The sequence below is a fragment of the Janthinobacterium sp. CG3 genome (assembly GCF_000344615.1).
Lineage (GTDB): Bacteria > Pseudomonadota > Gammaproteobacteria > Burkholderiales > Burkholderiaceae_D > Janthinobacterium.
In genome coordinates this window covers 4597686-4653297 of sequence record NZ_KB467824.1, presented here as the reverse complement: position 1 = coordinate 4653297, position 55612 = coordinate 4597686, and the positions used below count along the sequence as shown (strand labels likewise).

Here is a 55612-nt window from a genome sequence, read left to right as displayed (position 1 = left end):
GTGGTCAGGCTGGTGACCTGTGCGGTCGTCAGCGCCACCACCTGGGCCGAGGCCAGCGCGGCGATGCCGGCGGTTTTCAGCGCCACCAGGTCGGCCGTTTGCAGCGCCACGATGCCGTCGGTGGTCAGCGCGGCGACCTGGGCGCTGCTCAGCGCGGCGGCCTGGGCGGTGCTCAAGGCGACGGTCTGGTCGGTGCTCAGCACGCGGATCTGGTTGGTCGTCAAACCGCCAATCGCCGCCGTTTGCAGCGCGGCCAGGTCGGCCGTTTCCAGCGCGACGATGCCGTTGGTGCTGAAGGCGGCGGCCTGGGCCGAGCCCAGCGCGGCGGCCTGGCCGGTGGTCAGGGCGACGATCTGGTTGGTGGTCAAGCCGCTGGCGATGGCGTTGGTGCTCAGCGAGGCGACCTGCGCGCTGCCCAGCGTGGCCACTTGCGCCGTCGTCATCGACGTCACTTGCGCGGTGCTCAGCGCGGCGATGGCGGCGGTTTTCAGCGCGCCGATGTCGGCGGTCTGGATCGCCACCAGCGAGTTGGTCGAAAAGGCAACGATCTGGCCGGTGCCGAGGGCGCCGACCTGGTTCGACGTCAGTGCGACGACCTGGTTGGTGGTCAAGCCGCTGGCGATGGCGCTGGTGCTCAGCGAGGCGATCTGCGCGGTGGCCAGGCTGCTCACCTGGTTGGTGGTCAGCGCCGCCACTTGGGCGGTGGCCAGCGCGGCGACGGTGGAGGTCTTCAGCGCGGCCAGGTCGGCCGTTTCCAGGGCGACGATACTGTTGGTGCTCAGGTAAGCGATTTGCGACGAACCCAGCGCGGAGGCGGCTTTGGTCGTCAGCGCCACCACTTGGTCGGTGGTCAGACCGTAGCTCAGCTGGCTGGTGGTCAGGTAGGGGACCTGGGCGGTCGAGAGAACGGAAATTTGGTTGGTCGTAAGTGCCGCAAATTGCATGGTGGTGAGCGCTACCACGTCAGCAGATCCGAAAGACACGATTTGTTGCGTCGTCAGGCTGGCGATTTGCGCGGTTGACATGCCGGTTACGATACTCATTTCCATTCTCCTTGGGGCACTACTCAAGTTCAAGTCTGTGAAGACACAGTTGGAGCCGCCGGTATGCACCTGCAGACTCCAACTCTTTTTGGGGGGTGGCACATTGCCAATTCAATACTATGTATCTGGTGCAGCACCAGGCATCAAGATCTGCTGCTTTCATTCTTAACGACAACAAAAACGGCAACTTGAGCGAAAACGGGCGATCTTTCTTGCTTTATATCAACTAAATGTAGGCATATTTCCAACAATTTCTTACTGTCTTTTTCGCCTTCGCCTGTCAACGACACTGTAGGCCTTGTCCTACGTAGCAAGCGACCGGCGGCAAAGCTTTATTAAATTTATTGTTTACGTAGGGCAATCTAGTCGATTTCGGGGAGGGGCCGGACCGGCTTGCCCGGGCACGTCGCTTGATGACACAAAAAACAACAACAATTACGTTCAGTATATATCAAATAATTGCCGTAAAGAACGTTTTTATCTGGATGTATCCAGGGGGCAACTACAAAGACAACAAGCTTCCCGGTCCCTAAAACATATCAAAAAAACCTTTTAGCGCCACCGCCGTCCGCACCGCTGCGGCGAGGTGCCAATGTAAATGACAGCAATTCTCATTTATGTTCTGTTGATAATTCCCTACCGCCTACCCTCCTTCCACAACATTTTCATTTCAACATTAAGCCATCGATGGCGTATGACATTTCATACGCCGCCGGGCCGCCGCGTCCAAGTTTTCGCGCGCCGGCCCCCGCAGCGCTGTCAGGCGATTGTGCAAATCGCTTGTAATACAGCGACTTAGCTGCGCCCGACTGAGCGGCCGCAGCGGGCATGGCGATTGCTATGTATTGAACTCGAATCAGAACTTGCTGGCATTCAAAAACACGGGAGGGAGCGGCGCAGCGCCCGGCGTGCTTGTGTTGCTCGCTATAAATAATCGAGTCCGCTCCCGGCGGCGATTTACACGGAGGAGTCAAAATGAAAAAAACACGGCCATTAACCCTATACATCCTGATTGCGATGGTGCTGGGCATTCTGGTGGGCTACGCCTGCCACCAGACCTTCCCGGAAAAGGCAGTCACGGCGGACATCGCCGCCCATATATCCATCGTCACCGACGTGTTCCTGCGCTTGATCAAGATGATCATCTCGCTGCTGGTGTTTTCCACGCTGACGGTGGGCATCGCCCACATGGGCGACGGCAGAACCGCCGGGCGCATCGGCGCCAAGGCCTTCCTCTGGTTCGTCATCGCCTCGCTGGTCTCGCTGCTGCTCGGCATGGTGCTGTCGAACTATTTCCAGCTCGGCTCCCAGATGGGCCTGCCCCTGCCCGACGTCGGCGCCAGCACCAACCTGAAGACGGCGGCGTTCACGCTGAAAGACTTTATGACCCATTTGGTGCCGAAATCGCCGATCGAGGCCATGGCCAACAATGAAATCCTGCAAGTGCTGGTGTTCTCGCTGTTCTTCGGCGCCGCGCTGGCCGGCCTGGGCGAGAGCGGCAAGGTATTGACCAACGTGATCGACCAACTGGCGCAGGTGATGTTGAAAATCACCGGCGCCATCATGGCGCTGGCGCCGCTGGCGGTGTTCGCCGCGATCGCCTCGGTCGTCACCACCCAGGGCCTGGGCGTGCTGGTCACGTTCGCCAAATTCATGGGCGCCTTCTACCTCGGCCTGTTCTGCCTGTGGACGCTGCTGGTCGGCGCCGGCTTCACCTTCATCGGGCCGCGCATCTTCAAACTGGTGGGCTTGATCCGCGAACCGTTCCTGCTGGCGTTTTCCACCGCCAGCTCCGAGGCTGCCTATCCGAAACTGCTGGTCGCGCTGGACCATTTCGGCGTGCCGCGCAAAATCTCCAGCTTCGTGCTGCCGCTCGGCTATTCGTTCAACCTCGACGGTTCGATGATGTATTGCACTTTCGCCGTGCTGTTCATCGCCCAGGCCTACGGCATCGACCTGCCGATCGGCACCCAGATCACCATGCTGCTGGTGCTGATGCTGACCTCGAAGGGGATCGCCGGCGTGCCGCGCGCGTCACTGGTGGTGATCGCCGCCACGCTGAACCAGTTCCACATCCCGGAAGCCGGCCTGCTGCTGCTGATGGGCGTCGACCAGTTCCTCGACATGGGCCGCTCGGCCACGAACGCGGTGGGCAACGCGGTCGCCGCCGCCGTGGTGGCGAAATGGGAAGGCGCCCTGGAGCCGGAGCAAGAGGCGGCGCGCAAGCACGCGCTGCACCTGGCCGGCGCCCAGGACGCCGAGGCGCCGCGCAAGGCGGCTTGAACGCCCGGCCGGGTGCGGCGCGGCAGGCCGCGTTGAACCCGGCCCTGGTACCGGCCTGAGCATGAGCCGCCGCGCATTCGATGCCCGGCGGCTCATGTCGTTATAGCGGCGCCGGCGCCATCAATGCGATACTGCCGTTCCACACCGCACCGATCGACCTGTCAGCACATACTATGACGTTACACACTGGAAGCAAGATCGCGCCGCGCGCGCGGCAAGGCGCCGCGCAATGGTCGGGCCGGCAGTCGATGGCCTGGGCGCTGGTGCTGGCCGGTTTCCTGCTGGTGGTGTACCTGGTGTATTTCTGGACCGAACGCATCGCCATCGGCAAGCTGCAGGCCGGCGGCGCCCAGCGCCTGGAGGTGTATGTCAGCAGCCTGGAAAACGCGCTGGAAAAATACGATTTCCTGCCGAAGACGCTGGAACTGAACAAGGACGTGATCCGCCTGCTGCAAACGCCCAAGGACCCGGACCTGCTGGCCTCGGTCAACCAGTACCTGGAACAGATGAACGTGCAGGCGAAGTCGACGGCGATCTATATCACCGACCTGAACGGCTACACCCACGCCGCCAGCAACTGGCGCGCCAAGGACAGCTTCGTCGGCGACAACGTCGCCTTCCGCCCCTACGCGCGGGACGCGCTGCGCGGCACGCCGGGGCGCTTTTACGGCGTCGGCACGACCAAGCTGGAACCCGGCTACTTCTTCGCCCACGGCATCTACCACCAGGGCAAGATGCTCGGCCTGGCGACCGTCAAGGTGAATATCGAGAGCCTGGAAACGCGCTGGGTGCAGGGCGCCGACAAGGTCATGCTGGCCGACGAGCACGGCGTGATCTTCCTGACCTCGGTGCCGGCCTGGAAATACAAGACGCTGGCGCCGCTGGCGCCGGCCGTCGGCGCGCTGCTGGCGCGCACCCGCCAGTATTACTCGCACCGGCTGGAGCCGATCCCCTTCCTGTCCGACCGCCTGCTGGGCAACGGCGCGCGCGTGATCAGCGTGCGCGACCAGGCGCTGCGGGGCGCCGTCATCAAAACCAGTTCGAGCGTGATGACCCAGCTGCGACTGCGCTCGCCGCGCAACTGGCAATTCATTTACCTGTCGGACCTGGCGCAGGCCCGCTCCAGCGCCCAGGCCGCGGCGGCGTTCTCCGCCGTCGTGCTGGGCTTTTTCCTGCTGCTGTTCTTCTACCTGCGCCAGCGCCGCCAGGCGCTGGCGCAGAAGCTGCGCGCCCGCGAGCAATTGCAGTACGCCTATGACAACCTGGAAACCATGGTTGCCGAACGCACCTCGGAACTAAACGCGATGACCCGCAGCCTGAGCCAGGAAATCGCCGTGCGCAGCCAGGCCGAACACAAGTTGCACCTGACGCAAAACGAGTTGTTCCAGGCCGGCAAAATGGCGGTGCTGGGCCAGATGTCGGCCAGCATCACGCACGAGTTGAACCAGCCGCTGACGGCGCTGCGCACGATGTCCGACAACGCCGTCATCCTGCTCGAACGCGGCCGCCTCGACGACGCCAAAAAGAACCTGGCGACGATTTCGCAGATCGCCGCGCGCATGGGTGCCATCACCGGCCAGTTGAAGGTGTTCGCGCGCAAGTCCACCACCAGCCTGACGTCGGTGTCGATTCCTACCGCCATCGGCAACGCCCTGTTCCTGGTCGAACGCCGGCTGCAGGTGGAAAACGTGCGCTTCGTGCAAAACCTGCCCGGCGACGACGCCTTTGCCCTGTGCGAAAGCAATCGCCTGGAGCAGGTACTGGTGAACCTGTTTACCAACGCGCTCGACTCGATGGCCGGCTGCGCCGTGCGCGCGCTGACGGTGGACGTGCTGCGCGAGGGCGACAAGATCCTCGTCTGCGTCGGCGACAGCGGGCCGGGCCTGTCCGACGAGGTGCGCGAGCGCCTGTTCGAACCGTTCTTCACCACCAAGCCGCAAGGCGTCGGCCTGGGCCTGGGCCTGGCGATTTCGGAACAGATCACGCGCCAGTTCGGCGGCGTGCTGCGGGCCGACAACGCCGCCGGCGGCGGCGCCCGCTTTATCATCGAACTCAACATCGCACCGCAGGAGGAGAAACATGTTTGACGGCTTGAAAGTGTTGTTGATCGAGGACGACCCGACCGTGCGCGCCGGCAGCGAGCAGGCGCTGCAACTGGCCGGCCTGGAGGTGCAATCGTTCCACTCGGCCGAGCTGGCCTACAAGCTGCTGGCGCCGAACTTCCCCGGCGTCGTCGTCACCGACGTGCGCCTGCCCGGCATGAGCGGCCTGGAATTGTTGCAGGCGGTCAAGGCGCTCGACGCCCACCTGCCGGTGATCCTGGTCACCGGCCACGGCGACATCACGATGGCGGTGCAGGCGATGCGCAACGGCGCCTACGACTTCATTGAAAAGCCCTACTCGTCGGAGCAACTGGTCGAGGTCATCCTGCGCGCGCTGGAAACGCGCCGCCTGATGCTGGAGGTGCACAGCCTGCGCCGCCGGATCGAGGACGGCGGCGGCATCGAGTCGCGCCTGCTGGGCGACGCGCCGGCGATGCGCGAGTTGCGCCGCCTGATCCTCGACGTCGCCGACGAGCCGGCCGACGTGCTGGTCTACGGCGACACCGGCACCGGCAAGGAAATGGTGGCGCGCTGCCTGCACGACTTCAGCCACCGGCGCAAGCACCACTTCGTCGCCGTCAACTGCGGCGCCATCCCCGAGAGCATCTTCGAGAGCGAGGTGTTCGGCCACGAACAGGGCGCGTTCACCGGCGCGGCGAAGCGCCAGGTCGGCAAGATCGAGCACGCCGACCACGGCACCTTCTTCCTCGACGAAATTGAAAGCCTGCCGCTGTCCTTGCAGGTCAAGCTGCTGCGCGTGCTGCAAGAGCGCTACGTCGAGCGGCTCGGCTCGAACAGCCCGGTGGCGTTGGACGTGCGCGTGGTGGCGGCCGCCAAGCTGGACCTGGAGGAGCTGTCGCAGCAGCAGAAATTCCGTAGCGACCTGTACTACCGCTTGAACCTGATCGTGCTGCACCTGCCGCCGCTGCGCGAGCGGCGCGAAGACATCCCGATGCTGTTCGAACACTTCGCGCTGGCGGCGGCGGCGCGCTACAACCGCGCCGCGCCGGTGGTGTCGAGCGCGCAGATGCGCAGCCTGATGGCGCACGCCTGGCCGGGCAACGTGCGCGAGCTGCGCAACATCGCCGACCGTTTCGTGCTGGGCATCGCCGGCGGCGCCAACGGCTTGCTGGCCGCGCGCGACGCCACCCCGGTCTCGCTGGCCGAGCAGGTCAACGGCTTCGAGCGCTCGCTCATCGAGCAGGAACTGCGCCACTACGCCGGCAACGTCGCCGAGGCCAGCGCCGTGCTGGGCCTGCCGAAGCAGACGCTGTACCACAAGATGCAAAAATACAATTTGGTGGCCGAGGAGTTCAGGTAGCGCGGCCCGGCATCATCTGGCGACCAGCGCCAGCCAAACCGCCAGTGCCGCTCAGTTAAGGATTTTCGTAGGTCGGGTTAGCCCAAAGGGCGTAACCCGACTGGCGTCGGCAGCGGCTTGGCGTCGGATTACGCTTTGCTAATCCGACCTACGGAAGTGAGCGGCATGACGGTGAAGCGCCGGCTCAGTTGCTCGGTCCCGTCTTCAATTCGGCCAGGCGCCGCCGCGCCAGCGACCGGCCGGCCGGGGTTGGCGCCACCGCGCGTGTTGACGCCGACAAGCTGCGCCCGCTTGAGGTGCTTCAGCGGATAGCTGATGCGCGCATCTCGACATAGCCGATGTTTCCCGGCAGGCACTCCGTTTTACCAATGCTGTAGTGGCGCACCTTGCCGGGCCGGCAATCCGCCGGCACGTCAGCCGGGCCGGCCGCGTCCTCCGGCTTGGGCTCGTCGTCGGGCGGGCTGGCCGCCTGGGCGCCGGCCTCGGCTCCGGGCGTGGCGCGGTACAAAACCTTGAAGTGCTGGTCCTTGATCGGTGCGCGCATGTGCGCGGTCAGCAGCGCGGCGAAGGCGTCGCCGTCGCCGCTGGCGTCGTAGTCGCCGTTGCGCTGGTGGGCGCGCACCGCGTCGATCGCCAGTTGCGCGTTGGCGGGGTAGATGTATTGCGCCAGCAACTCCCTGGACAGGATGTCGATCACCTCGGCGCGCTGTTGCGCGTCCACGGACGGCGCCGCCGCAACCGGCCGCGACGCCGCGCACGCCAGAACGATCAGACTGGAACCGAGCCAGCCCATGGTGCTCTGCATCATCGCATATCCTTTTTAAGTAAACTAATAAGTTGGTAATATGATGGCAAAAGTAATACTGGCTGTCGTCGCCTATTGTTTGGACGCCGCCACGCCGCCTGACTGCCTTACAATGCCCCCCGCTTATCCGCCGCGGGGCGCGCCTGTCGCTGCGCGGCGGCGCCGGTCGGACGCGCCATCGCGGGCGGCGCGGCTCGGGCACAGTACGCCCATGACAAGCCGTCATGACACCTTGAAAAAAACATGAAACCACATTACATCGTGCTCGCCGCGCTGGCGGCCACCTCCCTGTTCGCACTGGCCAAGGACGAACCGGGCAAGCTGGCGGCGCCCTGGCTGCTGGCGGGCGAAACGCCGAAGCAGTACCAGATCGGCGTCGACTACACCGAGACCAGCAGCGGCAAGGGCGCCAAGTTCCTGCGCCACGCCGACGGCGACGGCGAGAGCTGGGCGACGCTGATGCAGGCCGTGTCGGCGGAGAATTATCGCGGCCAGCGGGTGCGTTTCCGCGCCCGCGTCAAGACGCGTGAGGTCGGCGGCTGGGCCGGCCTGTGGATGCGCGTCGACCGCCCCGGCGAACACAGCGCCGCGTTCTACAACAGCGAGGACCAGCCGATCAAGGGCAGCATCGACTGGCAGTGGCGCAGCGTGGTGCTGGACGTCGCCGCCGACGCCAAGGCGCTGTCGTTCGGCGTCACCGAGGCCGGCAAGGGCCAGGTCTGGATCGACGAGCTGACGCTGGAAGCGGTCGGCCAGGACGTTCCGCTCAACGTCCAGCGGCGCGTGAAAGCGCTGCCGGCGGCGCCCGTCCTGTGAGCATCGGCTGGTTCCAGCCGGGGCCGGCGCCGCACGACGCGCGCCAGGCGGTGGCGCGCCTGCTGGGCGTTTCCGTCCGCCAGGGACTGCTTGGCCTGACGCTGCTGCTGGCCGCCGCCGCGGCCGCGTACGCGGCGCGGGCGTATGCCTGGCTGGGCCTGTTCGGCATCTTGCTGCTGGCGCCGGCCCTGGCCAGCGTCGCCCTGCTGGGCGCGCACGCGCTGGCGCCGTTCAGCCGCCGATGGGGCTGGAGCTGGGCCATCCTGGGCGGCGCACTGGCGCTGGCCGGCGCGCTGGCGCAGCCGCTGTACGCCGGCTGGATGGCCGGCGCCGAACGGGTCGGCTTGAATCCGCTGCAAGTACTGGCCTGCACGCTCGGTTTTGGCGCGCTGGCGTTGGCGCTGCCGCTGCGCTACGCCCAGAGCCAGGCGGGCGCGCTGCGGCTGGCCGCGCTGGAGCAGGCCGCGCTGTCGGCGCAGCTGAAGGCGCTACAGGCGCAGGTTGAGCCGCATTTCCTCTACAACACGCTGGCCAACACGCGCTACCTGGCGCGCCACGATCCGGACAAGGCGGTGCGGATGCTGGACCACCTGATCGCCTACCTGCGCAGCGCCCTGCCCGACATGCGCACCGCCAGTTCCAGCCTGGGCCGCGAATTCGAGCTGGCCGAACACTACCTGGCGCTGATGGCGATCCGCTTCGGCGCGCGCCTGAGCGTGCGCGTGGACTGCCCGGCCGCGTTGCGCGACGCCGACCTACCGCCGTTGATGCTGATGTCGCTGGTGGAAAACGCCGTCCAGCACGGCGTCGAACCGCAGCCCGGCCCGGTCTGCGTCAGCGTCGCCGCCAGCGCCGTCGGCGGCCAGTTGCGCGTGCTGGTGCGCGACGACGGCGCCGGCATGCCGGCCAACGTGCTCGGCAGCGGGGTCGGCCTGCGCAACCTGCGCCAGCGGCTGGCCGCGCTGTTCGGCGCCGCCGCCGCCTTCGAACTGCGCATCGGCGCCGGCGGCGCCACCGAGGCGGAACTGCGCCTGCCGCTGCGCTTCGCCGCGCCGGCCGCCGCCGGGGGCGCCGCGGGTGAAGCCGCGGGTGAAGCCGCGGGTGAAGCCGATGCATGAGGCGGGCGGGCGGCGCCCGCGCATCCTCATCGCCGACGACGAGCCGCTGCTGCGCGCCGAATTGCGCGAATCGCTGCGGCAACTGTGGCCGGAGGCCGAGCTGGTGGCCGAGGCGGCCGACGGCTTCGAGGCGCTGCGCCTGGCAAGCGAATGGCAACCCGACGTCGCCTTCCTCGACATCCGCATGCCCGGCCTGAGCGGGCTGGAGGTGGCGCGCACCTTCGGCCTGCGCACCCACGTGGTGTTCGTCACGGCGCACCAGGAACACGCGCTGGCGGCGTTCGACGAAGGCGCGCTCGACTACGTGCTGAAACCGACCGACCCGGCCCGGCTGGCGCGCAGCGTGGCGCGCGTGCGCGAACGGCTGGGCACGCCGCCGCCGGACCTGGCGCGGCTGGCGCGGCGCCTGCAAGCGGCGGCGCCGGTAGCGGCGGCGCCGCAATGGCTGCAGGCGTCGGTCGGCAACACCATCCATTTCATCGACCTGAGCGACGTCATCTACTTTTGCGCCGAGGCGAAGTACACCCGCGTCGTCACCGACCAGACCGAGGCGCACATCCGCACCCCGCTCAAGGAGTTGGCCGAGATGCTGGCCGGGAGCGGCTTCTGGCAAATCCACCGCGGCTACGTGGTGGCGCTCAAGCGCATCGCGCTGGTGGCGCGCGACGCCGACGGCGCGCTGTGGCTGTCGCTGCGCGGGCACGCGGCCAGGCTGCCGGTCAGCCAGCGCTTCCAGCACCGCTTCAAAGGCATGTAGCGCGGCGGCCCGATGACGTGAGCGCGGCTGTTACAAATGCTTGCGATTGAAACGCGTCGCGCCCACACGCGGCCGTAGCCAGCTAGTATGCTGTTGCTTTCGCCCGTGTGGCTACTTTGCAAAGTAAAGGACAGATATGACTCCAGCATTCCCTACCCGTTCCCCATGGCTGGCCCGCGGCGCGCTGTGCGCCGCGTTGGCCACGCTGCTGGCCGCCGCGCCGTTTGCCGCCCAGGCCAACCCGCGCCACCACGGCGAGCGCGCCCAGGCGTGCCAAAGCTGCGGCACGGTGATCTCGACGCGCACCTACCAACAAGCCGGGAACGGCAGCGGCCTGGGCGTGGCCACCGGCGCCGTCGTCGGCGGCTTGCTGGGCAACCAGGTCGGCGGCGGCAACGGCCGCACCCTGGCGACGGTGGCCGGCGCGGTCGGCGGCGGCTATGCCGGCAACGCCATCGAAAAACGCGCGCGCGCCAGCACGATGACCCAGGTTCGGGTGCGGATGAGCAACGGTTCGGTGCGCAGCTTCACCGAGGCCGGCGCCAGCCGCCGCCATAACGGCCAGCACGTCAAGGTGGTCAACGGCGGCCTGACGGCACGCGGCTAAGCGCCGGGCGGATATTGCCGGGCTATCCACCCGCTCTGGCAACCGTCCCTGAGCTGCTTCGTTTGATGAGTTCCTACTTTAATTGAAGCGTTCCACCAGAAAATCCACAAAGCTGCGCAGCTTGGGCGAGCGATACCGGTCCGGCAGGTAAACCACGCTCATCGGCCGGCTGGCGAGTTGATGCGTCGGAAACAGTTGCACCAGGCGCCCCGCCCGGACATCGGCCTCCAGCAAAATCGCCGGTTGCAGCACGATCCCCATGCCGTGCAATGCCGCCACGCGCAGCGCCTGCCCATGGTTCACCTGCAAGCGCCCCGAGACCGGGACGCGGCAGGCGCCGTCCTGGTCCTCCAGGCGCCAATGCGCGACGGCGGCCGGCGAGAACGACAGGCACTCGTGCTCGCTGAGGTCCTCCGGCTTGGCCGGCGCGCCCCTGCGCGCCAGGTACGCTGGCGAGGCGCAGATCATCAGCCGGTAAGGCGCCAACGACCTGGCGATCAGCGCCGAATCCGGCAACCGGCCGATGCGAATGGCCGCCTCGAAGCCCTCCTCCACGATATCCACCACGCGGTCGCACAAGGCGACCTCGACGTTGACCTGGGGATAGCGGTCGAGGTAATCCGACAACACCGGCATCAGCGCTTCGGTGCCGAAGGTGACGGGCGCGGTGATGCGCAGCTTGCCGGCGGGCGCCAATTGCAAGGTGTGCGCCTGGGCGTCGGTTTCCGCCACCAGCCTGAGGATTTCCTTGCAGCGCGTGTAATAGTCCTCGCCGAAGGCCGTCAGGTGCTGGCGCCGGGTGGTCCGGTTGAGCAGGCGCATGCCCAGGCGCTTCTCCAGCGTGCGCAGGTGGTTGCCCGCCATCGTCGCCGAGATCGCGCAAGCGGCGGCGGCGGCGCTGAGGCTGCCCTTTTCAACCGCCGACACGTAGACCTTCATGCTGTCGAGCAAATCCATTCAACACTCCCGATTTCAAATAGATCAAACAAAACGCCGTTTATCTCCTTATTATTTTAAATGAAACTGATGTCTTCCACCACCCCACAGAGAAGACCATGAAAGCCATCGAACTCACCGCCGCCTCCCTGAGCGCGTTTCGCCGCACCGAACTGCCCGAGCCGAAGGCCGCCCGCGGCGAAGTGCTGGTGCGCCTGCGCGCCGCCACGCTGAACTTCCTCGACGTGGCCATCGCCACCGGCCACTTCCCCGCCGCCGGCTTTCCGATGGTGCCGGTGGCCGACGGCGCCGGCGAAATCGCCGCGCTGGGCGAAGGCGTCAGCGGCTGGGCCATAGGCGACCGGGTGGTCCCGCACTTCATGCCGAACTGGCAGGGCGGCGCCATCACGCCGCGCAACGTGGCCGCGCTGCGCGGCGTCAACCTGCCGGGCTCGCTGGCCGAATACGCGGCCGTCCCCGCCACCAGCCTGGTCGCCCTGCCGGCCCACCTGGACTTCGTCCAAGGCGCGGCGCTGCCCATCGCCGCCACGACCGCCTGGAACGCCGTGCGCTCGGCGCCACTGCGCCCCGGCGCGGTGGTGCTGCTACTGGGGACGGGCGGCGTCAGCATCTTCGCCTTGCAGTTCGCCAAGGCGCATGGCGCGACGGTGATCCTGGCGTCGTCGTCCGACGACAAGCTGGAACGCGCGCGCCAGCTCGGCGCCGACCACCTGATCAACTACCGCGCCACGCCCGCCTGGGACGAGGAAGTGCTGAAGCTGACCGACGGCCGCGGCGCCGACCTGGTGGTGGAGACGGTGGGCGCGGCCAGCATCGCGCGCTCGCTCAACGCGGCGGCGGTGGGCGGCACCGTGTTCACGGTCGGCTTTGTCACCGGCACGGCGGCTCCGATCGACCTGCTGCCGGTGATCGTCAAAGCCCTGCGCATCGTCGGCAACAACACCGGCTCCGTGGCGGATTTGGCGGAGGCGGCCCGCGCCATTGCCGCCCACCGCATCGTGCCGGTCATCGACCGGATTTTCGACATCGACGACGCCGCCGCCGCGTATGCCGAATTGAGTGCCGGCGGACGCCACTTCGGCAAGCTCGCCATCGCGCATTGAGGCAGGCTGAACGGCCTCGTTCAGGCGCGTTTCAGTGACGGGAAAAAGCGCCAGCGAAGGTTGACCCCGAGGCTGGCGGCGACGATCAGCGCAAACCCGGCGACCTGCGTCGCGCCGACAATATGGTCGTAGACGAGGACGTCCAACACGACGGCGCTGGCCGGATAAACGAAGGTCAGCACCGCGATCGCCGCCGTTTCCATGCGCGGCGTCGCGCCGTAGATCAGGACGTAGGCGAGCGCCGTGGGGATCAACCCCAATCCAGCCAACCAGGCCCACTGCCCGGCGGCTATCCCACCGGCGGGAATGGTCACGAAGCCGGCCGTCAGCACGGCCGCGGTGACGCAGTGCGTCAATGCCGTCAGCGTGGGCGGCATGCCGCGGATGGAACGCGTCGTCAGCGTCACGCCGGCGTAAGCGACGGCGCCGGTGAGCGTGAAAGCGATGCCGATCAGATAGCCGGTACTCAGCGAGGTGTCCGGGCCGAGTCCGCAGGCCAACACCAGGCCGGCGAAACCGACGCCAACCCAGCCGTAGTTGTCCGCGCTGACGCGTTCCTTCAACAGCAGCGAGCCAAGAATCAGCACAAGAAAAGGCTGCACGTGGAACACGATGGTTGCCGCGGAAATGCCGACGCGGTGAATCGCCTCGAAGAACGTCACCCAGTTCACGCACATCAGGACGCCGCTAAACAGCGCCAATCCCAGGTTCTTCGCTGACACGTTCCTCCTCGTGAGCATGCCTTTGTACGCGCAGAACAACAACAGGATCGCCGCCCCGAAGGCGCAGCGGAAGAACACGGTCGTCACCGGGTCGAGTCCCGCCTCGTGGATGAAGACGCCCAGCGTGGCGAGCATCAGCATGGCCGCGGTGAAGGGTATGGAAGGATGGGACATGGCGCTACTCCGGTGAAGTGTTTCGCGCTATCATCGGGGACGCCCACGCATCAGACAAGATGATTTATCTCATGCAATTCATTCGATATTCGAAACCATGAACCGTCCCGAGCTGAACCTAAGCCAACTACGTACCTTTGTTGCCGCCGCTGAACACATGAGTTTTATTGCCGCGGCGGAGGCGGTGCACCGCTCCCAGGCGGCGGTGAGCATGCAGATCATGAAGCTCGAAGGCGCCGTCGGCCAGGCGCTCTTTTCGCGGCACACGCGGCGCATCGAACTGACGGTTGCCGGCGAGCGCCTGCTGCCGTACGCGCGCCAGATGCTGTATATGGAAGCGCAAGCGATGGCGGCGCTGCGCACCCAGGAGGTGGTCGGCCGGGTGGTGCTGGGCGCGCCGGACGACTACCTGTCATCGTTGCTGCCGCCGGTGCTGGAGCGCTTCGCCAAGCTGTTCGCCAATGTCGAGATCGAACTGGTCTGCCTGCAAAGCCTGCTCTTGAAACCCATGCTGCAAAAAGGACAGATCGACCTGGCGTTCGTCACCCGCGACGACGACCTGGACGGAGCCTTCATCCGACGCGAAAACATGGTGTGGGTGGGCTCGCCGCGACAGGCGATATGGAACAAGTCGCCGCTGCCGGTTGCGCTGTTCGAGAAGGGCTGCGTGGCGCGGGCGCACACGCTGACGGCGCTGGAGCAAAGTGGCAAGCCGTATTGCGCGACCTATAGCAGCCCCAGCCTGCTGGGCATCCTGGCGATGGTCGAGGCGGGGCTGGCGGTTGCGGCGCTGGCCGAATGCAGCGTTCCCGCGCATCTTGCGCGGCTTGGCCGGGCGGAAGGGCTGTTGCCGGTCGAACCGCTGGATATCGTGCTGGTCAAGGGACGCACCAACAGTTCGCCGGCGGTGGAGTGCCTGGCCGGCGAAATCATGGCCTCGTTGAGCCCGGTCACAATGTAATCAGCAGATCGTCAGGGGGCGGGCGAATGCGGATGAAAAAGAGTGTGCGCCTATCCCTGCCGTACAAGCTGTTTCAAAGAGGTGCCGATCGCCGAATTATAAAGCAAGCGCAACACCGGCCAGAACTCTTTGCCGATGTCGGCCCCTTCACCAAAGCCGGGAAAATGCGCCAGCAAGCCCATTGCATGGCCAATTTCATGAATCACGATATTGGTCGTGGCCGCGGCGGTGGCGCTGCCATAGTTCACATAGAAGCGCGCGGAAATCACGGAATTGCTCAGGCAAGCGCGCGGCCAGCCGCCATGCCCGTCAAGCATGCCGATCTTATTGTCGGAAACATTGCCCTTGTTATCCGCGAGGGTCTTGCCGGCGGGCTGAAACGCCGTGCCTTCGCTGAAGATAAGGCCGCTAACGATAGCCGCGTCATCCCTCGCCTGGATGGAAACCCGGTCGAACATCGTGCGGCCCAGCCGCCGGTTGATCTCGTTCAGCGCTTGTTCCACCATTGGGTCGCCGTTCAGCTTGACCGGGATCAGGCCCTGCCAGCGCTTGAGCTTGGCATCGCGAAATTGCGCGAAAAATGGATCGGCCACGTTGACATTGCTTTGAATTAAATATTCTAAGGTTTCACTCATGTGGCAATTTTAAAGGAAATGAGCATGGGCTCGGTGCGCGGTGTATCCGCTCGCGCATCACGATGCCGCCGCCGGCAAGGCGCGCTCGATTTTTTTCTTGCGCCGGGCGCTGTCGTTGATGATCTGATGCCGCTTGAAGTCGGTCATTTTCTTCCACGCCCGGGCTTCCTCAAGCGTGCGCGTGCAGCCGAGGCAAAAACCGGTGGGGCCGTCGAAGGCGCATAGCTCGATACACGGTGATTTCAGTGCCATCGTCCGCCCTTATTCCATAAAATCACAATAATACACTTGATACTACAGCCGGCTTGGAACGGTTATGCGCACGAAAGATCGATCCCGGACAGCGTCAGTCGTGCAGTATCCACCACCGGCAGATACCGCATTCTGGCGGATTACTTCGGCATCAGCACGTTGTCGATCACGTTGATCACACCATTCGACTGATATACATCGTAGGTGCTGATGTTGGCGGTATTGCCCGCTTCATCCATCACAGTGATGTTGTGCATACCGTTCATTTTGAAGGTAAGCTTGCCGCCGCTGACGGTGGCCAATTGCGCGCCGCCGGACTGCTTTTTAATGGCTGCGCTCAAGGCCATGAAGTCATATTTACCCGGCACAACGTGATAGGTCAGAATCTTGGTCAGCGTTGCTTTGCTTTCAGGCTTGACCAGCGTATCAACTGTCCCTGCCGGCAGCTTGGCAAATGCCGCATTGGTTGGCGCGAATACGGTGAATGGTCCTTTACCTTTCAGTGTCTCTACCAGGTCCGCTGCCTTAACCGCAGCAACCAGCGTGGTGTGGTCGGGCGAATTGATGGCGTTGTCGATGATATCCTTACTGGCCATCATCTTCTGGCCACCGACCATTACGTCGGCAAATGCCGCGTTCGACGTCAGAAGCACAGCGCTCAGCAACAGGGTAGTTTTAAGTAATTTCATGATATTCCTCTCGTTGTGTGTGGGTGACTTACCAAGCTTTATACGCAGTCACTCGCACATCGGATTCAGATCATTTGCAGACCGTATGAAGATTATGCGTATTCATACGCGCTACGCATTTCGACAGTGGCGACGAGGCTAGGCATGTCGGGACCGCCGGCGGCGCCGTGTCAAGAAAAAGCCCTAGAAGTCAGTGACTTATAGGGCATTTTTTACAAAATTTAGTGTACCGGGTCTCAGAACGGAATGTCGTCGTCCATGTCCGAGAAGTTCGGCGTTGGCTTCGCCGCCGGGCGCGGTGCCTGCGCTGGAGCCTGCTGCTGGCGCGGCGCCGGCGCCGGACGGCTGTTCTCGTAGGAACCGCCGCCGCCACCGGATTGCGGACGGCTGTTCTGGCTGTTGTCGTAGGAACCGCCGCCGTCGTCCATCGAATCGCCGCCGCCCATGCCCGAGCGTCCGCCCAGCATTTGCATCTGTTCGGCGACGATGTCGGTTGCGTACTTCTCGACGCCGTCCTTGTCGGTGTATTTGCGCGTTTGCAGGCGGCCTTCGACGTAGACCGACGAACCTTTTTTCAGGTACTGGCCGGCGATTTCAGCCAGGCGGCCGAAGAAGGAGATGCGGTGCCACTCGGTGGTTTCTTTTTGCTCGCCGGTGTTGCGGTCTTTTGACTTGTACGATGTCGCAACGGCAATGTTGGCGATGGCGTCACCGCTTGGCATGTAGCGGATTTCCGGATCGCGGCCCAAATTGCCGACGATGATGACTTTGTTGACTGATGCCATGAATAACTCCTGTTGAACTGCAGCGGGAGAGTACCGCGCGTTAGATTTTTTACTAGACGACGATTATAAGCCACTCACCCGTCCAAGGCGACACTTTTGCCACGCACCGGCGCCCTATGGCGGGCCGCTGCGGACGCCAAAAGTTTTTCTGTCGCGTCGGAAACAGCAACGATGAATACTGGTATTATATACAGTATTTAGCGCCCGTCTGGCATCTGCATCAAGCTTTGCCGGAGCGCGCCTCCGGCCCCCGTCGCGTCGCGGCAAGGCGTGCCGCGCAAAACCCGGCTATAGTATTAGGTTGACCCGTTTTGGCCCCGTTATCGCTGGTTTCGGCCCACGCCGGCTCGCCATACCTCATGAAAGCAAGGCACACAATAATGGAACAGATCCGCATCCGCGGCGCTCGCACGCACAATCTCAAGAACATCAACCTCGACCTGCCACGCAACAAGCTGATCGTGATCACCGGCCTGTCCGGTTCCGGCAAGTCCTCGCTGGCGTTCGACACGCTGTACGCCGAGGGCCAGCGTCGCTATGTTGAGTCTTTGTCTGCCTACGCGCGCCAATTCCTGCAATTGATGGAAAAGCCGGATGTCGATCTGATCGAGGGCCTGTCGCCGGCCATTTCGATCGAGCAAAAAGCCACGTCGCACAATCCGCGTTCTACCGTCGGCACCGTCACCGAGATCCACGATTACCTGCGCCTGCTGTACGCCCGCGTCGGCACGCCGTATTGCCCGGACCATCCGGAAAACGCGTTGGCGGCCCAGTCGGTGTCGCAAATGGTCGACGCCGTGCTGGCGATGCCGCAAGACACCAAGCTGATGATACTGGCGCCGGTCGTCGCCAACCGCAAGGGCGAGCACGTCGATTTGTTCGAGCAGATGCAGGCGCACGGCTTCGTGCGTTTCCGCGTTCAGAGCGGCACCCACGCCGCCAAGATCTACGAAATCGACGACTTGCCAAAGCTCAAGAAGACCGAAAAGCACACGATCGACGTCGTCATCGACCGGGTCAAGGTGAATCCCGAGATCAAGCAGCGCCTGGCCGAAAGTTTCGAAACCGCGCTGCGCCTGGCCGACGGCCGCGCCGTGGCCTACGAAATGGACAGCGCCAAGGAAACCGTGTTCTCGAACAAGTTCGCCTGCAACGCCTGCGGCTATTCCTTGCAAGAGCTGGAACCGCGCCTGTTCTCGTTCAACAACCCGATGGGCGCCTGCCCGGAATGCGACGGCCTGGGCCATATTGAATTCTTCGATCCGAAACGCATCGTCGCCTTCCCCAACCTGTCGCTGGCGTCCGGCGCCGTCAAGGGCTGGGACCGGCGCAACCAGTTTTATTTCCAGATGCTGTCGAACCTGGCGGCGTTTTACGAGTTCGAACTGGACATGCCGTTCGAGCAGCTGGCGCTGTCGGCGCAGCAAGTGGTGCTGTACGGTTCCGCCAAGCAGTCGATTCCGTTTGCCTATGTGAACGAGCGCGGCCGTACCGTCATCAAGGAACACACCTTCGAGGGCGTGGTCAACAATCTGTCGCGGCGCTACCGCGAAACCGATTCGATGGCGGTCAAGGAGGAGTTGGCCAAGTTCATCAACGAGAAGCAGTGTCCGTCCTGCCAGGGCGCGCGCCTGCGCGTCGAGGCGCGCTTCGTCAAGGTCGGCAACGGCGCCCAGGAGCGCGCGATTTACGAGGTGGCCGCCAAGCCGCTGCGCCAGACCCTGAAATTTTTCGAGGAACTGGTGTTGACCGGCTCCAAGAAGGAAATCGCCGACCGCGTCGTCAAGGAAATCATTTCGCGCCTGAAGTTCTTGAACAACGTCGGCCTCGACTACCTGTCGCTCGACCGCAGCGCCGACACGCTCTCCGGCGGCGAGGCGCAGCGCATCCGCCTGGCGTCGCAAATCGGCTCCGGCTTGACCGGCGTCATGTACGTGCTCGACGAGCCGTCGATCGGCCTGCACCAGCGCGACAACGACCGCCTGATCGAGACGCTCAAGCATTTGCGCGACATCGGCAACAGCGTGCTGGTGGTCGAGCACGACGAGGACGCCATCCGCACCGCCGACTATGTCGTCGACATGGGCCTGGGCGCCGGCGTGCACGGCGGCGAGATCATCGCCGAGGGCACGCTGGAGGATATCCTCAAGAACGAGCATTCGCTGACGGCCAAGTATCTGAACGGCACCTTGAAGATCGCCGTGCCGGCCAAGCGGCAGCCGTCGAACCCGGACAAGCAGCTGACGATCACCGGCGCCACCGGCAACAACCTGAAGAACGTCTCGCTGAGCCTGCCGGTCGGCCTGTTGACCTGCGTGACGGGCGTGTCCGGCTCGGGCAAGTCCTCGCTGGTCAACGACACGCTGTATCCGGCGCTGTCGCGCCACCTGTACGGTTCGCAGACGGAACCGGCGCCGCACGATTCGATCAGCGGCCTGGAACATTTCGACAAGGTCATCGCCGTCGACCAGGCGCCGATCGGGCGTACGCCGCGCTCCAACCCGGCCACCTACACCGGCCTGTTCACGCCGATCCGCGACCTGTTCGCGACGGTGCCGACGGCCAAGGAGCGCGGCTACAGCGCCGGCCGCTTCTCGTTCAACGTCAAGGGTGGCCGCTGCGAGGCTTGCCAGGGCGACGGCGTGATCAAGGTCGAGATGCACTTCTTGCCGGACGTCTACGTGCCGTGCGACGTCTGCCACGGCAAGCGCTACAACCGCGAGACGCTGGAGGTGCAGTACAAGGGCAAGAACATCACCGAGGTCTTGGCGATGACGGTGGAGGAAGCCCATGTCTTCTTCAAGCCGGTGCCGTTGATCGCGCGCAAGCTGCACACGCTGCTCGACGTCGGCCTCGGCTATATCCGCCTGGGCCAGAGCGCGACCACCTTGTCGGGCGGCGAGGCGCAGCGCGTCAAGCTGTCGCTGGAGCTGTCCAAGCGCGACACCGGCCGCACGCTGTATATCCTCGACGAGCCGACCACCGGCCTGCATTTCCACGACATCGACTTGCTGCTGAAGGTGATCCACCGCCTGCGCGACCAGGGCAACACGCTGGTTATCATCGAGCACAACCTGGACGTCATCAAGACGGCCGACTGGCTGGTCGACCTGGGTCCCGAGGGCGGTGCCGGCGGCGGCCAGATCATCGCCAGCGGCACGCCGGAGGATGTGGCGTTGAATCCGGCCAGCGTGACCGGACGCTACCTCGGACCGCTGCTGAACCAGGCCTGAGCGTGCGCGTTTTAGTGCTCGGCAATTCCGGCTCGGGAAAATCGCATTTTGCGCGCGCGCTGGCGGCCAGCCACGCCCTGGCGCATCTGGACCTCGACACCATCGTGTGGCAGCCGGCCGTGGCGCGCGCCGCCGGCGATGTCGCGCGCGAGGTGTTAAACCAATAGCGCAGCCCTGGGGGCAAACCTCGGCATCGCACTACAGCACCAGCCAGCCGGCTACCAGAGGCTGGCTTTTTTTCGCGCCGTGTTTCCAGCAGGAGATTGACCGGCGACAAATCCCCCCTCCACGACGAGTTCTAAGCTTAAGAGGCTGCTTCGAACCGGGGAGAAATCATGGACGCACAGTCTTACGCCGACAAGGCCGCGGCGATCGCCGCGCAACTGTATTGCCTCAAGGCGCCGATGACGGTCGACAGCCTGGCATTGCCGGAGCCGGCCTCGGGCGCGCCGGTATACCGCTTCACGGTGGTCGACGCGCCGGACGCGAACGGCAGGGCCTACACCGTCATGCTCGACCAGCGCGGCGAGGTGCTGGAACCCACGCCGCAGCTGCGGCGCCTGTTCGAGCGCGCCCGCGCCGTGTTGCACACGGGCGAAGCCGTCGCGCTGGCGCCGGTCGTGATCCAGCCGTCCAGCAATGTGCTGACGCTCAATCCCGGCCAGGTCGTCGATGAAACCATCACCGTCACCATCCCGAAAAGCGGCGGCGCGGTCAAGGCCGACGTGTATTTCCTGGCCGATACCACGGCGTCGATGGGCGGGATTTTGGCCGCCGTCCAGGCCGGCAGCGCCAACGTGCTGGCCGCCCTCAACGGGCTCGGCCTGGATCTGGTGTATGGCGTCGGCAACTACAAGGATTTCGCCTCCGGCGACCCGTACGGCTTCCAGCACCAGCTCGCCCCGACCAACGCCGCGGCGCCGGTGACGGCGGCGATCAACGCCTGGTCGGCCAGCGGCGGCGGCGACGGCCCCGAGTGCGCGCTGTTCGCGCTCGACAGCCTGGCCGAGGCGCCGGGCGGCGGCATCGGCTGGCGCGCCGGTAGCAAGCGCATCGTCGTCTGGTTCGGCGACGTGCCCAGCCACGACCCGATTTGCAGCGGGGTTTCCGGCGCGGCGACCGTCACCGAGGCCAGCGCCACCGCCAAGCTGGTGGCCGAGGGCATCGCCGTGCTGGCCATTTCCACCGCCAACCCGGGCCTGGACGGCGACCCCGCCGCCGGCGCCACCGACTACGTGGCGCAGTGCGGCCCGCCCGCCGGCACCCCCGGCCAAGCCACCCGCATCACCAACGCCACCGGCGGCGCGCTGGCCGTCGGCATCAACGCCGGCAGCATCGTCAACACCATCATCAAGCTGGTCACGGCGGCGGTCGGCACGATCCAGAACGTCAACCTGGTGCCGTCGGCGGGCGTGGCGCCGTTCGTCACCTCGATCACACCGGCCGGCGGCTACGGTCCGCTGACCGGCGACGGGGAGCACGTGCTGACCTTCCGCGTGCGCTTCACCGGCATCGCCTGCGGCGCCGAGGAACAGCTGGTCAACGGTAGCCTCGACGTGGTGGCCGACACCAAGGTAATCGCCAGCAAGACGGTGCAGATCACCGTGCCGGCCTGCGCCATCGTCTATTCGGTCAAGTTCATCTGCGGCGTGCAAGCGCAGTGCGGCTGCGACTGCGCGCCGGTGCAGCCGGGCGTGTACGCCACCGAAATCAACATCCACAACTATTCGCTCAAGCCGGTGGAGTTGCTCAAGCGCTTAGTGCCGCTGGTGCTGGCCGGCGCGGCCGCCGGGCGCGAGCCGCGCGTGGCAGCGCCGCGCGCCGAGGAACGCATGCGGCTGCCGGCCCAGGCCGCCACGATGGACGATTGCTGCCACATCATGGAGCTGCTGCTGGGAGCGGCGCCGTCGGCCGCCCCGCCGCTGACCATCGGTTTCCTGGAGATTACCGCCAGCGCCCCGGTCGCCATCACGGCGGTCTACACCAGCAGCGGCGCGCACCCCGGCGCCGGGGTGTCGATTCACGTCGAGCAGATCGAGGCGCGGCGCTAGGCGGCCGTCGCCGCCGCCGCCCACCAGTGAGCAGTTACGCAGTCATCGAGGAGGAAGCGCCATGTCGCACATCACCGGAACCATTCAAGTGCTGGGCGCCCCGCTCGTGGTCGGGCCGGGGCTGACGGTGTTCAATCCGCCGGCCTCGCCGGCGCCCGGCGGCACCAAGCTGCTGCTGCTGCATTTCCAAAACCTCGACTTCGAAGCGGGCGACCAGTTGCAGGTCAATCTGGGCTACGACGTCGACACCTTCACGGCCGCCGACGGTCCCGCGTTCTGGACCCGGCCGGTGAACGTCTACGCCTTTCCGGCCGGGGTGCAAATCACCTACATCCCGGCCGGGGCGCCGACCGGCAGCGTGCAGCTGGACCAGTACGGCCGCGGCGAACGCCACGCCGGCGAGCCCGGCCATCCAAGCTTTTCCAATTCCGACCCGTTCTACCAGGGAGCGGCGTTCGAGGAGCCGACCTACGATCCGTTCTGGTATTGCAGCGAGCCGCCGAACTGGGAAAACGCCGCCTGCGCCACCCCGGCGGCGGACGTGCGCGCGCGCGTCGCCCGCAGCGCCGGCATGATCCTGTCGGTGCACGGCGCGCACCTGTCGACCTGCTCGGTGACCTTGGTCGACGCCGACAAGATCATCACCGCCGGCCACTGCCACACGCCGGCCGAGGCGCTCAGCAGCTCGGTGACGTTCGACTACCGCAGCGAATGCGACGGCAGCCGCCCGGCCGGCTACAACCCGCTCTTCTACAAGGTCAAGGCGGTGCTGGCGCACCACTACGACGGCGTCGGCGACTTCAGCCTGCTGCAACTGGCCGAGGCGCCGCCGGGCGTGCCGGCGCTGCAGATGCGCCACGACCTGCCGGTGCCGGGCGAGCAGGTGTTCGGCGTGCACCAGCCCAACGGCGCCGTCAAGAAACTCTCGCTGCCGCACGCGCAGGGCTTTGCCACCGTGCTCGGCAGCGCGGCCGGCTCGATCACGGTGCCGACCAGCTTTGACGTCTCCGGCGGCAGTTCCGGCTCGGGCCTGTTCGACCTCGCCGGCCGCATCGCCGGGGTGCTGTCGAACGGCGCCCCGTGCCATGGCGGCCACCTCAGCTATTTTCCCACCGCCACCATCCTGCAGGCGATCGCCCCGGCGGCGCCGCCGCCGGTTACGCGCGACGTCATGCTGGTGTTCGACCGCTCGGGCAGCATGGCGCTCGACGATGGCGAAGGGCGCGCCAAGATCGAGGCCGCGCGCGACGCGCTGTCGCTGTTCGTGCAACTAATCAAGAGCGACGCCGGCAACCGCCTCGGCCTGGTCTCGTTCAGCAGCGCGGCCAGCGCCCCGCTCGACCTGGCGCTGAGCGCGGTGACGGACGCGGTGAAGAACGCGCTGGTCGGGCCACCGCCCTACATCGGCGGCAAGCTGCCGTCGCTGACGCCGGGCGGCAACACCTCGATCGGCGCCGGCCTGGAGGCGGCGCGCGCGCAGCTGGCGGCCGCGCCCGGCGCCAATCCGCGGACGATCCTGCTGATGACGGACGGCTTGCAAAACACGCCGCCGTCGATCGCCGACGTCGACGCCGGTCTGGCCGGCATCACCGTGCACGCGATCGGCTTCGGCGCCGAGTCCAGCCTGGACGGCGCCCTGCTCAGCGCACTGGCCGGGGCGCACGGCGGCCTGTACACGCGGGCCGGCGGCGGCCTGGCGCTGGAAAAATTCTACTCCGCCGCCTTCGGCAACATTTTTGAAACGGGCATCCTGATGGACCCGGAATTCGACCTGCCGTCCGAGCAAGACGCCGGCGCGCCGGTACCGTTCCGCGTCTGCGGCGAGGACGCCATCACCGCCGTGGCCGGCTGGGACAGCAACGCCGCCACGCTGTTGCTGGAGCTGACCACGCCCGGCGGCGCGGTGCTGACGCTGTCGACGCCCGGCGTGCAGGGCGACAGCGGCCGCACCTGGGCCTTCCTGCGCATCGCGTTGCCGATCGGCGGCGAGCGCGACGGGCTGTGGCACGTCAACGTGGCGCGCCCGCGCGACATTCCGATCCCCGTGGCGCGGGCGGAGGCGGGGCCGGCGCTGCGCTACTTCGTCAACGTCATTCCCAGCGGCGGGCCGCGCATCAGCCGCATGCCCGAGCGGGCGCGGCGCTACACCGGCGACGACATCAACCCCATCGTGCTGGTGCGCTACGACGACGGCGGCTGGCCGGAGAATATGCAGGCCAGCATGACCGTCACGCGCCCCGACACCGGCGTCGGCAACGTGCTCAGCCAGTCCGGGCTGGGCGCGCCCGGCGGCGCCGGCGGCGACCTGGTTCCGGCGCGCCAGGCGACCCTGCAGGCGCTGGAAAAAAACACCGGCAAACCGGTGGTGGCTTACGTCAAAACCGAGTTGACGCTGGCCGCCGACTCGCTCAACACCAACGGCGCCTTCGAGGAAACCGCCACCTTCGGCCGGCGCCTGGCGGACTTCCTTACGCTCGAAGGCAACTACACCTTCTACGCCAGGGCCACCTACGGCGACGACTGCAGCGGCATGCGCGAGTTGACCTGGTCGGTGCACGTCGACGTCGGCATCGACGGCGGCACCACCGACGCCAGCGTCACCGACCTGCCGCCGCGCCCGGACGGCGGCGCCTGCTACCGGATGCGCTTCACGCCGCGCGACAAATACCGCAACCTGCTGGGGCCGGGACGCGCCGACGGCTTCACCGTGCAGGGCCAGCCGGGCAGCACGCCGTCGGGGCCGGTCGCCGACCTCGGCGACGGCAGTTACGAGGTCGACGTCTGCACCGAGCCGGGTTCCCTGCAAGCGCCGCAGATCGGCCTGGCGCAGCCGGGCCGGCCGGCCGCCGTGGTCACGCCGCTCAACTTCAAGCTGTACGCCTACAGCGTGAAATTCCTGTGCGGCGAGCAACAGGAAAGCTGCTGCGAGTGCGCGCCGGTGCGGCCCGGGCGCTACTCGACCGAAATCAATATCCACAACTGGCACGGCAAGCCGGCGCCGCTGCTCAAGCGCGTCATTCCGCTGGTGCTGGCCGGGGCGGTGCTGGGGCGCGAGCCGCGCTTCCAGGCGCCCGTTACGCTGGAGGCGCTGCTGCTGCCGGCGCACAACGCGACGATGGACGACTGCTGCCGCCTGGCCACGCTGCTGCTGGGCGCGGCGCCGGCCGGCCCGCTGCCGCTGACGGTGGGGATACTGGAAATTATCAGCACCGTGGAGCTGAGCGTGACGGCGGTCTACACCGCCGGCGACGGCCACCACGCGCCGTCGATCGACGTGCAGCAGATTACGCCCAGGCCGCTCACGCTGACAGTCCCGGGGCCGTAAGCGACGGGCGAAAAAAAACGGCGCGTATCGAACGCGCCGTTTTTTTATTCCAAGCCGGCTTATTCAGCCAGGCGTTTCTCCAGTTCGGCCTTGGTGGCCACCAGCTCTTGCGGCAGGTGGTATTCCAGGCGCTCGAACAATTCGCTGTGCAACTTCAGCTCGTCCAGCCACGCCGCCTTGTCGATCGAGGTGATGGTGTCGAACTGCTCTTGCGTGAACGGCAGGCCGTCCCAGTTCAAGTCGCCGAACTGCGGCGTGGTGCCGAAGACGTTCTCGACGCCGCCGGCGCTGCCTTCAATGCGTTCCAGCATCCACTTCAGCACGCGCATGTTGTCGCCGAAACCAGGCCAGACGAACTTGCCGGCTTCGTCGGTGCGGAACCAGTTGACGCAGTAAATCTTCGGCAGCGCGGCCGGGTTGATCGCGCCGATCTTCTCGCCCATGTTGAGCCAGTGCTGGAAGTAGTCGCTCATGTTGTAGCCGATGAACGGCAGCATGGCGAACGGATCGCGGCGCACGACGCCCATCTGGCCGGCTGCGGCGGCGGTGGTTTCCGAACCCATCGTCGCGGCCATGTAGACGCCTTCGACCCAGTTGCGCGCCTCGGTCACCAGCGGCACGGTGGTGGAACGGCGGCCGCCGAAGATGAAGGCCGAGATCGGCACGCCTGCCGGATCGTCCCAGGCCGGGTCGATCACCGGGTTTTGCGTGGCGGCGACGGTGAAGCGGGCGTTCGGATGCGAGGCCTTGGTGCCGCCGGCCGGGGTCCAGTCCTTGCCCTGCCAGTCGATCAGGTGGGCCGGGGCTTCCTTGGTCAGGCCTTCCCACCAGACGTCGCCGTCGTCGGTCAGCGCGACGTTGGTGAAGATGGTGTTTTCATGCATCGACGCCATGCAGTTGGAATTGGTCTTGGTGTTGGTCCCCGGGGCCACGCCGAAGTAGCCCGCTTCCGGGTTGATCGCGTACAGGCGGCCGTCGGCGCCCGGCTTGATCCAGGCGATGTCGTCGCCGATGGTCGTCACTTTCCAGCCGTTGAAGCTGGCCGGCGGGATCAGCATGGCGAAGTTGGTCTTGCCGCAGGCCGAAGGGAAGGCCGCCGCGACGTAGTGCTTCTTGCCTTCCGGCGATTCGACGCCGAGGATCAGCATGTGCTCGGCCAGCCAGCCGGTGCCGCCGGCCTGGGCTTCCTGGTGCCCCATGTTCGAGGCGATGCGCAGCGCGAAGCATTTCTTGCCCAGCAGCGCGTTGCCGCCGTAGCCGGAGCCGTAGGACCAGATTTCGCGGGTTTCCGGGAAATGCACGATGTACTTGGTGGCGTTGCACGGCCATTTGACGTCCTTCTGGCCGGCCGCCAGCGGCGCGCCGACGCTGTGCACGCACGGCACGAAGGCGCCGTCGGTACCCAGCACGTCGTAGACCGCGCGGCCCATGCGCGTCATGATTTTCATGTTGACGGCGACGTAAGGCGAATCGGACAGTTCGACGCCGATGTGGGCGATCGGCGAGCCCAGCGGACCCATCGAGAACGGCACCACATACATCGTGCGGCCGACCATGCAAGCGTCGAACAGGTCGTTGAGGGTGCCGCGCATTTCGGTCGGCTCGGTCCAGTTGTTGGTCGGGCCGGCCTCTTCCTTGGTGGCCGAGCAGATGTAGGTGCGGTCTTCGACGCGGGCGACGTCGCTCGGGTCGGAGCAGGCCAGGTAGGAATTCGGACGCTTCGCGTCGTTCAGCCGCGTCATGGTGCCGCTGGCAACCATTTCGGCGCACAGGCGGTCGTATTCCTCTTGCGAACCATCGCACCAGTAGATACGGTCCGGTTTGGTCAGCGATGCAATTTCTGCAACCCAATTGATCAGTTGTTGTTGTTTAATGTAAGCTGGGACGTTGAGTGCTGCAACGCCACCCATGACGGGCTGATTCATAGTACCTCCAATGCCAATAAAGAAAACTTGTCGTGTTCCGGCACGGCAGGATCGTCGTCAGCCTGTGGCTTGCGCTGCGGCCGTTCGACATCGAACGGGAGTTGCGGTACGGCGGTCATGTCGATTGCGTCCTCGGGACGCACACCCCAATAATGTGATCGGGCTGGTGGAACGTATTGCGTGAACTCATACACTGCGAATTCTAAAAATTGTCGGCGATTGTACACCTGCCAATACCCGTTTTAAGCAAAAATGTAGTAGAAATGGTTGACTAATGTAGTAGGCTATTCAAAAATTTCCCAATACCGTTATTTCGCTACCAAATTCTATTTAAGATCGGCCAACTACGATGAAAATCGCGATTCTCGATGACTACCAGGATTGCATCCGCGATCTCGACAGCTTCAAATTGTTGGACGGGCACGACGTTAAAGTGTTCACCAATTCGATCCGCGGCATGGGCCAGCTGGCGATCCGGCTGGCGCCGTACGACGCGCTGGTGCTGATCCGCGAGCGCACCAGCCTGAACCGCGCGTTGCTGGCGAAGTTGCCGAATCTGCGGCTCGTTTCGCAGACCGGCAAGGTGGCCGGCCACATCGACGTGGCCGCCGCGACCGAGCTGGGCATCGCCATCGCCGAGGGCGTCGGCTCGCCCACCGCGCCGGCCGAACTGACCTGGGCGCTGATCATGGCGGCGCAGCGCAAGATCGTGCCCTACGCCAGCAATTTGAAGGACGGCTTGTGGCAGATGGTCTCGACCCACCAGCCGGCCAACACGCTGGGCACGGTGCTGAAGGGCCGCACGCTGGCGATCTGGGGCTACGGCAAGATCGGCCAGCTGATCGCCGGCTACGGCCGCGCCTTCGGCATGCCGGTCTTGGTATGGGGCAGCCAGGCCAGCCGCGACGCGGCGGTGGCGGCCGGCGACCGGGCGGCCGCGTCGCGCGAGGCGTTCTTCGAGCAAGCCGACGTGCTCAGCCTGCACCTGCGCCTGAACGACGCCACCCGGGCGCTGGTGACGGCCGACGACCTGGCGCGGATGAAGCCGGGCGCGCTGTTCGTCAACACCAGCCGCGCCGAACTGGTGGCGGACGGCGCGTTGGAGGCGGCGCTGCGCCTGGGCAAGCCGGGCGGCGCCGCGCTGGACGTGTTCAACACCGAACCGCTGGCGGCCGACTCGCCGCTGCTGCGCATGCCCAACGTGCTGGCCACGCCGCATCTGGGCTATGTCGAGAAGGACAGCTACGAGTTGTATTTTCAATACGCGTTGCAAAACGTCGCCGATTTCGCCAACGGCGCGTGCAGCCGCGTACTCAACCCCGGATACCAGGCGAACCGGCGCGGCTGACGCGCCGCCGGCCTCGTTTTACACCAACGGCACAGAGCCGGGGTCGGGGCCTGTGGTTTAAGGGCAAGCCAACAAGCTGCCCCTAGCGCAACACCGGCACACCAGTCAGGTTAAGCGCCGGCGCCGGCATCACATGCACGCCGGACCACAGGCCGGCCCAGCCGGGCGGCCACGCCAGCGCCGGGCCGGCGTACACCGGCAGGCTGGCGCGCACCGCGATCACCGGCACCGGCGGCATCTGCTGCAACGGCGCGCCGGCGGGGCGCTGCATGTCGAGGCTGTACATATATCCCGGCAACAGGGCGTCGCAGACGCCGCCGAACCAGACGCTGTGGTCTTCGTCGCGCCCGAGCGCGCGCGCCAGGCCCTGCGGATCGAACTTGGCCAGCGCGTGGATCAGCTCCTCGGTCGAGGCGCCCGGCGTGTCGCCCCAGCCCATCACCGGGTTGACGTTGTAGTCGGCGCCGGAGCCGTACCAGCCCTCGCGCCAGGGCCGCTGCATCCAGTCGCGCGTGCCGGTGAACAGGTGCCAGCGCCAGTGCAGCCCGGACGGCTTCGGCCACGAGTACAAATACAGGCGCTGGTAGCCGGCCCGGTGCAGCTCGCGCACCATCGCCATCAGGCGCGCGTGCGGCATGCGGTCGGGCGGCGCGCGGCGGAACAGGATCGCCTCGCCGTCGGCGAACTGCACCGCGTCGGTCGACAGGTTCAGGTCGAGGGTGCGCGCCTCGCTGCCGAAACGGGCGGCGATCCAGCCGGTCAACAAGTTGACCGACGTGATGACGCCGTAGCCGCGATGGCGGTGGAAAATGACGGTACCTGCGGCGAGCGCTTTCATACGTATGAACCGGGCAAAGAAGCTAGTGTACGCACAGTTCGGCGAATTTTCCAGACCGGCGCGGCGAACCGTATGACGCCGCGCAGGCTACACGGCGGCCTCGCTTCACGTTATGATTCGCCTCATTCTCCACTGACATCGTGACCTCATCATGACACTGCGCATCCTCGCCACCGGCGGCACTTTCGACAAGCACTACAACGAACTCAACGGCGTGCTCGGCTTCCGTGACAGCCAGTTGCCGGCCGCGATCGCGCGCGCGCGCATCACGGTGCCCGTGGAGCTGGAGCAATTGACGCTGCTGGACTCGCTCGACATGGTCGACGCCGACCGCGCGCGCATCCTGGCGTCGTGCGCCGCCGCGCCGGAAAAGGCCATCGTCATCGTCCACGGCACCGACACCATGCCGCTGACGGCGGCGGTGCTGGGCGCGGCCAAGCTGGAGCGCACCGTGGTGCTGACCGGCGCGATGATCCCGTATGAAATAGACAATTCGGACGCGCTGTTCAACCTCGGCTTCGCCTGCGCCGCCGCGCAAATCCTGGCCGCCGGCGTATACGTGGCGATGAACGGCCAGATTTTCGCCTGGGACAACGTGCAGAAGAACCGCGCCGCCGGCGTGTTCCAGCCCTTGTAATTGACGCGACAGCCCGCCGTATGACGCTGAGGCATAAAAAAGCCCGCTTGCGCGGGCTTTTTCATGTGCGGGACGGCAACGGCGCGCTTACGCGGTCGCTTCGCCGCCCAGCGCTTCCACGACATCGGCCATCAACTTGCTCAGTTCCCCCGTCATCAGCATCACATCGCCGTCGAAACGCTCGTCGTCGTTCTTGGTGCTGGACTCGGTTTCCTTGATCACGTCGAGCGGCTTGATGCTCTTGATCGCCAGCGACTCGGTCAGCACGAAGGAAATCTTGTCGTTCCACGTCATCGCCAGGCGGGTGCACTGCTTGCCGGCGGCGATGTGGCGGCGCACGTCGTCCGCCTCCAGCGTGTGGCGCACGTAGCGCACGGTCGCCTTGCTCTCGCCGGTGGCGCGCAATTCGGTATCCATGTCGACGGTGAAGCCGCTCGGGGCGTCGTCGGCCTGCAGCCATTCGGTCATCACCGCAACCGGCGAACGCTGCACGCGCAGGCTCTCCAACGGCAGCTTATCGACGGCTTTCAGCAGCAATTTGATCACTTCGTCGGCCTTCGCCGGGCTGGCGGCGTCCACCACCAGCCAGCCGTTGACCGGGTCGATCCAGGTCCAGACGTTGCTGCGGATGCTGAAGGCACGCGGCAGCAGCTCGTCGGCGACGCGTTCTTTGAGTTCCTTCATCGCCTTCTTGCCCGGCGCGAAGCCCTGGGCTTCTTCCATCTCGGCGGCGCGCGCCTTGGCAACCTGGTTGATCACGGTGGCCGGCAGCAGTTTCTTTTCGGTGCCGAGCAGGATTAACATTTGTTTGTTGACCACGTGAACCAAGGTGCCGTTGTTACGCGGCGAATCCCAACCCTGGCGCATCAGATCCATGCTGGTGGCCGGCGTAAAGGTGTTCGACGCGAGCGCCGCTTCCAGTTGTTCCGGGGTATAGGCCCAAGGAGCGGGCAGACGGTAAATTTGGAGATTCTTGAACCACATAGTTTTGTCTTCCGTTGTTTCAGTAGTGCCAGGGGAATGCCATTTTACACGGTCGCGGCGACGCGACGGAGTTGATTGGCACCATCAAAAAACCGTCCGGGCGACGCTGGCGCGACGCTCAGACCTGCGCTTCATGGTCGAACAGCGACAGTTGCACGACGTTGACCGCCTCGCCCAGGCGCACGCCGCAGCCGAGCAGCCGCACCGGCTGGCGGCCGCGCTGGAAACCGGTGTCGAGCAATTTCTCGAACTGCGCCAGCAGCGGCGCCGTCCCCACGCATTCCACCGTCGTCTGGTGGAAATCGGCGAAGCGCACCTTCACGTACAGCTTTTGCACATGCTGCCCGGCGCCGGCGCGCTGGATACGCTCCAGCAAGCTCTCGAACAAGTCCGGCAGCAGACCCAGGCACGCGGCCAGGTCGGGCACGTCGGGCGTGTACGTTTCCTCGACGCTCACCGACTTGCGCTCATGCGAGTTGCACACGGCGCGCGTATCGATGCCGCGGCACAACTGGAACAGGCGCAGGCCGAAACGGCCGAAATGGCGGTCCAGGTCGTGTTCGCTCCACGCACGCAGGTCGCCGCAGGTGTGCGCGCCCAGCGCGTTGAGTTTGGCCGCGGTGACCTTGCCAACGCCAAACAGCTTTTTCACCGGCAGCGCGGCGACGAAGGCGTCGACCTCGTCCGGGCGTACCAGGAACAGGCCGTCGGGTTTGTTCCAGTCGCTGGCGATCTTGGCGACGAATTTGTTGTTGGCGACGCCCGCCGAGGCGGTGATACCGACCGTTGCCTTGATGCGCGCGCGGATTTCCTGGGCGATCAAGGTGGCGCTGCCCTTGCAGTGGGGCGCGTCGGTGACGTCGAGGTAAGCCTCGTCGAGCGAGAGCGGCTCGACCAGGTCGGTATAGTCGCGGTAGATCGCCAGGATCTGGCGCGACGCGATCCGGTATTTTTCCATCGCCGGCGGCAGCACGATCAGACCGGGACAGCGCTGCAGGGCCTGCGCCGTGGCCATCGCCGAATGGATGCCGAAGCGGCGCGCCTCGTAGTTGCAGGTGGCGACGACGCCGCGCTGATCGGCGCGGCCGCCGACCGCCACAGGCAAGCCCAGCAAGGCGGGATTGTCGCGCATCTCCACCGCCGCGTAGAAACAGTCGCAGTCGCAATGGATGATTTTTCGGTCGGGGGCATTCAATCGCAATTCGCCGTGGCTGTGACTACCCCGGCTGCGGGGCAATATACTGTAAATGCATACAGTATTACCTGAAATACAAATTGCCGCAAGCCTCAGAAACGTTGGGGTCGGCGCTCGACATGAAGGTTCTTGCATTTGATCCATTGCCCGGCGACGGAGTTTGCCTAGCCGGCGGCAAGCAAACCCTTATGTCGAGACCCGCCCCCGCGGTTGTCGTATTGCCCGGGCGTCAGCTTGCTCCGCGCTTGACCCCGCACACCACCAGCAGGCCGCCGAGTAGCAGGCTGGCCGCCAGCATGTACATGCCGGTGGCGGTACTGTGGGTGGCGTCCTTGATGGCGCCGACCAGGTAGGGGCTGGCGAAGCCGGCCAGGTTGCCGATCGAATTGATCATGGCGATACCGGCGGCCGCCGCCGTGCCCGTCAGCAGCGCCGTCGGCAGGCTCCAGAACAGCGGCAGCGTCGACAGGATGCCGGCCGTGCCGACGCTGAGCGCCGCCATCGCCACCACGGTGTTGTCGGCGTAGATGGTCGAGACGACCAGTCCGGCGCAGCCGGCCAGCGCCGACCAGGCCGCGTGCCAGCGCCGCTCGCCGCTGCGGTCGGAATGGCGCGCCACCAGCACCATCGTCAGCGCCGCCACGGTGTACGGAATCGCCGTCAGCAGGCCGACGTCGAAGACGTCCTTGACGCCGGTGTTTTTGATCAATTGCGGCAGCCAGAAGCTGACGCCGTACAGCCCCATGACGAAGCAGAAGTAGACCAGCGCCAGCAGCCACACCTTGCCGCTGCCAAACACCTGGCGCAGGCTCATCGCGGCCTTGCCCTGCGCCTCGGCGCGGATGCCGCGTTCGAGCACTTGCTTCTCGTCTTCGGCCAGCCACTTCGCCGAGCGGATGTCGTCGTCCAGGTAGAACAGCGTCCAGACGCCGATCAGCACCGACGGCACGCCTTCGAGCAGGAACAGCCATTGCCAGCCGGCCAGGCCGGACTGGCCGGCGAAGCGCTTCATGATCCAGCCCGACAGCGGCCCGCCGACGATGCCGGCCACCGCCACCGCGCTCATGAACAGGGCGATGATGCGGGCGCGCCGCCGCGCCGGATACCAGTACGTCAGGTACAGGATCACGCCGGGGAAGAAGCCGGCCTCCGCCACGCCGAGCAGGAAGCGCAGCGCGTAGAAGGTGGTGGCGTCGTCGGCCAGCATCAGCGCCGATGAGATCAGACCCCAGGTGATCATGATGCGGGCGATCCAGATGCGCGCGCCGGTCTTGCTCATCAAGAGATTGGACGGCACTTCGAACAGGAAGTAACCGATGAAGAAAATGCCGGCGCCGATGCCGTACACGGTGTCGCTAAATTGCAGGTCGGCCTGCATTTGCAGTTTGGCGAAGCCGACGTTGACGCGGTCCAGGTAGGCCGCCACGTAACACAGGAACAGGAATGGCACCAGGCGCCAGCTGACCTTCGCGTATACCGCATCTTCATTGCTGCTCATCTGCCGTCCTTTATTGTCATTGTCGTTTTATGGCGCGGGTCCGAAAGAACTTCGTTTTTCCGTAGTGCGGCTCTACAATATTGACACAAAATTATTTAAGGAGTACGCGTGTCTTCGTTAAAAATTTCTGCCCGCACTATCTCGACCCTCGCCATGACGCTGGCGGCCGCCGGCCCGGCGTCGGCCGCCGGCCTCGGCACGGCGGCGGCGCCGCCCGTCGCGGCCAAGAGCGCCTGGCAGGAAACCCGCCACGGCGAAATCGTCACCGACGACTACCGCTGGCTGCACAAGAAGGAGTCGACGCAGGTCATCGATTACCTGAACGCGGAAAACGCCTACACCGAGGCGATGACGGCCGCCATCCAGCCGCTGGCCGACAAGCTGTACGGCGAGATCAAGGGGCGCATGCAGGAAGTCGACCTGTCGGTGCCGACCCGGCGCGGCGCCTACTACTACTACACCCGCACCGAGGCGGGCCAGCAATACCCGATCAACTGCCGCCGCCGCGCCGGCGCCGACCTGGGCTACGACGACAAGGCGCCCGAGCAGGTGCTGCTGGACCAGAACAAGCTGGCGCAGGGCCACAAGTTTTTCGCGGTCGACGCTTTTTCCGTCAGCCCGAGCGAGCGTTTCCTGGCCTACACCACCGACACCACCGGCTACCGCCAATTCCAGTTGCACATCCTCGACCTGCAGACCGGCAAGCTACTCAGCGACACCGCGCCGCGCGTGACCACGCTGGCCTGGGCCGCCGACAACCGCACCGTGTTCCTGGTGCAGGAAGACGCCACCACCAAGCGTTCCGACCGCTTGCTACGCCTGCGCCTGGGCGGCGCGCCGGTCGAGGTCTACTACGAGCCGGTGGAGCAGTTCAGAATGTACGTCGGCGCCACCCGCGACAAGAAATTCATTGAACTCAACATCGTCAGCACCGACACCACCGAGGTGCGCCTGCTGCCGGCGCAGCGGCCGCAGGCGTCCTTTAGCAGCGTGCTCAAGCGCGAAACCGGCCACCGCTACAGCGTCGAGCACCGCGACGGCCAGCTCTACATCAAGACCAACAAGGACGCCAAGAATTTCCGCCTGGTGCGCGCGCCGCTGAACGCGCCGCAGCCGCGGAACTGGGTCGAGCTGATCGCCCACGACAAGCAGGTGCTGCTGAGCGATGTCGACGTGTTCCGCGACTACCTGGTGGCGCTTGAAAAAGCCAGCGCGCTGAACCGCGCGCGCATCTACGACTTCGCCGCCAAGCAGTGGAAAACCGTGCAGTTCGACGACCCGGTCTACCTGGCGCTGGGCGCCGGCACGCCGGAATACACGGCGACGCGCTACCGCATGTCCTACCAGTCGCCGGTGACGCCACCGATGGTGCTCGACGTCGACATGGGCAGCGGCGCGCGCAGCGTGCTCAAGCAACAGGAAGTGGTCGGCGGCTACGACGCCGGCCGCTACGAAAGCCGGCGCCTGTGGGCCACCGCGCGCGACGGCGTGAAGGTGCCGCTGTGGACCGTCTACAAAAAGGGCGTCAAGCTGGACGGCTCGGCGCCGCTGCTGCTGTACTCGTACGGCTCCTACGGCATCCCGATGGAGGCGGGCTTCTCGCTTAACCGCATCAGCCTGCTCGAACGCGGCGTCGTCTACGTGCAGGCGCAGATCCGCGGCGGCACCGAGCTGGGCGAGTCCTGGCACGACGACGGCATGCTGATGAAGAAGAAAAACACCTTCAACGACTTCGTCGACAGCGCCGACTACCTGGTGCGGGAAAAATGGACCAGCCCGGAGCGCCTGATCATCGAGGGCGGCAGCGCCGGCGGCCTGCTGATGGGCGCGGTGGTCAACATGCGCCCCGAGCTGTTTCGCGCGGTGCACGCGGCCGTGCCCTTCGTCGACGTGATGAACACGATGATGGACGCCAGCCTGCCCCTGACCACTGGTGAATACCTGGAATGGGGCGACCCGAACCAGAAGGCCGCCTATGACTACATGAAGAGCTACTCGCCGTACGACAACATCGAGCGCAAGGCCTACCCGGCGATGCTGGTGACCACCGGCCTGAACGACAGCCAGGTGATGTATTGGGAGCCGGCCAAGTACGTCGCCAAGTTACGCGCCTTCAAGACCGACGCCCAGCCGCTGCTGCTCAAAACCAATATGGGCGCCGGCCACGGCGGCGCGTCCGGGCGCTACAACGCCATCGGCGAGAAAGCCTTCCAGATGGCGTGGATGCTGTCGCAGTGGGGCATCGCCGAATAGGTCTAGGGGGCCGTCTCAAGTTTTTCTTGAAAAAAGCCCTTGCGGGCGACGCCGGGCGCCCCCTATAATAGCGGCACTTCAGACGTGGTGACAAACGTCGGATGGTTTTCCAAGGTAAGCAGCTGGGGGCTTAGCTCAGTTGGTAGAGCGGCGCCCTTACAAGGCGTAGGTCGGGAGTTCGAGCCTCTCAGCCCCCACCAGCGCAGAAAATCATTCATGCTTTATGGATCGGAGTACAGATCAAACAAGCTTGGAGTGGTAGTTCAGTTGGTTAGAATACCGGCCTGTCACGTCGGGGGTCGCGGGTTCGAGTCCCGTCCACTCCGCCAATTTATAAGGGCCCGATTCGTCGGGCCCTTATTCCGTTTTCAGCGTCTTTTTCAGCTCCCCTCGCAGATCCGCGATCGCCCGCGCCACGCGCCGCGGCAAGTCGGCTTGGCACGGCCCTGTGGTTTTTTCCACGCAAGATTTTCGTGTGTGCGCACGGCAACTCCAAAAACAGACGACAATGAGCGGGCATATCCACCGCCCGGAGTTTCCTTGATGTTTGCCTTCCTGAAATCGCCCGCGCTGACGCCGCGCCTGCACCGCCTGCGCGAGTCGGCCCTGTTCGCCGCGCTGACGCCACTCGAACTGCGCACCGTCGACAGCGTGCTGCACGAACGCAGCTTCCTGGCCGACGAAATCGTCTTCGACGAGGGCGAGGACGGCCAGGCCTTGTACCTGGTCATGGCCGGGCGCGTGCTGATCAGCCGGCGCCAGGAAAGCGGCGTCGAAGTGGTGGCCGAACTGTCGGCCGGCGCCTTCTTCGGCGACCTGGCCCTGCTCGACGACTCGCCGCGCAGCGCCCAGGCGCGCGCCCAGGGCGACTGCCAACTGGCGGTGTTCTTCCGCGCCGACTTCCTGGCGCTGATGGAAACGGACGCCGTCATCGGCTACAAGGTCGCACTGGCCCTGGCGCGCCACATCGGCCAGCGCCTGCGCGACTACATGAGCGGCAACCCGCAAGTCGACGCGCTATGAACCAGCTGACGCAACGCTCCGGCCCGGTGGTCTGGGGCGGCATCATCGGCGCCACCTGCGTGCTGCTGTTCCTGCTCGAACGGATGCTGTGGCTGGCCATCCCCTTCCTGTTCGGCATCATCCTCTACTACATCCTGCTCGGCCCGGCGCAGCGCCTGGTGCGCGCCGGCATGGGCCAAACCCTGGCCGTGCTGACCGTCGTGCTGCTGTTCTTCGCCGTCGTCAGCCTGACCGCGGTGGCCGCCGTGGTCTGGGTCTCGCCGTCGTCGGGCACCTGGCAGGAACTGCTGGCGCGCTACCTGGCCGGCGGCACCGCCTTCGTGCGCGACGCCATCCTGTCGCTGGAACAGAAATTCCCGATCCTGCGGCAGATCCACCTGGGCCGCATCCTCAACCGCCGCATCGCCAACTACAGCGACACCTTCGTGCAGAGCCACCTGACCGGCGTGCTGGTGTCGGTCGCGGCGGCGCTGCCGTCGCTGCTGCTGGCGCCCTTCCTGAGCTTTTTCTTCCTGCGCGACGGCCGCCGCTTCAAGAAATTCCTGATGCGCGCGGTGCCCAACGCCTTCTTTGAAAAAGCCCTGTACCTGCTGCACGAAGTCGACCAGACCGCGCGCAACTACTTCCAGGGCTTGATCAAGCTCACCGTCATCGACACCGCCGTGCTGGCGCTGGGCCTGTGGGCCATCGGCCTGTCGTCGCCGCTGGTGCTGGCGCTGATCTCGGCGCTGCTGGCCTGGGTGCCCTTCGTCGGCTCCATCGTCGGCTGCGTGATGGTGGTCATGGTCGCCTCGACCGACGCGCCGGCCTCGCCGCTGGTGGCCTACAGCGCCATCGGCGTGTTCGTGCTGGTGCGCCTGCTCGACGACTTCATCTTCATGCCGATGACGCTGGGACGCAGCCTGCACATCCACCCTTTGATCAGCGTGCTGATGATCTTCGTCGGCGGCGCGGTGGCCGGCGTGGCCGGGCTGATGATGGTGCTGCCGCTGCTGGGCGTGGTGATGGTGGTCGGCGAAACCATGGGCCGGCTGATCACCAACCCGCGCCTGCGCGCGCGCCACCGCAACGCCCTGGCGCTACGCGCGCGCCAGGCCAGCGCCGACCTGGCGCTGTAGGCGCCGGCGCCGGTGCTAAGGCTTGGCCGGCCCGCGGGTTTGGCCGCGCAACCAGGCCAATGCCGCGTCGACATGCGGCCCGTGTATATGGCCCGCGCTTCGGACCAGATGATAGGTGTGCCCGGGTATGCTCGGGCCAAACGGCTGCGTCAGGCGCCCGGCCGCGATGTCGTCCGCCACCAGCTCAAGGCTCAGCAGTGCAATTCCCTGGCCGGCCAATACCGCCTGGATGGCGTGGCCCTCGTCCGAAAAGAGCAGCCGACCGTGGCGTGCCTGCCAAGGTAAGCCCGCTGCCGCGAACCAGTTCTTCCAAGTAGGGTTGAGCGGATGCTCCTGGGTCCACTTGAAATCGATCAACGGCACCCGGTCCAGATCCGCCGTTCCCAATGTTCCCAGCCGGGGGCTGGACACCGGCGCGAAGCGGTCGGCGAACAGCGGCTCCGCCACCATGCCGGGATACGGCCCTCGCCCGTAGCGAATCGCCACGTCGGCGACATCGGACCCAAGATCGACCGCCTGGTCGGACGCGTTCAGCTCCAGGTCGATTTCGGGATACAACTTTCGGAAGTCCGCCACCCGTGGCGCCAACCAGCGCGCCATAAACGCGTTGGTAGCCGAGATGATGACCCGGCGGCGCGGCTGCGCCGATCCCAGGCGCTGCAGGACCGCCTCGACAGCATTGAAACCGTCGCGCAGCACCGGATACAACTCCACCCCGGCGTCGGTCAAGACCACTTTGCGCACCTGTCGCTCGAACAGCGCCAGGCCGGTGTATTCCTCGAGAAAGCGAATCTGATGGCTGATCGCCGTCGGCGTGACGGCAAGTTCATTGGCGGCGCGCTTGAAGCTGCCATGGCGGGCCGCCGCTTCAAACGCGCGTAGTGCCGAGAGTGGTGGGAGTCGCCGCATGGATGTACAGGTGAAAATAATGCATGTTATGCCTGACAACTGAACGTTTGTCAACGCAGCGGCGCAGGCCTATCTTCTCCCTGCGGCCCTGGCACAGCGCGCACTCCTCCACTGATGAAAGACGTAAATCATGCTCGAACAAATCATTACCCAACCGGACAACTACGCACCCTTCCTGCTTTCTCAAGCGATCAAATTCGGCGATTTGCTGTTCGTCTCCGGTCAAGCGGGCGCCGGCGACGATGGCAACATCGTCGCCGGCGGTTTCCGCGCCCAGGGAGAGCAGGCGTTCGCCAACCTCGAGCGCGCGCTCGAAGCCGGCGGCTCGAGCCTGAAAGACGTCATCAAGGTGACGATCTTCGTGACCGATATGGGCAACTTCAAGGAGGTGGTGGAACTGCGCCGCCAGTTCTTCGCGGCGCCCTATCCGGCCGACACCATTGCCGAGATCAAGGCCCTGTACAATCCGGCGGCCATGATAGAGATCGAGGCCATCGCCGCCGTGCGTCCGATCGCCGGGAGCTGATATGCGTACCACCGCTACGCATGGGGACCTCGTGTCGCTTGGGCGCGGCGCGCTGACCCACCCGGACTGGCCGGCGCGGGTGCTGCGCGGCGCGGCGCTCGACGAATTCAACGGCGCGGCCCTGTCCCCGGTGGCCGACCTGGCGAATGAAGATCGGCGCCATGCGGAGCGCACGCGCGCGACTGGCGGAAATCCTTGAGGTACGATTAGACAAGCCGGAACGGCCCTGGGGCGGTTCCGGCTTTGTCGTCGCGGCAGCGGCTTAGGCGGTCATGGCCTGCTTTTCCGCCGACTCCTCAACCACTTCGTCGTCGTCCGAGCGGATCAGGTGGTCGAAGGCGCTCAGCGCGGCCTTCGCGCCTTCGCCGACGGCAATGACGATCTGCTTGTACGGCACCGTCGTCACGTCGCCGGCGGCGAACACGCCGGGGATCGAGGTCTGGCCGCGGGCGTCAACTTCAATCTCGCCGTGGCGCGACAGGGCCAGCGTGCCCTTGAGCCATTCGGTGTTCGGCACCAGGCCGATTTGCACGAACACCCCTTCCAGCTCGATCCGCTTGAGCTCGTCGTTGGCGCCACCGTTGCGGTCCTTGTAGCTCAGCGCGTTGACCTTGTTGCCGTCGCCGTGGATCTCGGTGGTGGCCGCCGAGGTGATCACGGTGACGTTGCGCAGGCTGTGCAACTTGCGCTGCAGCACCGCGTCGGCGCGCAGTTCGGCGCCGAACTCGATCAGGGTCACATGCTTGACCAGGCCGGCCAGGTCGATCGCCGCCTCGACGCCGGAGTTGCCGCCGCCGATCACCGCCACGCGCTTGCCCTTGAACAACGGACCGTCGCAATGCGGGCAATACGCGACGCCGTGGTTGCGGTACTGCTGCTCGCCCGGCACGTTGATTTCCCTCCAGCGCGCGCCGGTCGCCAGCACCACCGACTTGGCCTTGAGCACGGCGCCGTTGGCGGTGGTGATTTCGATCAACTTGCCCGGCACCAGCTTGGCGGCGCGCTGCATGTTCATGATGTCGACTTCATACGACTTCACGTGCTGTTCCAGCGCGATGGCGAAATGCGGGCCGTCGGTTTCCTTGACGGACACGAAGTTCTCGATCGCCAAGGTGTCGAGCACCTGGCCGCCGAAACGCTCGGCCAGCACGCCGGTGCGGATACCCTTGCGGGCCGCGTAAATCGCCGCCGCCGCGCCGGCCGGGCCGCCGCCGACGATCAGTACGTCGAACACGTCCTTCTTGCTTAGCTGCTCGGCCTGGCGGGCGCCGGCGTTGCTGTCGAGCTTGGCGAGGATCTCTTCCACGCCGGAACGGCCCTGGCCGAACACGGCGCCGTTCAGGTAGATGGTCGGCACCGCCATGATCTGGCGCGCCTCGACCTCGGCCGGGAAGACGCCGCCGTCAATGATCACGGCGCGGATGCGCGGGTTGATGATCGACATCACGTTCAGCGCCTGCACCACCTCTGGACAGTTCTGGCACGTCAGGGAGATATAGGTTTCAAAGGCGTAATCGCCGTCGAGGTTGCGGATCTGTTCGATCGTCGCCTGGTCCAGCTTGACCGGGTGGCCGCCCACTTGCAGCAGCGCCAGCACCAGCGAGGTGAATTCATGGCCCATCGGGATGCCGGCGAAACGCACGCCCACATCGGATCCGGCACGGTTGATGCTAAACGACGGCTTGCGCTCGGCGTCGTCGCGGCGTTCCACCAGCGTGATGCGCTCGCTCAACAGGTCGATTTCCTGGAGCAGTTCACGCAATTCCACCGATTTGGCGCTATCATCGAGAGACGCGACGATCTCAATCGGCTGCACGACCTTTTCCAAATAGGCTTTCAACTGGGCTTTGAGGGTGGCGTCTAACATGATGTTTTCCTTGTTTTTTTACAGATTTGGTGATGCCGCGAGCGACTTTTTTACAAGCAAAGGCAGGGGCTGGGGTCGGCCCCCTGGCGCCAAGGCGAGAAGGCCCGACCCCGCATATACGCCGTTGGTGCTGAGTACGCTAACGGCATCGACACTACTATTGCTGCGACTGCTTAGATCTTGCCGACCAGGTCCAGCGATGGGGTCAGGGTGGCTGCGCCTTCGGTCCATTTCGCCGGGCACACTTCGCCCGGATGCGACGCGACGTATTGCGCCGCCTTGACTTTGCGCAGCAGTTCGGAAGCGTCGCGGCCGATGCCGTTGTCATGCACTTCCAACACTTTAATCTGGCCTTCTGGATTGATGACGAAGGTGCCGCGCAGCGCCAGGCCTTCTTCTTCGATCAACACTTCGAAGTTGCGCGACAGCACGGTGGTTGGGTCGCCGATCAACGGGTAGTTCACTTTCTTGATCGCGTCCGACGTGTCGTGCCACGCCTTGTGGGCGAAATGCGTGTCGGTCGAGATGCCGTAGATTTCCACGCCCATCTTTTGGAATTCGGCGTAGTTGTTGGCCAAGTCTTCCAGTTCGGTCGGGCAGACGAAGGTGAAGTCGGCCGGGTAGAACACGAATACCGACCATTTGCCCTTCAGGGACTCTTCGCTCACTTCGACGAATTTGCCGTTGTGGTAGGCGGTTGCTTTGAACGGTTTAACTTGTGTGTTGATGAGAGACATTGTTGTTTCCTCGTGGGTGGTGAATCAATGAACGTAGTTTACGGTGTTTTCATTCATATGCAAAATTGATTGTTACAATAGTTTTGATTTGTTTTGACTATCGCTACCGCATACGACGAACAGTATTATCCCTGTTCCTGGTCTTTCGGGAAGCGGCCGCCGGAAATGCTGGCGGGCCGCGGGGCAGATCTAAGTGCTGGCGCTCAATCTTTCAGATCGGCCGGCACCTTGCCGCCGTTGGCGGCCAGCTTGTTCATGACCTGGCGGTGCAGCCAGATGTTCATCGACGCGGAGTCGTTGGTGTCGCCGCTGAAGTGCAGCTCCTGCGCCAGTTCCTTGCGCGCGCTCATGCTGCTGTCGAGGTCGAGCAGCTTGAGCAAGTCGACGATGGAGGTGCGCCAGTTGAGTTTCTCGGCGCGCGCCTCGGCCTTGCCGTTGAGCAGGGCCTCGACATCGACCTCTTCCATTGCAACCGGCGCCGGAGCGGCCTGGCCAGGCGCGGCGGCCGTTGCCGTGGCGGCGGGGCCACCGGCTGGCGCTGGGGCAGGGGCAGTAGCGGTCGGGGCGTCGCGGTGGAAAATTTTGTTGAAAATATTGCTGAGCATACCCATAAAAACACCTCGAAAAAAAGTGGAGTGGATGAAGCCTCTGCAGAAGGGATGTACGTTGGGAATCGCCGCTAAGAGCGGGGCTTGCGCAGAGGCGTGGCAAGGACAAGCGCGGAAAACTACGCGCTACCTCCCCACTAACATTGTACTCAATGCCATATTTTCAAGGTGAATACTTCACCGGCCAGCGCTGGCGGCCAGTCCACGGCGCCAATCCGCCGCGTCGCCCCTCCTGCCGACAGCACTCCACCGGTCGCTTAACTACACTTCGACACCCCCGCGCCTGCCACCTGCCTCACCAAATCGCGATAGTTCCTTACAGTAAACTTTGTTAAATTTATCATCTTTCTGATATACTATTCACCTGCCATCGACATACACCTCCGCGCGGGGCGGGATCCGCTGCGCCCTTCAGTCATAGCAACGACTGGATCGGGAAGAAATATGCTCATCGCCAGCTTCATTCTAACGAATCTGCCTCATCCAACGTGTCGTTCAATTACGCGTACATATCCCTGCAACGTCCAGTAGTTTCACCCTATACGGATAATTAATTTACTGTAAACATTGCACAACGCATAATCTTGGATATATACTAATTACACTTTCATGGCGGCACATCTTCGTCTCGATTGATTAACTTCGCCCCTTTTCTGGAGCTGAAGTCCTGGGCGGTATTTGTTTCGAGGTTGGCGACGAATAAATTGTCAACTCGATTCCTTAACTCGCCTATCACTTTTTACATTGGTAAACAAATCGGACCGGCTGTCTGCTGGATTTGCACGGCCATCGCTTTGTGAAATACCGAAAACAAGGAAATTATAGTGTTTGGATTTGCTTTTTTTATTGCGATGTACTTGCTCGGCAATTATTTGTCCAGCCAGTTTTCTTTACCAATACCCGGCTCAATTATCGGATTCGGGCTGGTTTTTATTCTGTTGACGATACGTGGCAAAGTGGATGCGCCATTGAAGGAGGCGTCCGATTCCATGCTGCGCTATCTGGCGCTGATGCTGGTTCCGATCGGCGTAGGGGTAATGAAATTGATCGGCGCGGTGCCACCTGGAATTTCCAAGCTGATGCTGGTTCTGGTGGTCGCGCTGGTGGTCGGCGGCGTTGCAACGGCCAAAATCACGCAATGGCTGTTGGCTCGGCATGTGGGCCGCTCTAACGATTCCACGGTCCCAGCCACGGCGGCCCTCCATAAAGCCGGAGCCGCCCAATGATAGCGCCGACTACTTCACTCGGTTTAATTGCCGTGACGGTGGCGGCGTTCGCAGCCGGAAGTTCTATTTACCTTCGCTCGGGAAAAATCCCGGTTCTGCAGCCCGTGCTGATCGCCATCTTGGCCATCGTCATCATGCTGCTGCTGACCGGATTACCCTACGACGAGTATTTTGAAGGGACCAGTCCGTTGCACAACTTGCTCGGGCCGACCATCGTGGCACTGGCGGTGCCGCTGTTTGAAAATTTACGCAAAGCACGTGCCGTCCTCCTGCCCCTGTTGGGCTCGGTATTACTGGGCGGGATTGCCGTCACCGGCAGCGCGCTGCTGCTGGGCCAGTTGATCGGCCTCGACACGCTCATGGAATTGTCGTTGACCACCAAGTCCGTGACGGCGCCCATCGCCTTGTCGGTGGCGGAAAAAATCGGCGGCTCGGTTCCGCTCACCATCCTTAGCGTATTCACCACCGGCATTCTCGGCGTGATTGTCACCCCCTCCATTTTGCGCTGGATGAATGTCAAGGACCCCGTCGTGACCGGCTTCACCCTGGGCATGACTTCCCATGCCTTCGGTATCGCCCGCTCGGTTGAACTGGGTTCGGAAGCGGTGGCGTTTGCCACGCTGGGCATGGCCTTGATGGGATGCGGCTCAGCGCTTTTGGTACCCGCTTTATTTCGATTAATTTGATTTACACGCGCGGTCGCACGGCTGCGTGCCGTCGATGCCGCTTTTTCAATCCGTAAAAAGTAAAAATGCCTAATTTATCCGCTTCCAGCACCAAAAATAGCCGTGAAAATCAATTCATCACACGTTTTGACGACATCCGCTCCATGTACGCCGCCTCGACGTCGAAGGAATGGACAGGCCTCGGCGTTGTCAAAAAAGCCTATTCCTTCGACGAATTCCACGACCACTTGGCGGAAATCGCGGGGTTTATTGACGACGACACCTTCGACAAGGTTCGCGTCATCGCCTGCGATCCCACCAAGCACCACTCGATCGCCGAATCGTATGACGCGCATCCAATGCACACCGACGCCAGCTTCGCGGCCACCCAGCTCGAGCGCTTCATGTTGCATTTTAAACATATCGATGACAACCTCGGCGGTGTTTCCACCTTCATGCCCGTGCAATGGATACTCGACGAAATCCCGTTTAAGTATAAAAGGGCATTGGAAATGGCCGAAGTGACCTACGCCAGGTTCAACGGCGCTGGCATGAACAAAGCGGTCCGCGTCCCTATCCTGAATTGGAAAAGCGCCGAGGACGTTGTGTTCCGCTGGCGCTATGACGACAAGGTCAAGCCCTTGGTCGTCGATGCGCGCGGCTTCGAAGCCGAAGCGGCGATTGAATGGGTCAAGGATTTTATCGACAACACGAAACCGATCACCTATTCGGCGCAGCGCGATGAAACCATCCTGGTCGACAACTGCAAATTCCTGCATGGCCGTACGCCGCTGTCGCCAGCCTCGTCGCGCATTGCTTGGCGCGCATGGATTCGTTGAACCAAACCGACAATAAAATTTAATCAGCAATCAAAGCCGAACATGTCAAAAAAAATTCAAGCCACAGCCGTTTTCCATACTAGCGCCGTATTGCTCACTTGCTTATTGGGCGCGTTTTCTTCCGTTGCCAGCTCCGCGCAAGCCCCGGGTGAATCGGTTTCGATGGAATTGGAACCCAATCACAAGGTCAAATTCGACAACGGCAAAGTGCGCATGTATGAAGTGAATTTGCCTAACGGCAATGCCACTTTAATGCACGAGCATCGGGAAGATAATTTCCTCGTCGTGTTCAAAAACGTCGACATTACCAACGACGTGCTTGGCGCAAAACCGGCAGCCGTTTCGTTCCCGGCCGGATCGGTACGTTTCACATCAACGGCGAAGGGCGAATATTCCCACCGCGTCATCGTTTCCGGCGAAAAGCCCTTGCACCTGGTTGCAATGGAGTTGTTATCGGCGGCGCCGGCTACACCCGCGGCGGCGGCGCCGCGTCGAGCCGCACCATTTACACTCACGATGGAAAACTCGCGTGCCCGCGTCTACAAGCTCACGCTCGCCCCCGGCGAATCGACCGAGTCGTTCATCCGTCCGGCAGGCTCGGCTCTTTTCGCCATTTCCGCTGGACGTCTGCGCGAAAAAACGGATAAAAATCCCGACCGGCTGTGGGATTTTGAATCGGGCAATTTCAAATGGTCCGAAACCAGCGAGAAGGTTTCATTAAAAAACGAGAGCGCGGTTCCGGTTGACATGGTGGAAATTGACGTTTTTTAAATGAGAAACGGCGCGCACGGTTGGATAAAATACATTCATTTTAATGAGAATGTAAGTTACTATGCGTTCCGCTCAATCAGCAAGGGAGTTATTCCGGCGCGACCACCGGTGGCCGGCTATTACTCCCTCCCTTTAATTCAGAAAGGTGTCTGACGGCGCCGCTGGATTCCAACATTAAGCAGCACCATTCATACCAGGAGCACATATGTTAGTTCTTTCCGCATCCTTCACCGCCCGGCCCGACGCCGCCCCGGCCTTACTTGAACTGGCAGCAATGCTCACGCCGCTGTCGCGCGCCGAGCCGGGTTGCCTGCGTTACGACTTCCTGCAGGCGCCGCACGAGCCGAACCAATTCATGTTTTTTGAGCTGTGGAAGAGCCGTGCCGATCTCGATGAACATTTCGACACGCCGTATTTCAAAATACTGGCGGAAAAGCTGCCCTTCCTGATCGAAGGCGAAGCAGACTTGTTGACGTATGAAACACCGGGTCCAAAGCCAGCCTTCTAAAAGAAGAAGTTTCCGCCCAAGGCAGGCGGATTAGCCAAGCACGCGGCACAGGCGCGTCGGATTACGGTCCGGTCGCCATTGTGCCCGTTGGCCATGACGCCGCAGTCCGAGGCGCGCGGCGTGCGGCACCCAGTGCCCACATCTGGATATTCCACACCGTACTCGACAAATCAAGACATGAGACTTCTTCACACCATGCTGCGCGTTGGCAACCTGCAGCGATCCATCGATTTCTATACCAAGGTCATGGGCATGCTGCTGCTGCGCACCGCCGAGCAGCCGGGGCAGGACTACACGCTGGCCTTCCTGGGCTACGGGAAGAACCCCGACCACGCCGAGATCGAGCTGACCTACAACCACGGCGTCGAGCACTACGAATTGGGTACGGCGTACGGGCATATCGCCATCGAGGTGCCCGATGCGTATGCCGCCTGCGAGAAGATCCGCGCCAACGGCGGCGCGGTCGCACGCGAAGCCGGCCCGGTCAAAGGGGGCGACACGGTGATCGCGTTCATCACCGATCCCGACGGCTACAAAATCGAGTTGATCGAACGCAAGCCGTCCATGTAAGGGACTGTTTTGGCGAGCTGCCGGGCGCGCGGAAACACTCCCGCGCCCCCGGCAGCTTACTTGCGGCCGCCGCGGGCGGCGCCGGTGCCGGCGCCGCCGCCGCGCGTCGATTTGGCGCCCGGCTTGCCGGCGGGCGCGGGCGCGGCCGGCTTGGCCTTGCTCTTGATGGTCGACAGGATCGACGGCCGGATCTTCGATTCGACCGCCGTCACCTTCGGCGCGGCGGCGGTGCCGCCGAGCGCGATGCGGCTCTTGCCGACCGGCGCCTTGAACTTGTCGGGCGTGCCGGCGCCGGACGTCTGGCGGCTGCGTTCGCCCGCCGCCAGGCCGCCGGACTCGGACGAGGTCCAGGCTGGAATCAGGTGCTTGTCGCTGTTACCGATCAAGTCGCCGCGGCCCATGCCAACCAGCGCCTCGCGCAGGATCGGCCAGTTGGCCGGGTCCTGGTAGCGCAGGAAGGCCTTGTGGGTGCGGCGGATCTTGCCGCTGCGGGCCGTTTCCACCACTTCCGAATCGGCCGTCACCTTGCGCAGCGGATTCTTGCGGGTGTGGTACATCGTCGTCGCCATCGCCATCGGCGTCGGCATGAAGGTTTGCACCTGGTCGAGCTTGAAGTCGTTTTTCTTCAACCACAACGCCAGGTTCAGCATGTCGAGGTCGGTGGTGCCCGGATGCGCGGCGATGAAGTACGGGATCAGGTATTGCTTCTTGCCCGCTTCGAGCGAGAAGCGGTCGAACATTTCCTTGAACTCGTCGTAGGCGCCGATGCCCGGCTTCATCATCTTCGACAGGGTGCCTTCCTCGGTGTGCTCGGGGGCGATCTTCAGCAGGCCGCCGACGTGGTGCGTGACCAGTTCCTTCACGTACTCGGGAGAGCGCACGGCCAGGTCGTAGCGCAGGCCGGAGCTGATCAACACTTTCTTGATGCCGGGAATCGCGCGGGCCTTGCGGTACAGAGAGATCAGCTTGCTGTGGTCGGTGCCCAGGTTGACGCAGATCGACGGGTAGACGCACGACAGGCGGCGGCACGACACTTCGATCTCCTTGTCCTTGCAGGCCAGCCGGTACATGTTCGCGGTCGGGCCGCCCATATCGGAAATAGTGCCGGTGAAGCCTTTGGTCTTGTCCCTGATATGCTCGATTTCGCGCAGGATAGACGGCTCGGAGCGGCTCTGGATGATGCGCCCCTCGTGCTCGGTGATCGAGCAAAAGGTGCAGCCGCCGAAGCAGCCGCGCATGATGTTGACCGAGAAGCGGATCATTTCCCAGGCCGGGATATGCGCCTTGCCATAGCTTGGATGCGGCGCCCGCGCGTAGTTCATGTCGTAGACGCCGTCCATCTCGTCCATCGCCAGCGGCAGCGGCGGCGGATTGATCCACACGTCGCGCTCGCCGTGCGCCTGCACCATGGCGCGGGCGTTGCCGGGGTTCGATTCCAGGTGGAACACGCGCGAGGCGTGCGCGTACATCACCGGGTCGTCCTTGACCACGTCGTAGGCCGGCAGGCGCACCACGGTCTTGTCGTGCTGCTCCTTGGCCAGCGCCTGGCGCTCCTCGCGCGACATGATGCGGATCGGCTTGATCACCTCCGGCGCGCCCTGCGCGTTGTCGGTGGCGCAGACGGTCTTGTCTTCCTGCGCCATGGCGTAGGGGTCGTGGTGGGCGTCGACCTTGCCGGGCACGTCGACCCGGGTCGAATTGGCGACCGACCAATCGTCGGCCGGCAACCAGCCCGGCGGCGCCATAAAGGCGGTGCCGCGCAAGTCGCGGATGTTCTTGATGTCCTCGCCGGCGGCGAGGCGGTGGGTCAGGTCGACCAGCGCCCGCTCGGCGTTACCGAACAGCAGAATATCCGCCTTCGAATCGGGCAGCACCGAGCGGCGCACCTTGTCGGACCAGTAATCGTAGTGGGCGATGCGGCGCAGCGACGCCTCGATGCTGCCGATGACGATCGGCGTGTCCGCATACGCCTCGCGGGCGCGCTGGGCGTAGACGGTCACGGCGCGGTCGGGCCGCTTGTTCGGCTCGGCGTTGGCGGTGTAGGCGTCGTCGGAGCGGATCTTGCGGTCGGCCGTGTAGCGGTTGACCATGGAATCCATATTGCCGGCGGTAATGCCGAAATACAGCTTCGGCTTGCCCAGCACGCGGAAGGCCTCGGCCGACAGCCAGTCCGGCTGGCTGATGATGCCGACGCGGAAGCCCTGGGCCTCCAGCAGGCGGCCGACCAGGGCCATGCCGAAGCTGGGGTGGTCGATGTAGGCGTCGCCGGTGACCAGGATCACGTCGCAGGCATCCCAGCCGAGCGCGTCCATCTCGGCGCGGGACATCGGCAGGAAAGGCGCAACGGCAGCGCGGGCAGACCGTTTAGGAACGGTCGCAAATAAATTGGTAGGGGAGCTCATATGGGACGAATTGTACCGGAAATGTCAAGCCGTGGCCCGGACCGGCGTCGTTTCCGCGCCAATTTTACGAAAAAAACGTTTATTTTTCAATCACTTGTGAAGTTAACCCAAGAAAAAAGGCGGCCCGGCCCGGTGGCGCAAATGATGTTTGCATTTTGTTATTTTGCCGACTATAACGAATGCAGGGCCACCTTTACCGGGAGATCACCATGCGACGCAGACTCTACTTTATGTTACCCAGCGTGGCCAGCGGCCGCGCCATGCTCGACGAATTGCTGCTGGCGCGCATCGAGGAGCGCCATATGCACTTCCTGGCGCGCGAAGGCACCTTGCTGCCCGACATGCCCGACTTGAACGCGCTGCAAAAGACCGACCTGGTACACGGCGCGCAACTGGGCATGCTCATCGGCGGCGTGGCCGGGCTGGGCGCCGGCATCTTCCTGGCGCTGTTCCCGCCCGACGGGCTGACCCTGCGCACGGTGGCGATCTTGATCGCGGCGCTGGGCGGCGCCATCTTCGGCGCGTGGGCCTCGGGCATGAACGCGGCGGCGGTGCCGAACTCGCGCCTGGCGCGCTTTAGCGCGCCGATCGCCGCCGGCCAGGTATTGCTGATCGTCGACGTGCCGGTGCGGCGCGTGAAGGAAATCGAGGAAATGATCGAAAGACGCCATCCCGAAATCAGTTTCGGCGGCGAGGAACCGCCGATGCTGGCGTTCCCGTAGTGGCTGTCGTAGCGCTAGAGCTAGCGCTAGCGATGGCGGGGCCGGCGGCCCCGCCGCTATGCTGGCGGCTTAGATGCCCATGCTGGACAGGATATTGCCCAGCTCGCGCAAAGCCGGCTCCAGTTGCGGATGCTTGACCGCGAACTTGGCCGAGATTTCCTGCGTCCGTTCGGCCAGGCCGTAGGTGGTGCTGTCCTCCGCGTCGGCGACGCGCTTGTCGAGCAATTGCTTGATGTCGCCGTCCAGCTGCAACAGCAATTCCTGCAACTCTTCATCGACGGGACCGGTGACCGCCAATTTCGCGTGCAGGTTTTTTAACGATGCCTTCAGATTGGTGTCCATGCTTTTTCCAGTCAATTGGTAAACTGCGTGCCGAGGTAGAGCTGTTCCACCTTCGCCCTGGCCCACGGCGTCTTACGTAAAAATTTCAGGCTCGACTTGACGCTCGGGTCACTGATAAAGCAGTTGATGTCGATCCGCTTGGCCAGCTCGGCCCAGCCGTAATGCGCCTGCAGCCGCGTTACGATCGCTTCCAATGTCACGCCGTTCAAATCTTGCTCGTTCATAGTTCCATCTTACTCATATTTATTGATAACGCCCATACCGCTGAAGTACTAGTTTGCCAAAAATCCATCGCCGCGCGACATGTCGCGGCGGCGCCGAGTTGCCGCCGCCCCGCTTTAAAACACCGGCGCAGAGCCGGGGTCGGACCCTGAGGGTTTGACCCCGGACTCACGCCTCCGGTTTACTTGCCGGCCAAACCACGGCGCTCCAACAAGGCGTCGACCTTGGCGTCGCGGCCGCGGAAGTTGCGGAACAACTGCAGCGCGTCATTGGTGCCGCCGCGCGCCAGCAGCTTCTGGCGGAACCAGTCGCCGTTCTTGCGCTGCAGGCCGCCGTTTTCCTTGAACCAATTCACCGATTCCGCGTCCAGCTTCTCGCTCCACAGGTAAGCATAATACGCGGCCGAGTAGCCGCCCGAGAAACTGTGCGAGAAATAGGTGGTGCGGTAGCGCGGCGGCACCGGCGCGAAATCGACGCCGGCCTCCTTCAGCGCCGCCGCCTCGAACGCCAGCACATCGCTCGGCACTTGCGCCGGCGTCAACTGGTGCCAGCGCTGGTCGACCAGCGACGCGGCCAGATACTCGGTGGTCATGAAGCCCTGGTTGAACTTCTTCGCGCCCGTCACCTTGTCCAGCAACTCCTTCGGCATCGGCGCGCCGGTCTGGTAGTGCTTGCCGTAGTTTTGCAGCACTTCCGGCCACAGCGCCCACATTTCGTTGACCTGCGACGGATACTCGACAAAGTCGCTCGGCACGCTGGTGCCGGCGAAGCGCGGATAGGTCACGTCCGAAAACATGCCGTGCAGCGCGTGGCCGAACTCGTGGAACAGCGTGTTGACCTCGTCGAAGGTCATCAGCGTCGCCTCGCCGGCCGGCGGCTTGGGAATGTTCAAGTGGTTGCCCACCACCGGCAGGTTGCCCAGCAGCTTGGACTGCGACACGTACTCGTTCATCCAGGCGCCGCCGCGCTTGTTGCTGCGCGCGTAAAAGTCGGCGATGAACAGCGCCAGCGGCTTGCCATTGACGTCGATGACGTCGTACACGCGCACGTCCGGGTCGTAGACCGGCAAATCCTTGCGCTCCTTGAAAGTGATGCCGTATAGCTTGGTGGCGGCGAAGAAGACGCCGTTGTTCAGCACGCTGTTCAACTCGAAATACGGCTTCAATTGGTTTTCGTCGAAATTGAAGCGGGCGGCGCGCAACTTGTCGGTGTAAAACGCCCAATCGGCCGCGCCGACCTGGAAACCGCCCTTTTCGGCGTCGACGATGGCTTGCAAATCGGCCGCCTCGCGGCGCGCGTTGGCGGCGGCCGGCTTGGCCAGATCCGCCAACAAGGTGTTGACGGCCAGCGTGGTCTTGGCGGTCTGGTCTTCCAGCGCGTAGGCCGCGTAGTTCGGATAACCGAGCAGGGCCGCGCGTTCAGCGCGCAGCTTGGCCAGCTTGGTGACGATGGCGCGGTTGTCGAACTCGCCGCCGCGGCTGCCGCGCGCCATCGACGCCTCCAGCAGGCGCTGGCGCACCGCGCGGTTGCTCAGCACCGCCAGCGGCGCCTGGCCGGTGGTGTTGGTCAACGCGATGACGAACTTGCCGTCCAGGCCGCGCGCCTTGGCGGCGGCGGCGGCGGTGTCGATATCGCTGGCGGTCATGCCGTCGAGCTCGGCGCGGGTGTCGACCACCAGCCCCAGCGCATTGGTTTCCTTCAACACGTTCTGGCTGAAGGCGGTCGCCAGCGCGGCCAGCTCGCCGTTGTAGACCTTGAGTTTTTCCTTGTCGGCGGCGGACAGCTTGGCGCCGGCGCGCACGAAATCGGTGTGGTAGCGTTCCAGCACGCGCTTCGCCTCGGCGTTCAGGCCCAGCTTGTCGCGCTTGGCGTACAAGCTGTTAACGCGCTGGTACAGCTTGGCGTTGAGCAAAATGCTGTCGCTGTGGGCGGCCAGCTTCGGCGACAGGTCGCGCTCGACGCCTTCCAGCGCCTCGTTGGTGTTGGCGCCGGACATGTTCTCGAACACCGGGCGGACCTGGTTCAATAGCTGGCCGCTGCGTTCGAGCGCGACGATGGTGTTGTCGAAGGTGGCCGGCTTGGGGTTGTTGGCGATTGCCTCGACTTCGGCCAACTGGCGCCGCATGCCCTCGGCGAACGCCGGCGCGTAGTGCTCGTTGGTGATCTGGTCGAACTGCGGCATGTGGAAGGGCAGCGGGCTGGCCTTGAAGAAGGGGTTGGCGGCTTCGATCATGGCGGCGGGGGCCGCTGGCGCGGCGTGGGCAACATGGGCCAGCAACATACTGGCGGCAAGGACGAGCATTTGAGGACGGACCATAGCATCTTTCATGGGGACTACAACAAAGGTCGCGATAGTGTCGAACTATGGCGGGCTAAGCGCCAAATCATAGCAGCACGACACCATTGCGTCACCAGCAACGATGGAAATGGACGCGGCGATCACCTGCAATGCCTGCCCAGCGGATCGCAGGCTAAGGCGAAGCATTGGAAAAGCAGCAGCCCCCAAACCATTCCCACTCCCAAACCCGTCCAGTGCGCCACCAAGCTAGGGTCTGGATTACCGGAATCTGGGGCAGCAATCTACATCAGTACAGTGGCCACTATTTATTGCACAGTCCGCCCCATAGTCCGGCCGGATTCGTCCAATGTCTCTTCTAGCAAGCGCCGTCCAGCGCCTGCGCCGCCGCGATCAGCGCCGCGGCATGGTCGATTAACTCCAGCACGAAGCCCTCGGTGACGTCGAGGTCGCCCTCGTATTCAGCCAGGTTGCGCTTTTTGTGAGCTTGGTCGAGCAGCAGCCAACGCGCCGGCGCCCAGCCCAGCGTGTGCTCCAAACACTGGAACACCAGGTAGCGATTGTCGCTGCGCGCGCCAGGTTAGCCAGCGCCGCCGAGCCGCTTGATGTCATGTTCGCTTCCTTTGATGAACATTTTTGGCTGTTCTAACACGCGGAGCATGAAGGACTTGCCATCGCGTACCCGCTGCGCGAACTCCTCGGGAGAATACAAGGTCGGGTTCACCACGCGCCCCAATTGGGCGTGGGCCGGCAGCAGCGTGTCGAGCAGCTGCGCGTTCGACGACGGTACGCCGACCACCATCAGGTCGACGTCGCTACCGGCGTGTTCGCCACCTTTGGCCAACGAGCCGTAGACGAAGGCCAGCTCGATTTGCGGCCACAGCGGCTGCAGCGCAGCCCGCAGCACGTCGGCCACGCCGAAGGTCTTCACGACAATGGCGCGCAGCTCGGCGAAGATGGGCGCTTCGTGGTTGGCCTGGTAATGCTTCTGGTTACCTATCCGGCGCACCGTCACCAAGGCGGCCCGCTCCAGCCGGGCCAATTCGCGCTGCACCGCGCCGGACCCGCAGTTGGCGAGCTGGATGATTTCGTTGGCGTAGAAGGAACGCTGTGCCTGGCCGAACAACACCGCCAGCACCCGCTGCTGCGTTTTCGTGAATAGCGCGTCTGTATAAATACCCATAATGGGTATGTTAATACCCATTATGGGTATTGTCAAACACCAGGCTAGATGACGACGAACAGCCGGCAAAATCCGGGGCGCCGGCCGGTGAAACACAACGGAAAAACCGATTAGGCGTCAACACGACCAAAAATGTGGCAGGTTGAAGTCGTATGACCATTCTGTTGCACCTCAATCCTCAGCCGGCATCAGCCTGGCTGCGCCAGCAGGCGGCGGATGGCCGCTTCGGTTTCCCCGTACTGGCCCTCGCCGAAGTGCGAATAGACGATCTTGCCGCCCTTGTCGATCAAGTAGGTCGCCGGCCAGTAGCGGTTGTTGTAGACGCCCCATGTGGCGTAGCGGTTGTCCTGCGCCACCGGATATTGGATGTCGAAGCGTTTCAGCGCGGCCGTGACGTTGGCGGTGGAGCGCTCGTGCGGATATTCCGGCGTGTGCACGCCGACCACCACCAGGCCCTGGTCCTTGTACTTGGCGTGCCAACTTTTCACGTGCGGCAGCGTGCGGATGCAGTTGATGCAGGTATAAGTCCAAAAATCAACCAGCACCACCTTGCCGCGCAGTTGCTGCATGGTCAAAGGGGCCGAGTTGAGCCAGGTGTCGATGCCGGTAAATTCCGGCGCCGCCACCGGGGCGGCGGCTTGGGCGGCAACGGCGCCGGCCA

Annotated in this window: 52 protein-coding genes and 2 tRNA genes (2 of these 54 only partly in view); 29 read left to right on the top strand and 25 right to left on the bottom strand. The window is 64.2% G+C overall.

Features of this window, described 5'->3' with window-relative positions; genetic code table 11:
- Window positions 1–1049 carry the 5' portion of a hypothetical protein gene (locus tag JANGC3_RS29750; RefSeq protein ID WP_017878407.1) on the bottom strand. Its footprint begins 3169 nt before the window's first position, so 1049 of the gene's 4218 nt are visible here — the first part of the coding sequence; it begins with the start codon at window positions 1047–1049; its stop codon lies off the left edge, out of view.
- A 969-nt stretch (window positions 1050–2018) separates the two neighbouring features.
- Here JANGC3_RS29750 and JANGC3_RS0120710 point away from each other — a divergent pair.
- The 3 genes from JANGC3_RS0120710 to JANGC3_RS0120700 all read left to right on the top strand — a co-directional run bounded on the left by JANGC3_RS0120710 (window position 2019) and on the right by JANGC3_RS0120700 (window position 6749).
- Window positions 2019–3326, top strand: a complete 1308-nt coding sequence (locus tag JANGC3_RS0120710; protein ID WP_035787871.1) for a dicarboxylate/amino acid:cation symporter — start codon at window positions 2019–2021, stop codon at window positions 3324–3326.
- 173 nt (window positions 3327–3499) lie between these two features.
- Entirely contained in the window at window positions 3500–5413 is a 1914-nt protein-coding gene (locus JANGC3_RS0120705; protein WP_157406785.1) for a sensor histidine kinase, read from the top strand.
- Window positions 5406–6749: a sigma-54-dependent transcriptional regulator gene (locus JANGC3_RS0120700; RefSeq protein ID WP_017878404.1), complete on the top strand. Its 1344-nt coding sequence runs from the start codon at window positions 5406–5408 to the stop codon at window positions 6747–6749. The genes JANGC3_RS0120705 and JANGC3_RS0120700 overlap by 8 nt, the downstream gene beginning before the upstream one ends.
- A gap of 301 nt (window positions 6750–7050) precedes the next feature.
- Here the strand turns inward: JANGC3_RS0120700 and JANGC3_RS0120695 are convergent, their stop codons facing one another.
- Complete coding sequence (locus JANGC3_RS0120695) at window positions 7051–7557, bottom strand: hypothetical protein (protein WP_017878403.1); 507 nt, start codon at window positions 7555–7557, stop codon at window positions 7051–7053.
- 240 nt (window positions 7558–7797) lie between these two features.
- Here JANGC3_RS0120695 and JANGC3_RS0120690 point away from each other — a divergent pair, with 240 nt between their 5' ends.
- From JANGC3_RS0120690 to JANGC3_RS34355, 4 genes are all read left to right on the top strand, one after another.
- Window positions 7798–8370, top strand: coding sequence for a hypothetical protein (locus JANGC3_RS0120690; RefSeq protein WP_017878402.1), 573 nt, complete (start codon window positions 7798–7800; stop codon window positions 8368–8370).
- On the top strand, window positions 8367–9488 hold the full coding sequence (locus JANGC3_RS30925; protein WP_017878401.1) for a sensor histidine kinase: 1122 nt from the start codon (window positions 8367–8369) through the stop codon (window positions 9486–9488). The genes JANGC3_RS0120690 and JANGC3_RS30925 overlap by 4 nt, the downstream gene beginning before the upstream one ends.
- Window positions 9481–10245: a LytR/AlgR family response regulator transcription factor gene (locus tag JANGC3_RS0120680; protein ID WP_026133272.1), complete on the top strand. Its 765-nt coding sequence runs from the start codon at window positions 9481–9483 to the stop codon at window positions 10243–10245. The genes JANGC3_RS30925 and JANGC3_RS0120680 overlap by 8 nt, the downstream gene beginning before the upstream one ends.
- 136 nt (window positions 10246–10381) lie before the next feature.
- Complete coding sequence (locus JANGC3_RS34355) at window positions 10382–10852, top strand: glycine zipper 2TM domain-containing protein (protein ID WP_081611929.1); 471 nt, start codon at window positions 10382–10384, stop codon at window positions 10850–10852.
- 78 nt (window positions 10853–10930) lie between these two features.
- Here JANGC3_RS34355 and JANGC3_RS0120670 read toward each other — a convergent pair whose 3' ends face one another.
- Window positions 10931–11809: a LysR substrate-binding domain-containing protein gene (locus tag JANGC3_RS0120670; RefSeq protein WP_017878398.1), complete on the bottom strand. Its 879-nt coding sequence runs from the start codon at window positions 11807–11809 to the stop codon at window positions 10931–10933.
- Between the two features lie 98 nt (window positions 11810–11907).
- Here JANGC3_RS0120670 and JANGC3_RS0120665 point away from each other — a divergent pair, with 98 nt between their 5' ends.
- Window positions 11908–12912: a zinc-dependent alcohol dehydrogenase family protein gene (locus JANGC3_RS0120665; RefSeq protein ID WP_017878397.1), complete on the top strand. Its 1005-nt coding sequence runs from the start codon at window positions 11908–11910 to the stop codon at window positions 12910–12912.
- Window positions 12913–12932: 20 nt separating this feature from the next.
- On the opposite strand, the gene JANGC3_RS0120660 is transcribed toward JANGC3_RS0120665, so the two are convergent.
- Window positions 12933–13808, bottom strand: a complete 876-nt coding sequence (locus tag JANGC3_RS0120660; protein WP_051068335.1) for a DMT family transporter — start codon at window positions 13806–13808, stop codon at window positions 12933–12935.
- A gap of 97 nt (window positions 13809–13905) precedes the next feature.
- Between JANGC3_RS0120660 and JANGC3_RS0120655 the strand changes: the two genes are divergently transcribed.
- Window positions 13906–14769 (top strand): LysR family transcriptional regulator, encoded by an 864-nt coding sequence (locus tag JANGC3_RS0120655; protein WP_026133270.1) that lies wholly within the window; start codon window positions 13906–13908, stop codon window positions 14767–14769.
- Between the two features lie 50 nt (window positions 14770–14819).
- Here the strand turns inward: JANGC3_RS0120655 and JANGC3_RS0120650 are convergent, their stop codons facing one another.
- The 4 genes from JANGC3_RS0120650 to ssb all read right to left on the bottom strand — a co-directional run bounded on the left by JANGC3_RS0120650 (window position 14820) and on the right by ssb (window position 17130).
- On the bottom strand, window positions 14820–15404 hold the full coding sequence (locus tag JANGC3_RS0120650; protein WP_017878394.1) for a hypothetical protein: 585 nt from the start codon (window positions 15402–15404) through the stop codon (window positions 14820–14822).
- A 57-nt stretch (window positions 15405–15461) separates the two neighbouring features.
- Window positions 15462–15656, bottom strand: coding sequence for a DUF1289 domain-containing protein (locus JANGC3_RS0120645; RefSeq protein WP_017878393.1), 195 nt, complete (start codon window positions 15654–15656; stop codon window positions 15462–15464).
- 140 nt (window positions 15657–15796) lie between these two features.
- Window positions 15797–16345 (bottom strand): fasciclin domain-containing protein, encoded by a 549-nt coding sequence (locus JANGC3_RS0120640; RefSeq protein WP_026133268.1) that lies wholly within the window; start codon window positions 16343–16345, stop codon window positions 15797–15799.
- Window positions 16346–16581: 236 nt separating this feature from the next.
- Window positions 16582–17130, bottom strand: a complete 549-nt coding sequence (ssb, locus tag JANGC3_RS0120635) for a single-stranded DNA-binding protein (RefSeq protein ID WP_017878391.1) — start codon at window positions 17128–17130, stop codon at window positions 16582–16584.
- Between the two features lie 380 nt (window positions 17131–17510).
- Here ssb and uvrA point away from each other — a divergent pair, with 380 nt between their 5' ends.
- The 4 genes from uvrA to JANGC3_RS0120615 all read left to right on the top strand — a co-directional run bounded on the left by uvrA (window position 17511) and on the right by JANGC3_RS0120615 (window position 25739).
- Window positions 17511–20363: an excinuclease ABC subunit UvrA gene (uvrA, locus tag JANGC3_RS0120630; protein ID WP_017878390.1), complete on the top strand. Its 2853-nt coding sequence runs from the start codon at window positions 17511–17513 to the stop codon at window positions 20361–20363.
- 2 nt (window positions 20364–20365) lie between these two features.
- The gene (locus JANGC3_RS31820) at window positions 20366–20530 is read left to right on the top strand and encodes a hypothetical protein (RefSeq protein WP_198292047.1); all 165 of its coding nucleotides are present in this window, start codon (window positions 20366–20368) and stop codon (window positions 20528–20530) included.
- Between the two features lie 168 nt (window positions 20531–20698).
- Window positions 20699–22414, top strand: coding sequence for a hypothetical protein (locus JANGC3_RS0120620; protein ID WP_017878388.1), 1716 nt, complete (start codon window positions 20699–20701; stop codon window positions 22412–22414).
- A gap of 61 nt (window positions 22415–22475) precedes the next feature.
- Entirely contained in the window at window positions 22476–25739 is a 3264-nt protein-coding gene (locus JANGC3_RS0120615; RefSeq protein WP_026133267.1) for a vWA domain-containing protein, read from the top strand.
- A 59-nt stretch (window positions 25740–25798) separates the two neighbouring features.
- On the opposite strand, the gene JANGC3_RS0120610 is transcribed toward JANGC3_RS0120615, so the two are convergent.
- Entirely contained in the window at window positions 25799–27664 is a 1866-nt protein-coding gene (locus tag JANGC3_RS0120610) for a phosphoenolpyruvate carboxykinase (GTP) (RefSeq protein ID WP_026133266.1), read from the bottom strand.
- Window positions 27661–27783, bottom strand: coding sequence for a hypothetical protein (locus JANGC3_RS34165; RefSeq protein ID WP_269746257.1), 123 nt, complete (start codon window positions 27781–27783; stop codon window positions 27661–27663). The genes JANGC3_RS0120610 and JANGC3_RS34165 overlap by 4 nt, the downstream gene beginning before the upstream one ends.
- 230 nt (window positions 27784–28013) lie before the next feature.
- Between JANGC3_RS34165 and JANGC3_RS0120600 the strand changes: the two genes are divergently transcribed.
- Window positions 28014–29012, top strand: coding sequence for a D-2-hydroxyacid dehydrogenase family protein (locus JANGC3_RS0120600; RefSeq protein WP_017878385.1), 999 nt, complete (start codon window positions 28014–28016; stop codon window positions 29010–29012).
- A gap of 82 nt (window positions 29013–29094) precedes the next feature.
- On the opposite strand, the gene JANGC3_RS0120595 is transcribed toward JANGC3_RS0120600, so the two are convergent.
- A complete protein-coding gene (locus tag JANGC3_RS0120595; protein ID WP_017878384.1) occupies window positions 29095–29850 on the bottom strand; it encodes a hypothetical protein in 756 nt (251 codons plus the stop codon).
- A 151-nt stretch (window positions 29851–30001) separates the two neighbouring features.
- Here JANGC3_RS0120595 and JANGC3_RS0120590 point away from each other — a divergent pair, with 151 nt between their 5' ends.
- Window positions 30002–30487: an asparaginase domain-containing protein gene (locus JANGC3_RS0120590; RefSeq protein WP_017878383.1), complete on the top strand. Its 486-nt coding sequence runs from the start codon at window positions 30002–30004 to the stop codon at window positions 30485–30487.
- Between the two features lie 87 nt (window positions 30488–30574).
- On the opposite strand, the gene JANGC3_RS0120585 is transcribed toward JANGC3_RS0120590, so the two are convergent.
- The 3 genes from JANGC3_RS0120585 to JANGC3_RS0120575 all read right to left on the bottom strand — a co-directional run bounded on the left by JANGC3_RS0120585 (window position 30575) and on the right by JANGC3_RS0120575 (window position 34164).
- Entirely contained in the window at window positions 30575–31471 is an 897-nt protein-coding gene (locus JANGC3_RS0120585) for a recombination-associated protein RdgC (RefSeq protein ID WP_017878382.1), read from the bottom strand.
- A gap of 118 nt (window positions 31472–31589) precedes the next feature.
- Complete coding sequence (gene dinB, locus JANGC3_RS0120580; protein ID WP_017878381.1) at window positions 31590–32666, bottom strand: DNA polymerase IV; 1077 nt, start codon at window positions 32664–32666, stop codon at window positions 31590–31592.
- Between the two features lie 229 nt (window positions 32667–32895).
- Complete coding sequence (locus JANGC3_RS0120575) at window positions 32896–34164, bottom strand: MFS transporter (protein WP_017878380.1); 1269 nt, start codon at window positions 34162–34164, stop codon at window positions 32896–32898.
- Window positions 34165–34272: 108 nt separating this feature from the next.
- On the opposite strand from JANGC3_RS0120575, the gene JANGC3_RS0120570 reads away from it, so the two are divergent.
- From JANGC3_RS0120570 to JANGC3_RS0120550, 5 genes are all read left to right on the top strand, one after another.
- Window positions 34273–36417, top strand: a complete 2145-nt coding sequence (locus JANGC3_RS0120570; protein ID WP_232429741.1) for a S9 family peptidase — start codon at window positions 34273–34275, stop codon at window positions 36415–36417.
- 124 nt (window positions 36418–36541) lie between these two features.
- Window positions 36542–36617, top strand: a tRNA-Val gene (locus tag JANGC3_RS0120565).
- A gap of 52 nt (window positions 36618–36669) precedes the next feature.
- Window positions 36670–36746, top strand: a tRNA-Asp gene (locus JANGC3_RS0120560).
- A 214-nt stretch (window positions 36747–36960) separates the two neighbouring features.
- Complete coding sequence (locus JANGC3_RS0120555) at window positions 36961–37440, top strand: cyclic nucleotide-binding domain-containing protein (RefSeq protein ID WP_017878378.1); 480 nt, start codon at window positions 36961–36963, stop codon at window positions 37438–37440.
- On the top strand, window positions 37437–38558 hold the full coding sequence (locus JANGC3_RS0120550) for an AI-2E family transporter (protein WP_017878377.1): 1122 nt from the start codon (window positions 37437–37439) through the stop codon (window positions 38556–38558). Before JANGC3_RS0120555 ends, JANGC3_RS0120550 begins: the two co-directional genes overlap by 4 nt.
- Before the next feature lie 15 nt (window positions 38559–38573).
- Here JANGC3_RS0120550 and JANGC3_RS0120545 read toward each other — a convergent pair whose 3' ends face one another.
- Complete coding sequence (locus tag JANGC3_RS0120545; protein ID WP_017878376.1) at window positions 38574–39467, bottom strand: LysR substrate-binding domain-containing protein; 894 nt, start codon at window positions 39465–39467, stop codon at window positions 38574–38576.
- A gap of 130 nt (window positions 39468–39597) precedes the next feature.
- On the opposite strand from JANGC3_RS0120545, the gene JANGC3_RS0120540 reads away from it, so the two are divergent.
- Together JANGC3_RS0120540 and JANGC3_RS29735 are read left to right on the top strand one after the other, a co-directional pair.
- A complete protein-coding gene (locus JANGC3_RS0120540; RefSeq protein ID WP_017878375.1) occupies window positions 39598–39993 on the top strand; it encodes a RidA family protein in 396 nt (131 codons plus the stop codon).
- 1 nt (window position 39994) lies between these two features.
- The gene (locus JANGC3_RS29735; protein ID WP_035787865.1) at window positions 39995–40192 is read left to right on the top strand and encodes a hypothetical protein; all 198 of its coding nucleotides are present in this window, start codon (window positions 39995–39997) and stop codon (window positions 40190–40192) included.
- 63 nt (window positions 40193–40255) lie between these two features.
- Here JANGC3_RS29735 and ahpF read toward each other — a convergent pair whose 3' ends face one another.
- The 3 genes from ahpF to JANGC3_RS0120520 form a co-directional block, all read right to left on the bottom strand.
- The gene (gene ahpF / locus JANGC3_RS0120530; RefSeq protein WP_026133265.1) at window positions 40256–41860 is read right to left on the bottom strand and encodes an alkyl hydroperoxide reductase subunit F; all 1605 of its coding nucleotides are present in this window, start codon (window positions 41858–41860) and stop codon (window positions 40256–40258) included.
- A 173-nt stretch (window positions 41861–42033) separates the two neighbouring features.
- On the bottom strand, window positions 42034–42597 hold the full coding sequence (gene ahpC, locus JANGC3_RS0120525; protein ID WP_017878372.1) for an alkyl hydroperoxide reductase subunit C: 564 nt from the start codon (window positions 42595–42597) through the stop codon (window positions 42034–42036).
- A gap of 203 nt (window positions 42598–42800) precedes the next feature.
- Entirely contained in the window at window positions 42801–43208 is a 408-nt protein-coding gene (locus JANGC3_RS0120520; RefSeq protein ID WP_026133264.1) for a DUF3597 domain-containing protein, read from the bottom strand.
- Between the two features lie 821 nt (window positions 43209–44029).
- Here JANGC3_RS0120520 and JANGC3_RS29730 point away from each other — a divergent pair.
- From JANGC3_RS29730 to gloA, 6 genes are all read left to right on the top strand, one after another.
- On the top strand, window positions 44030–44431 hold the full coding sequence (locus JANGC3_RS29730; protein ID WP_198292046.1) for a CidA/LrgA family protein: 402 nt from the start codon (window positions 44030–44032) through the stop codon (window positions 44429–44431).
- Window positions 44428–45117, top strand: a complete 690-nt coding sequence (locus tag JANGC3_RS0120510; RefSeq protein WP_026133263.1) for an LrgB family protein — start codon at window positions 44428–44430, stop codon at window positions 45115–45117. Before JANGC3_RS29730 ends, JANGC3_RS0120510 begins: the two co-directional genes overlap by 4 nt.
- A gap of 65 nt (window positions 45118–45182) precedes the next feature.
- On the top strand, window positions 45183–45935 hold the full coding sequence (locus JANGC3_RS0120505; RefSeq protein WP_081611926.1) for a TauD/TfdA family dioxygenase: 753 nt from the start codon (window positions 45183–45185) through the stop codon (window positions 45933–45935).
- Between the two features lie 42 nt (window positions 45936–45977).
- Window positions 45978–46706 carry a hypothetical protein gene (locus JANGC3_RS29725; RefSeq protein WP_035787862.1) on the top strand — a complete coding sequence of 243 codons (729 nt, stop codon included), beginning with the start codon at window positions 45978–45980 and terminating at the stop codon, window positions 46704–46706.
- Window positions 46707–46911: 205 nt separating this feature from the next.
- Window positions 46912–47214, top strand: a complete 303-nt coding sequence (locus JANGC3_RS29720; RefSeq protein ID WP_081611925.1) for a putative quinol monooxygenase — start codon at window positions 46912–46914, stop codon at window positions 47212–47214.
- A gap of 177 nt (window positions 47215–47391) precedes the next feature.
- Entirely contained in the window at window positions 47392–47784 is a 393-nt protein-coding gene (gloA, locus tag JANGC3_RS0120490; protein WP_232429740.1) for a lactoylglutathione lyase, read from the top strand.
- A 56-nt stretch (window positions 47785–47840) separates the two neighbouring features.
- Here the strand turns inward: gloA and JANGC3_RS29715 are convergent, their stop codons facing one another.
- Window positions 47841–50111 (bottom strand): YgiQ family radical SAM protein, encoded by a 2271-nt coding sequence (locus JANGC3_RS29715; protein WP_035787860.1) that lies wholly within the window; start codon window positions 50109–50111, stop codon window positions 47841–47843.
- Window positions 50112–50395: 284 nt separating this feature from the next.
- Between JANGC3_RS29715 and JANGC3_RS0120480 the strand changes: the two genes are divergently transcribed.
- On the top strand, window positions 50396–50908 hold the full coding sequence (locus JANGC3_RS0120480; protein WP_026133261.1) for a hypothetical protein: 513 nt from the start codon (window positions 50396–50398) through the stop codon (window positions 50906–50908).
- A 69-nt stretch (window positions 50909–50977) separates the two neighbouring features.
- On the opposite strand, the gene JANGC3_RS0120475 is transcribed toward JANGC3_RS0120480, so the two are convergent.
- The 6 genes from JANGC3_RS0120475 to JANGC3_RS0120450 all read right to left on the bottom strand — a co-directional run.
- Window positions 50978–51250 (bottom strand): DUF4404 family protein, encoded by a 273-nt coding sequence (locus JANGC3_RS0120475; RefSeq protein WP_017878362.1) that lies wholly within the window; start codon window positions 51248–51250, stop codon window positions 50978–50980.
- Window positions 51251–51261: 11 nt separating this feature from the next.
- Window positions 51262–51474, bottom strand: coding sequence for a VF530 family DNA-binding protein (locus JANGC3_RS0120470; RefSeq protein ID WP_017878361.1), 213 nt, complete (start codon window positions 51472–51474; stop codon window positions 51262–51264).
- Window positions 51475–51653: 179 nt separating this feature from the next.
- Window positions 51654–53789, bottom strand: a complete 2136-nt coding sequence (locus tag JANGC3_RS0120465; RefSeq protein WP_232429739.1) for a M3 family metallopeptidase — start codon at window positions 53787–53789, stop codon at window positions 51654–51656.
- Between the two features lie 337 nt (window positions 53790–54126).
- Entirely contained in the window at window positions 54127–54318 is a 192-nt protein-coding gene (locus JANGC3_RS29710) for a hypothetical protein (RefSeq protein ID WP_232429738.1), read from the bottom strand.
- 30 nt (window positions 54319–54348) lie between these two features.
- A complete protein-coding gene (locus tag JANGC3_RS0120455) occupies window positions 54349–54951 on the bottom strand; it encodes a nucleotidyltransferase domain-containing protein (protein WP_017878358.1) in 603 nt (200 codons plus the stop codon).
- 188 nt (window positions 54952–55139) lie between these two features.
- Window positions 55140–55612, bottom strand: partial view of a thioredoxin family protein gene (locus tag JANGC3_RS0120450; RefSeq protein ID WP_017878357.1) — the 3' portion only. Its footprint extends 28 nt past the window's final position; 473 of the gene's 501 nt are visible here — the last part of the coding sequence; its start codon lies beyond the right edge, outside the window — the gene reads right to left on this strand; the stop codon is at window positions 55140–55142.

What these genes read in the sequence shown, in the direction of transcription:
- JANGC3_RS29725 (WP_035787862.1), top strand. Translation starts at nt 45,978, where the DNA reads ATGTCAAAAAAAATTCAAGCCACAGCCGTTTTCCATACTAGCGCCGTA.
- JANGC3_RS0120575 (WP_017878380.1), bottom strand. Translation starts at nt 34,164, where the DNA reads ATGAGCAGCAATGAAGATGCGGTATACGCGAAGGTCAGCTGGCGCCTG.
- JANGC3_RS0120590 (WP_017878383.1), top strand. Translation starts at nt 30,002, where the DNA reads ATGACACTGCGCATCCTCGCCACCGGCGGCACTTTCGACAAGCACTAC.
- JANGC3_RS0120475 (WP_017878362.1), bottom strand. Translation starts at nt 51,250, where the DNA reads ATGGACACCAATCTGAAGGCATCGTTAAAAAACCTGCACGCGAAATTG.
- ahpF (WP_026133265.1), bottom strand. Translation starts at nt 41,860, where the DNA reads ATGTTAGACGCCACCCTCAAAGCCCAGTTGAAAGCCTATTTGGAAAAG.
- uvrA (WP_017878390.1), top strand. Translation starts at nt 17,511, where the DNA reads ATGGAACAGATCCGCATCCGCGGCGCTCGCACGCACAATCTCAAGAAC.
- JANGC3_RS0120705 (WP_157406785.1), top strand. Translation starts at nt 3,500, where the DNA reads ATGACGTTACACACTGGAAGCAAGATCGCGCCGCGCGCGCGGCAAGGC.
- JANGC3_RS0120660 (WP_051068335.1), bottom strand. Translation starts at nt 13,808, where the DNA reads ATGTCCCATCCTTCCATACCCTTCACCGCGGCCATGCTGATGCTCGCC.
- JANGC3_RS29735 (WP_035787865.1), top strand. Translation starts at nt 39,995, where the DNA reads ATGCGTACCACCGCTACGCATGGGGACCTCGTGTCGCTTGGGCGCGGC.
- JANGC3_RS34165 (WP_269746257.1), bottom strand. Translation starts at nt 27,783, where the DNA reads ATGACCGCCGTACCGCAACTCCCGTTCGATGTCGAACGGCCGCAGCGC.
- JANGC3_RS0120480 (WP_026133261.1), top strand. Translation starts at nt 50,396, where the DNA reads ATGCGACGCAGACTCTACTTTATGTTACCCAGCGTGGCCAGCGGCCGC.
- JANGC3_RS29715 (WP_035787860.1), bottom strand. Translation starts at nt 50,111, where the DNA reads ATGTCCCGCGCCGAGATGGACGCGCTCGGCTGGGATGCCTGCGACGTG.
- JANGC3_RS0120540 (WP_017878375.1), top strand. Translation starts at nt 39,598, where the DNA reads ATGCTCGAACAAATCATTACCCAACCGGACAACTACGCACCCTTCCTG.
- JANGC3_RS0120670 (WP_017878398.1), bottom strand. Translation starts at nt 11,809, where the DNA reads ATGGATTTGCTCGACAGCATGAAGGTCTACGTGTCGGCGGTTGAAAAG.
- JANGC3_RS0120645 (WP_017878393.1), bottom strand. Translation starts at nt 15,656, where the DNA reads ATGGCACTGAAATCACCGTGTATCGAGCTATGCGCCTTCGACGGCCCC.
- JANGC3_RS0120470 (WP_017878361.1), bottom strand. Translation starts at nt 51,474, where the DNA reads ATGAACGAGCAAGATTTGAACGGCGTGACATTGGAAGCGATCGTAACG.
- gloA (WP_232429740.1), top strand. Translation starts at nt 47,392, where the DNA reads ATGAGACTTCTTCACACCATGCTGCGCGTTGGCAACCTGCAGCGATCC.
- JANGC3_RS0120465 (WP_232429739.1), bottom strand. Translation starts at nt 53,789, where the DNA reads ATGGTCCGTCCTCAAATGCTCGTCCTTGCCGCCAGTATGTTGCTGGCC.
- JANGC3_RS0120505 (WP_081611926.1), top strand. Translation starts at nt 45,183, where the DNA reads ATGCCTAATTTATCCGCTTCCAGCACCAAAAATAGCCGTGAAAATCAA.
- JANGC3_RS0120710 (WP_035787871.1), top strand. Translation starts at nt 2,019, where the DNA reads ATGAAAAAAACACGGCCATTAACCCTATACATCCTGATTGCGATGGTG.
- JANGC3_RS0120510 (WP_026133263.1), top strand. Translation starts at nt 44,428, where the DNA reads ATGATAGCGCCGACTACTTCACTCGGTTTAATTGCCGTGACGGTGGCG.
- JANGC3_RS0120615 (WP_026133267.1), top strand. Translation starts at nt 22,476, where the DNA reads ATGTCGCACATCACCGGAACCATTCAAGTGCTGGGCGCCCCGCTCGTG.
- JANGC3_RS0120550 (WP_017878377.1), top strand. Translation starts at nt 37,437, where the DNA reads ATGAACCAGCTGACGCAACGCTCCGGCCCGGTGGTCTGGGGCGGCATC.
- JANGC3_RS0120695 (WP_017878403.1), bottom strand. Translation starts at nt 7,557, where the DNA reads ATGATGCAGAGCACCATGGGCTGGCTCGGTTCCAGTCTGATCGTTCTG.
- JANGC3_RS0120650 (WP_017878394.1), bottom strand. Translation starts at nt 15,404, where the DNA reads ATGAGTGAAACCTTAGAATATTTAATTCAAAGCAATGTCAACGTGGCC.
- JANGC3_RS0120690 (WP_017878402.1), top strand. Translation starts at nt 7,798, where the DNA reads ATGAAACCACATTACATCGTGCTCGCCGCGCTGGCGGCCACCTCCCTG.
- JANGC3_RS0120520 (WP_026133264.1), bottom strand. Translation starts at nt 43,208, where the DNA reads ATGGGTATGCTCAGCAATATTTTCAACAAAATTTTCCACCGCGACGCC.
- JANGC3_RS0120595 (WP_017878384.1), bottom strand. Translation starts at nt 29,850, where the DNA reads ATGAAAGCGCTCGCCGCAGGTACCGTCATTTTCCACCGCCATCGCGGC.
- ssb (WP_017878391.1), bottom strand. Translation starts at nt 17,130, where the DNA reads ATGGCATCAGTCAACAAAGTCATCATCGTCGGCAATTTGGGCCGCGAT.
- JANGC3_RS0120665 (WP_017878397.1), top strand. Translation starts at nt 11,908, where the DNA reads ATGAAAGCCATCGAACTCACCGCCGCCTCCCTGAGCGCGTTTCGCCGC.
- JANGC3_RS29720 (WP_081611925.1), top strand. Translation starts at nt 46,912, where the DNA reads ATGTTAGTTCTTTCCGCATCCTTCACCGCCCGGCCCGACGCCGCCCCG.
- JANGC3_RS0120700 (WP_017878404.1), top strand. Translation starts at nt 5,406, where the DNA reads ATGTTTGACGGCTTGAAAGTGTTGTTGATCGAGGACGACCCGACCGTG.
- JANGC3_RS0120585 (WP_017878382.1), bottom strand. Translation starts at nt 31,471, where the DNA reads ATGTGGTTCAAGAATCTCCAAATTTACCGTCTGCCCGCTCCTTGGGCC.
- ahpC (WP_017878372.1), bottom strand. Translation starts at nt 42,597, where the DNA reads ATGTCTCTCATCAACACACAAGTTAAACCGTTCAAAGCAACCGCCTAC.
- JANGC3_RS0120640 (WP_026133268.1), bottom strand. Translation starts at nt 16,345, where the DNA reads ATGAAATTACTTAAAACTACCCTGTTGCTGAGCGCTGTGCTTCTGACG.
- JANGC3_RS0120655 (WP_026133270.1), top strand. Translation starts at nt 13,906, where the DNA reads ATGAACCGTCCCGAGCTGAACCTAAGCCAACTACGTACCTTTGTTGCC.
- JANGC3_RS0120600 (WP_017878385.1), top strand. Translation starts at nt 28,014, where the DNA reads ATGAAAATCGCGATTCTCGATGACTACCAGGATTGCATCCGCGATCTC.
- JANGC3_RS0120455 (WP_017878358.1), bottom strand. Translation starts at nt 54,951, where the DNA reads ATGGGTATTTATACAGACGCGCTATTCACGAAAACGCAGCAGCGGGTG.
- JANGC3_RS34355 (WP_081611929.1), top strand. Translation starts at nt 10,382, where the DNA reads ATGACTCCAGCATTCCCTACCCGTTCCCCATGGCTGGCCCGCGGCGCG.
- JANGC3_RS0120555 (WP_017878378.1), top strand. Translation starts at nt 36,961, where the DNA reads ATGTTTGCCTTCCTGAAATCGCCCGCGCTGACGCCGCGCCTGCACCGC.
- JANGC3_RS0120680 (WP_026133272.1), top strand. Translation starts at nt 9,481, where the DNA reads ATGCATGAGGCGGGCGGGCGGCGCCCGCGCATCCTCATCGCCGACGAC.
- JANGC3_RS0120620 (WP_017878388.1), top strand. Translation starts at nt 20,699, where the DNA reads ATGGACGCACAGTCTTACGCCGACAAGGCCGCGGCGATCGCCGCGCAA.
- JANGC3_RS0120545 (WP_017878376.1), bottom strand. Translation starts at nt 39,467, where the DNA reads ATGCGGCGACTCCCACCACTCTCGGCACTACGCGCGTTTGAAGCGGCG.
- JANGC3_RS0120610 (WP_026133266.1), bottom strand. Translation starts at nt 27,664, where the DNA reads ATGAATCAGCCCGTCATGGGTGGCGTTGCAGCACTCAACGTCCCAGCT.